The 53,818-nt window shown below is 67.1% G+C and carries 57 protein-coding genes (1 of these 57 cut by a window edge); 28 read left to right on the forward strand and 29 right to left on the reverse strand.

What is annotated here, in order from left to right; all coding sequences use genetic code 11:
* Positions 1-52: 52 nt before the first annotated feature.
* Positions 53-499, reverse strand: coding sequence for a hypothetical protein (locus tag AC5RWU_RS15560; RefSeq protein WP_494030376.1), 447 nt, complete (start codon positions 497-499; stop codon positions 53-55).
* 270 nt (positions 500-769) lie between these two features.
* On the opposite strand from AC5RWU_RS15560, the gene AC5RWU_RS15565 reads away from it, so the two are divergent.
* Positions 770-1,249 carry an HXXEE domain-containing protein gene (locus tag AC5RWU_RS15565; RefSeq protein ID WP_494030375.1) on the forward strand — a complete coding sequence of 160 codons (480 nt, stop codon included), beginning with the start codon at positions 770-772 and terminating at the stop codon, positions 1,247-1,249.
* Between the two features lie 240 nt (positions 1,250-1,489).
* Entirely contained in the window at positions 1,490-1,699 is a 210-nt protein-coding gene (locus AC5RWU_RS15570) for a hypothetical protein (RefSeq protein ID WP_494002653.1), read from the forward strand.
* Between the two features lie 12 nt (positions 1,700-1,711).
* On the opposite strand, the gene AC5RWU_RS15575 is transcribed toward AC5RWU_RS15570, so the two are convergent.
* Genes AC5RWU_RS15575 through AC5RWU_RS15585 form a run of 3 tightly spaced genes read right to left on the reverse strand, consistent with a single transcriptional unit; the run spans position 1,712 to position 3,779 of the window.
* Positions 1,712-2,011 carry a hypothetical protein gene (locus AC5RWU_RS15575; protein WP_494002652.1) on the reverse strand — a complete coding sequence of 100 codons (300 nt, stop codon included), beginning with the start codon at positions 2,009-2,011 and terminating at the stop codon, positions 1,712-1,714.
* Positions 2,012-2,048: 37 nt separating this feature from the next.
* Positions 2,049-2,894: an NAD-dependent epimerase/dehydratase family protein gene (locus AC5RWU_RS15580; RefSeq protein ID WP_494030374.1), complete on the reverse strand. Its 846-nt coding sequence runs from the start codon at positions 2,892-2,894 to the stop codon at positions 2,049-2,051.
* A 15-nt stretch (positions 2,895-2,909) separates the two neighbouring features.
* Positions 2,910-3,779: an aldo/keto reductase gene (locus AC5RWU_RS15585; RefSeq protein ID WP_494030373.1), complete on the reverse strand. Its 870-nt coding sequence runs from the start codon at positions 3,777-3,779 to the stop codon at positions 2,910-2,912.
* 152 nt (positions 3,780-3,931) lie between these two features.
* Between AC5RWU_RS15585 and AC5RWU_RS15590 the strand changes: the two genes are divergently transcribed.
* The 4 genes from AC5RWU_RS15590 to ppsA all read left to right on the forward strand — a co-directional run bounded on the left by AC5RWU_RS15590 (position 3,932) and on the right by ppsA (position 8,402).
* A complete protein-coding gene (locus tag AC5RWU_RS15590; protein WP_494030372.1) occupies positions 3,932-4,177 on the forward strand; it encodes a hypothetical protein in 246 nt (81 codons plus the stop codon).
* Between the two features lie 33 nt (positions 4,178-4,210).
* The gene (locus AC5RWU_RS15595; protein WP_494030371.1) at positions 4,211-4,363 is read left to right on the forward strand and encodes a hypothetical protein; all 153 of its coding nucleotides are present in this window, start codon (positions 4,211-4,213) and stop codon (positions 4,361-4,363) included.
* Between the two features lie 76 nt (positions 4,364-4,439).
* Positions 4,440-6,095 (forward strand): acyl-CoA dehydrogenase family protein, encoded by a 1,656-nt coding sequence (locus tag AC5RWU_RS15600; RefSeq protein WP_494030370.1) that lies wholly within the window; start codon positions 4,440-4,442, stop codon positions 6,093-6,095.
* 15 nt (positions 6,096-6,110) lie between these two features.
* Positions 6,111-8,402 (forward strand): phosphoenolpyruvate synthase, encoded by a 2,292-nt coding sequence (gene ppsA / locus AC5RWU_RS15605; RefSeq protein WP_494030369.1) that lies wholly within the window; start codon positions 6,111-6,113, stop codon positions 8,400-8,402.
* 37 nt (positions 8,403-8,439) lie between these two features.
* Here ppsA and AC5RWU_RS15610 read toward each other — a convergent pair whose 3' ends face one another.
* Entirely contained in the window at positions 8,440-9,849 is a 1,410-nt protein-coding gene (locus tag AC5RWU_RS15610) for a trimethylamine monooxygenase (RefSeq protein WP_494030368.1), read from the reverse strand.
* A gap of 307 nt (positions 9,850-10,156) precedes the next feature.
* Entirely contained in the window at positions 10,157-10,948 is a 792-nt protein-coding gene (locus AC5RWU_RS15615; protein WP_494030367.1) for an IclR family transcriptional regulator, read from the reverse strand.
* Between the two features lie 183 nt (positions 10,949-11,131).
* Between AC5RWU_RS15615 and AC5RWU_RS15620 the strand changes: the two genes are divergently transcribed.
* The 3 genes from AC5RWU_RS15620 to AC5RWU_RS15630 are packed head-to-tail and all read left to right on the forward strand — an operon-like array spanning position 11,132 to position 13,732.
* Entirely contained in the window at positions 11,132-11,848 is a 717-nt protein-coding gene (locus AC5RWU_RS15620; RefSeq protein ID WP_494030366.1) for a CoA transferase subunit A, read from the forward strand.
* A gap of 28 nt (positions 11,849-11,876) precedes the next feature.
* Positions 11,877-12,548 (forward strand): CoA transferase subunit B, encoded by a 672-nt coding sequence (locus tag AC5RWU_RS15625; RefSeq protein ID WP_494030365.1) that lies wholly within the window; start codon positions 11,877-11,879, stop codon positions 12,546-12,548.
* Positions 12,545-13,732, forward strand: a complete 1,188-nt coding sequence (locus AC5RWU_RS15630) for an acetyl-CoA acetyltransferase (protein ID WP_494030364.1) — start codon at positions 12,545-12,547, stop codon at positions 13,730-13,732. Before AC5RWU_RS15625 ends, AC5RWU_RS15630 begins: the two co-directional genes overlap by 4 nt.
* A gap of 39 nt (positions 13,733-13,771) precedes the next feature.
* Here the strand turns inward: AC5RWU_RS15630 and AC5RWU_RS15635 are convergent, their stop codons facing one another.
* Positions 13,772-14,311: an HD domain-containing protein gene (locus AC5RWU_RS15635; RefSeq protein WP_494030363.1), complete on the reverse strand. Its 540-nt coding sequence runs from the start codon at positions 14,309-14,311 to the stop codon at positions 13,772-13,774.
* Positions 14,312-14,345: 34 nt separating this feature from the next.
* Between AC5RWU_RS15635 and AC5RWU_RS15640 the strand changes: the two genes are divergently transcribed.
* Complete coding sequence (locus AC5RWU_RS15640; RefSeq protein WP_494037059.1) at positions 14,346-14,537, forward strand: hypothetical protein; 192 nt, start codon at positions 14,346-14,348, stop codon at positions 14,535-14,537.
* 52 nt (positions 14,538-14,589) lie between these two features.
* Here AC5RWU_RS15640 and aqpZ read toward each other — a convergent pair whose 3' ends face one another.
* On the reverse strand, positions 14,590-15,381 hold the full coding sequence (gene aqpZ / locus AC5RWU_RS15645) for an aquaporin Z (protein ID WP_494030362.1): 792 nt from the start codon (positions 15,379-15,381) through the stop codon (positions 14,590-14,592).
* A gap of 447 nt (positions 15,382-15,828) precedes the next feature.
* Between aqpZ and AC5RWU_RS15650 the strand changes: the two genes are divergently transcribed.
* Entirely contained in the window at positions 15,829-16,815 is a 987-nt protein-coding gene (locus AC5RWU_RS15650) for a phosphodiesterase (RefSeq protein ID WP_494030361.1), read from the forward strand.
* 54 nt (positions 16,816-16,869) lie between these two features.
* On the opposite strand, the gene AC5RWU_RS15655 is transcribed toward AC5RWU_RS15650, so the two are convergent.
* Positions 16,870-17,736 carry a hypothetical protein gene (locus AC5RWU_RS15655; RefSeq protein WP_494030360.1) on the reverse strand — a complete coding sequence of 289 codons (867 nt, stop codon included), beginning with the start codon at positions 17,734-17,736 and terminating at the stop codon, positions 16,870-16,872.
* 210 nt (positions 17,737-17,946) lie between these two features.
* On the opposite strand from AC5RWU_RS15655, the gene AC5RWU_RS15660 reads away from it, so the two are divergent.
* Entirely contained in the window at positions 17,947-18,510 is a 564-nt protein-coding gene (locus AC5RWU_RS15660) for a hypothetical protein (protein WP_494030359.1), read from the forward strand.
* A 21-nt stretch (positions 18,511-18,531) separates the two neighbouring features.
* Here AC5RWU_RS15660 and AC5RWU_RS15665 read toward each other — a convergent pair whose 3' ends face one another.
* From AC5RWU_RS15665 to AC5RWU_RS15680, 4 genes are all read right to left on the reverse strand, one after another.
* Positions 18,532-18,840 (reverse strand): hypothetical protein, encoded by a 309-nt coding sequence (locus AC5RWU_RS15665; protein ID WP_494037060.1) that lies wholly within the window; start codon positions 18,838-18,840, stop codon positions 18,532-18,534.
* Between the two features lie 115 nt (positions 18,841-18,955).
* On the reverse strand, positions 18,956-19,303 hold the full coding sequence (locus AC5RWU_RS15670; protein ID WP_494030357.1) for a hypothetical protein: 348 nt from the start codon (positions 19,301-19,303) through the stop codon (positions 18,956-18,958).
* 907 nt (positions 19,304-20,210) lie between these two features.
* Positions 20,211-20,510 carry a DUF4193 domain-containing protein gene (locus AC5RWU_RS15675; protein ID WP_494030355.1) on the reverse strand — a complete coding sequence of 100 codons (300 nt, stop codon included), beginning with the start codon at positions 20,508-20,510 and terminating at the stop codon, positions 20,211-20,213.
* Between the two features lie 89 nt (positions 20,511-20,599).
* Complete coding sequence (locus AC5RWU_RS15680; protein WP_494030354.1) at positions 20,600-20,926, reverse strand: hypothetical protein; 327 nt, start codon at positions 20,924-20,926, stop codon at positions 20,600-20,602.
* Between the two features lie 384 nt (positions 20,927-21,310).
* On the opposite strand from AC5RWU_RS15680, the gene AC5RWU_RS15685 reads away from it, so the two are divergent.
* Together AC5RWU_RS15685 and AC5RWU_RS15690 are read left to right on the forward strand one after the other, a co-directional pair.
* Positions 21,311-22,570: an Nramp family divalent metal transporter gene (locus AC5RWU_RS15685; protein ID WP_494030426.1), complete on the forward strand. Its 1,260-nt coding sequence runs from the start codon at positions 21,311-21,313 to the stop codon at positions 22,568-22,570.
* A gap of 291 nt (positions 22,571-22,861) precedes the next feature.
* The gene (locus tag AC5RWU_RS15690) at positions 22,862-23,986 is read left to right on the forward strand and encodes a DUF4190 domain-containing protein (RefSeq protein WP_494030353.1); all 1,125 of its coding nucleotides are present in this window, start codon (positions 22,862-22,864) and stop codon (positions 23,984-23,986) included.
* A gap of 81 nt (positions 23,987-24,067) precedes the next feature.
* Here the strand turns inward: AC5RWU_RS15690 and AC5RWU_RS15695 are convergent, their stop codons facing one another.
* On the reverse strand, positions 24,068-24,469 hold the full coding sequence (locus tag AC5RWU_RS15695; protein WP_494030352.1) for a VOC family protein: 402 nt from the start codon (positions 24,467-24,469) through the stop codon (positions 24,068-24,070).
* A 110-nt stretch (positions 24,470-24,579) separates the two neighbouring features.
* On the opposite strand from AC5RWU_RS15695, the gene AC5RWU_RS15700 reads away from it, so the two are divergent.
* Positions 24,580-25,029, forward strand: coding sequence for an HhH-GDP family DNA glycosylase (locus tag AC5RWU_RS15700; RefSeq protein WP_494030351.1), 450 nt, complete (start codon positions 24,580-24,582; stop codon positions 25,027-25,029).
* Here the strand turns inward: AC5RWU_RS15700 and AC5RWU_RS15705 are convergent.
* From AC5RWU_RS15705 to AC5RWU_RS15715, 3 genes are read right to left on the reverse strand one after another with little or no spacing between them, the layout of a single operon-like run.
* Entirely contained in the window at positions 25,018-25,851 is an 834-nt protein-coding gene (locus tag AC5RWU_RS15705) for a cytochrome c oxidase assembly protein (RefSeq protein WP_494030350.1), read from the reverse strand. The genes AC5RWU_RS15700 and AC5RWU_RS15705 overlap by 12 nt on opposite strands.
* Positions 25,826-26,272 carry a DUF2243 domain-containing protein gene (locus tag AC5RWU_RS15710; protein WP_494030349.1) on the reverse strand — a complete coding sequence of 149 codons (447 nt, stop codon included), beginning with the start codon at positions 26,270-26,272 and terminating at the stop codon, positions 25,826-25,828. The genes AC5RWU_RS15705 and AC5RWU_RS15710 overlap by 26 nt, the downstream gene beginning before the upstream one ends.
* A gap of 3 nt (positions 26,273-26,275) precedes the next feature.
* A complete protein-coding gene (locus AC5RWU_RS15715; RefSeq protein ID WP_494030348.1) occupies positions 26,276-26,845 on the reverse strand; it encodes a hypothetical protein in 570 nt (189 codons plus the stop codon).
* Between the two features lie 175 nt (positions 26,846-27,020).
* Here AC5RWU_RS15715 and AC5RWU_RS15720 point away from each other — a divergent pair, with 175 nt between their 5' ends.
* From AC5RWU_RS15720 to AC5RWU_RS15745, 6 genes are all read left to right on the forward strand, one after another.
* Positions 27,021-28,019 carry an adenosine deaminase gene (locus AC5RWU_RS15720; RefSeq protein WP_494030347.1) on the forward strand — a complete coding sequence of 333 codons (999 nt, stop codon included), beginning with the start codon at positions 27,021-27,023 and terminating at the stop codon, positions 28,017-28,019.
* Positions 28,020-28,182: 163 nt separating this feature from the next.
* On the forward strand, positions 28,183-29,400 hold the full coding sequence (locus tag AC5RWU_RS15725; RefSeq protein ID WP_494037061.1) for a glycerophosphodiester phosphodiesterase family protein: 1,218 nt from the start codon (positions 28,183-28,185) through the stop codon (positions 29,398-29,400).
* A gap of 99 nt (positions 29,401-29,499) precedes the next feature.
* Positions 29,500-31,056: an alkaline phosphatase D family protein gene (locus AC5RWU_RS15730; RefSeq protein ID WP_494030345.1), complete on the forward strand. Its 1,557-nt coding sequence runs from the start codon at positions 29,500-29,502 to the stop codon at positions 31,054-31,056.
* 3 nt (positions 31,057-31,059) lie between these two features.
* Positions 31,060-31,914, forward strand: coding sequence for a polysaccharide lyase family protein (locus tag AC5RWU_RS15735; RefSeq protein WP_494030344.1), 855 nt, complete (start codon positions 31,060-31,062; stop codon positions 31,912-31,914).
* A gap of 161 nt (positions 31,915-32,075) precedes the next feature.
* Complete coding sequence (locus AC5RWU_RS15740; protein WP_494030343.1) at positions 32,076-32,621, forward strand: MFS transporter; 546 nt, start codon at positions 32,076-32,078, stop codon at positions 32,619-32,621.
* A gap of 145 nt (positions 32,622-32,766) precedes the next feature.
* Positions 32,767-33,861, forward strand: coding sequence for a pyridoxal-phosphate-dependent aminotransferase family protein (locus AC5RWU_RS15745; RefSeq protein ID WP_494030342.1), 1,095 nt, complete (start codon positions 32,767-32,769; stop codon positions 33,859-33,861).
* 15 nt (positions 33,862-33,876) lie between these two features.
* On the opposite strand, the gene AC5RWU_RS15750 is transcribed toward AC5RWU_RS15745, so the two are convergent.
* Positions 33,877-34,818, reverse strand: coding sequence for an NAD-dependent epimerase/dehydratase family protein (locus AC5RWU_RS15750; RefSeq protein WP_494030341.1), 942 nt, complete (start codon positions 34,816-34,818; stop codon positions 33,877-33,879).
* Positions 34,819-34,954: 136 nt separating this feature from the next.
* On the opposite strand from AC5RWU_RS15750, the gene AC5RWU_RS15755 reads away from it, so the two are divergent.
* Positions 34,955-35,665, forward strand: a complete 711-nt coding sequence (locus AC5RWU_RS15755; protein ID WP_494030340.1) for a TetR/AcrR family transcriptional regulator — start codon at positions 34,955-34,957, stop codon at positions 35,663-35,665.
* Between the two features lie 70 nt (positions 35,666-35,735).
* On the opposite strand, the gene AC5RWU_RS15760 is transcribed toward AC5RWU_RS15755, so the two are convergent.
* Entirely contained in the window at positions 35,736-36,512 is a 777-nt protein-coding gene (locus tag AC5RWU_RS15760) for a VOC family protein (RefSeq protein WP_494030339.1), read from the reverse strand.
* A gap of 218 nt (positions 36,513-36,730) precedes the next feature.
* Here AC5RWU_RS15760 and AC5RWU_RS15765 point away from each other — a divergent pair, with 218 nt between their 5' ends.
* Both AC5RWU_RS15765 and AC5RWU_RS15770 read left to right on the forward strand, forming a co-directional pair.
* Positions 36,731-38,383 (forward strand): catalase, encoded by a 1,653-nt coding sequence (locus AC5RWU_RS15765; protein ID WP_494030338.1) that lies wholly within the window; start codon positions 36,731-36,733, stop codon positions 38,381-38,383.
* A 112-nt stretch (positions 38,384-38,495) separates the two neighbouring features.
* Positions 38,496-38,771, forward strand: coding sequence for a hypothetical protein (locus tag AC5RWU_RS15770; protein WP_494002641.1), 276 nt, complete (start codon positions 38,496-38,498; stop codon positions 38,769-38,771).
* Positions 38,772-38,843: 72 nt separating this feature from the next.
* Here AC5RWU_RS15770 and AC5RWU_RS15775 read toward each other — a convergent pair whose 3' ends face one another.
* The 3 genes from AC5RWU_RS15775 to AC5RWU_RS15785 all read right to left on the reverse strand — a co-directional run bounded on the left by AC5RWU_RS15775 (position 38,844) and on the right by AC5RWU_RS15785 (position 40,971).
* On the reverse strand, positions 38,844-39,095 hold the full coding sequence (locus AC5RWU_RS15775) for a pyridoxamine 5'-phosphate oxidase family protein (protein WP_494030337.1): 252 nt from the start codon (positions 39,093-39,095) through the stop codon (positions 38,844-38,846).
* A gap of 84 nt (positions 39,096-39,179) precedes the next feature.
* Positions 39,180-39,767: a hypothetical protein gene (locus tag AC5RWU_RS15780; RefSeq protein WP_494030336.1), complete on the reverse strand. Its 588-nt coding sequence runs from the start codon at positions 39,765-39,767 to the stop codon at positions 39,180-39,182.
* 166 nt (positions 39,768-39,933) lie between these two features.
* Positions 39,934-40,971 carry a helix-turn-helix domain-containing protein gene (locus AC5RWU_RS15785; RefSeq protein WP_494037062.1) on the reverse strand — a complete coding sequence of 346 codons (1,038 nt, stop codon included), beginning with the start codon at positions 40,969-40,971 and terminating at the stop codon, positions 39,934-39,936.
* A 58-nt stretch (positions 40,972-41,029) separates the two neighbouring features.
* On the opposite strand from AC5RWU_RS15785, the gene AC5RWU_RS15790 reads away from it, so the two are divergent.
* Positions 41,030-41,398 carry a YchJ family protein gene (locus AC5RWU_RS15790; protein ID WP_494037064.1) on the forward strand — a complete coding sequence of 123 codons (369 nt, stop codon included), beginning with the start codon at positions 41,030-41,032 and terminating at the stop codon, positions 41,396-41,398.
* Between the two features lie 310 nt (positions 41,399-41,708).
* Here AC5RWU_RS15790 and AC5RWU_RS15795 read toward each other — a convergent pair whose 3' ends face one another.
* The 4 genes from AC5RWU_RS15795 to AC5RWU_RS15810 form a co-directional block, all read right to left on the reverse strand.
* Positions 41,709-42,647 carry a pentapeptide repeat-containing protein gene (locus tag AC5RWU_RS15795; protein WP_494030333.1) on the reverse strand — a complete coding sequence of 313 codons (939 nt, stop codon included), beginning with the start codon at positions 42,645-42,647 and terminating at the stop codon, positions 41,709-41,711.
* A gap of 67 nt (positions 42,648-42,714) precedes the next feature.
* The gene (locus tag AC5RWU_RS15800; protein ID WP_494030332.1) at positions 42,715-43,431 is read right to left on the reverse strand and encodes a PspA/IM30 family protein; all 717 of its coding nucleotides are present in this window, start codon (positions 43,429-43,431) and stop codon (positions 42,715-42,717) included.
* A 13-nt stretch (positions 43,432-43,444) separates the two neighbouring features.
* A complete protein-coding gene (locus AC5RWU_RS15805) occupies positions 43,445-44,113 on the reverse strand; it encodes a hypothetical protein (protein WP_494037063.1) in 669 nt (222 codons plus the stop codon).
* Positions 44,114-44,171: 58 nt separating this feature from the next.
* Complete coding sequence (locus tag AC5RWU_RS15810; protein WP_494030330.1) at positions 44,172-47,609, reverse strand: DEAD/DEAH box helicase; 3,438 nt, start codon at positions 47,607-47,609, stop codon at positions 44,172-44,174.
* A gap of 219 nt (positions 47,610-47,828) precedes the next feature.
* Between AC5RWU_RS15810 and AC5RWU_RS15815 the strand changes: the two genes are divergently transcribed.
* The gene (locus AC5RWU_RS15815) at positions 47,829-48,371 is read left to right on the forward strand and encodes a hypothetical protein (RefSeq protein WP_494030329.1); all 543 of its coding nucleotides are present in this window, start codon (positions 47,829-47,831) and stop codon (positions 48,369-48,371) included.
* A gap of 47 nt (positions 48,372-48,418) precedes the next feature.
* Here the strand turns inward: AC5RWU_RS15815 and AC5RWU_RS15820 are convergent, their stop codons facing one another.
* Both AC5RWU_RS15820 and AC5RWU_RS15825 read right to left on the reverse strand, forming a co-directional pair.
* Complete coding sequence (locus AC5RWU_RS15820) at positions 48,419-50,056, reverse strand: stealth conserved region 3 domain-containing protein (protein ID WP_494030328.1); 1,638 nt, start codon at positions 50,054-50,056, stop codon at positions 48,419-48,421.
* Positions 50,057-50,074: 18 nt separating this feature from the next.
* On the reverse strand, positions 50,075-50,521 hold the full coding sequence (locus tag AC5RWU_RS15825) for a pyridoxamine 5'-phosphate oxidase family protein (protein WP_494030327.1): 447 nt from the start codon (positions 50,519-50,521) through the stop codon (positions 50,075-50,077).
* 123 nt (positions 50,522-50,644) lie between these two features.
* Here AC5RWU_RS15825 and AC5RWU_RS15830 point away from each other — a divergent pair, with 123 nt between their 5' ends.
* The gene (locus AC5RWU_RS15830) at positions 50,645-52,372 is read left to right on the forward strand and encodes a long-chain-fatty-acid--CoA ligase (protein ID WP_494030326.1); all 1,728 of its coding nucleotides are present in this window, start codon (positions 50,645-50,647) and stop codon (positions 52,370-52,372) included.
* 5 nt (positions 52,373-52,377) lie between these two features.
* Here AC5RWU_RS15830 and AC5RWU_RS15835 read toward each other — a convergent pair whose 3' ends face one another.
* Positions 52,378-53,196: an MSMEG_6728 family protein gene (locus tag AC5RWU_RS15835; protein ID WP_494030325.1), complete on the reverse strand. Its 819-nt coding sequence runs from the start codon at positions 53,194-53,196 to the stop codon at positions 52,378-52,380.
* A gap of 135 nt (positions 53,197-53,331) precedes the next feature.
* Here AC5RWU_RS15835 and AC5RWU_RS15840 point away from each other — a divergent pair, with 135 nt between their 5' ends.
* Positions 53,332-53,818, forward strand: the 5' portion of a protein-coding gene (locus tag AC5RWU_RS15840; RefSeq protein WP_494030324.1) for an FMN reductase. It continues 137 nt past the right edge of the window; the window shows 487 of its 624 coding nt (coding positions 1-487); its start codon is at positions 53,332-53,334; its stop codon lies beyond the right edge, outside the window.

The raw sequence follows: 53,818 nt of genomic DNA on the forward strand, positions 1-53,818 counted from the left end.
GCGGCGGACTCGGTCCGCCGCGGGGCGCAGGCGTTTCAGGTGTGCCGGAGCGTCAGTCCTCCGAAGGTCGAGCCTCGTGGTGGGGGAGGCCGTGGGTGCGGCGTTCCTCTTTCATCTCCGCCTCGTACAGGTGCCGCCGGCCCCAGGAGAGCTCGTCGCGGGCGCGCTTCTCCATGGCCTTGAAGGCGGCGTAGTAGTTGTCGTCGTAGTCCTCGACAATCTGGAAGGTCCACCGGCCCTGGATGACGTTGCGGCCCACGATGTCCTCCGCCACGCTGGCGGCCAGTGTGGTGTGCCCGGCCTTGCGCAGCAGTTCCACGGCCTCGCCCAGGGCCAGGTCCGCGGTGCCGGTCAGGCGGTGGAAACCGTACAGGTAGCCGCGGGCTTGTTCCACGACTTCAAGTGCCTCGGACAGCTTGCCGAGGGCTTCAACTGTGGCATCACTGACGCCTTTGGGGCGGAGGTGGGCGAAATCGGGGCCGTCCTTGGGTGTGGTCATGGTGGAAATTATTGCCGCTTTCCTGCTTCCCGGGCTACCGCAAGCTCGATCAACACATCAAAGCCGGCCAAGGACTTTTTATCCGTTACGCGCGAAAGGCGGTTTCGGCCGTAACGAAAATTCGGAGTGCCAGTCGGCCACCTGCCGCGTTCCGGTCAGTGCCAGGCATCCCTGGGAGAGGTCCCGGACGATCATGTCGTGGTCCTACCATCGAAGGCGCCCAGCGTGCCGTCCCAACCCAAGGTGCCCAGCTACCCATAGCTTTGGACTGTGGCCAACCGAAGAATCGTTGCACTCGTCTGTCCAGGGATTGCGCTTGCACTCCATAACCTCGAAGAACTCGGGAAACTGCCGGCCTGGATTGATGTCCATGCGCCGGATTGGCTTGACCGCGAGTTGTACCGCAGCGACCGCCTGGCCGCCGCCATGAACGCCCTCACCGCCGCCGCCGTCCTGGGACTGACGCCTGCTGCAGCGAAGGACAGCCATGTCACAAACGCCGTGGCCGCAGCGGTGAGCGGGGCTATCGCCGCCAACGCACTGGCCCACCTGGTGCAGCTGGCGGTCTTCCGCACCTACAACCCGGGACTCTGCAGCGCGGTCACGCTGCTTCTTCCAGCGGGCGTTCTGTCGCTCCGGGAGCTTCACCGCCGAGGCCGCGATCCCCTGCCCGCGGCGGCCATCGGGGCCGTGCTCTCCGGGCCGGCCACGTTCCTTTCGCTGGTAGCCGCAAAACGGCTCATGCTGTAGGCGCCGGACGGATGGTGATCTCCGCCTGTGTCCACCTATTCGCCTGGAATCGCCAGGGATGGATCCGCCCGGGCCGGCGGAGCACCTTTTCGGATGCAGGCATCGGACCCTCGATCTGTTACGCGCGAAAAGCGGTTTTGGCCGTAACAGAAAATTCGGTGTGGCTGTGGTTTGCGGGCCTTCGCGCCTGTTGCTGTCCACGGTCCGGAAAGTGTCGGAGCAGGGCAGTAGAGTCCGGGCATGGAATCTCAAGAGGGAATCAAGGGTAAGACGCGCAAGTGTCCCAAGTGCGGGCACACTGCGTTCAAAATCGTCTACGGGATGGTCCTCGGGGACGCCCGGGAGAACGCCACCAATGTGGAGTTCGCCGGCTGCGTCATGGAGATGCGGGAGGACGGCACCGTGGCGCGGTGGGCCTGCCAGAATCCGGAGTGCCGGCACCGGTGGTGAGGGCAGCCCTGTTTAGCGGCGGCGGCCGAACACCAGCGATGCAACGGCAACGGCGGCGGTGACCGTGTACACGGAGGGCCAGGCGCCGATCTTCTTGGCCAGCGGGTGGGAGAGCCCGAACGCGGCGAGGTAACCGCTTGTCAGTGCGGCCGCCCGGCCGGCTCCGGCATCGCGCTTCCACAGGGCGAAGGCAGCGGCTCCCGCGGCGGCCAGCACGGCGCCGCCCAGTGGACGGTTCTTGGTGGCCCGGGCGGTCTGGAAGCCGCCGATCAGGCCGGCACTAGTCACGATCGGGGTCAGGTTGGCACTCATGGTTTCTCCTTCGTCTTGGATGGATCCAGACTAGCTGTCAGGGGTGCCGCACGCCTTCCCCGGCCAGCACGCCCCGGTACCCCTCGCGGAACGACGGGTAGCGGAACGTGAAGCCGGTGGCGGTGAGCCGGTGGTTGCTGCAGCGCTTGTCCCCGCCCCGCGAGGCCGCCAGCGGACCCACCGGCGGCTCCGGTACGCCGAGTTCGGCCGCGAGGAACCGCAGCACCTCGCCCAGTTCCGCCGGCTGGGAATCGATCCCCAGATACAGCGGCTCCGGCGCCGCGGCCGCCGTCGTCAGGTGCACGATCGCCGCGGCCGCGTCATCCCGGTGGATGCGGTTGGTCAGCCGCGGCGGATCCGGAACCACCGCGGTCCCGTCGCGCACCTGGTCGATCAGCCGGGTGCGCCCCGGACCATAAATCCCGCCCAGCCGCAGCACGACAGCGGACGGCAGCCGCGCGTTCAGCAGCTCCTCCGCTTCGCGCAGGACCGCTCCGGTGGCCGACGTCGGCCGGGCCGGCGTGCGCTCGTCCACCTCGCCGCCGTCGTTCTCCCCGTACACCGCGGTGGAGGAGACGAACAGGAACCGCCGCGGCCGCACGTCGTCGCGCTCCAGCGCGTCCAGCAGGTTGGCGAGCGCGTCCACATACGCGGTGCGGTAGGCGGTTTCCGTCCGGGCGGCGGCCGCCGTCGCCAGAACCACGATGTCCGTGTCCGCCGGGACCGCGGGCAGTGGGCCGGCGAGGTCGACGGCGGCGCCCTCCAGCTGCGCGGGCAGTTTCTCCGGCGAGCGGCGCCAGCCCACCACGCGGCGGCCGTCCGCGGCGAACCGCAGGCCGGCCTCCGTGCCGAGATCACCGCAGCCGGCGATCAGCACCGTCATGACAGCACCGCCACGTCAGCGGGCCGCGTCGAGTTCGGCGAAGGTGGCATCGTCGAGGACCAGGTCCGCGGCGCCCATGTTCTCCTCCAGATGGGCAACGGACCCGGTGCCCGGGATCGGCATCATGACAGGAGAGCGGCGCAGCAGCCAGGCCAGCGCCACCTGGGACGTCGTGGCGCCCAACTGCTTGGCGGCCGCGTCCAGCGGTCCGCCCGGCTGCGCCAGCTCGCCCGCGGAAATCGGGGCCCAGGGAATGAAACCGATCCCGTTCGCAGTGGCGTAGTCCAGGACGTCCTCGGAGGTCCGGTCCGTCAGGTTGAAGCGGTTTTGCACGGTGGAGACGGTGAAGAATTCCCCGGCGGCCTTGAGCTGGTCCACGGTGACCTCGGACAGGCCCAGGGCCTTCACCTTGCCCTCCTGCTGCAGGTCGCGCAGCACGCCGAGCTGCTCCTCGGCGTTGACCTTCGGGTCGATCCGGTGCAGCTGGAGCAGGTCCAGTGCGTCCACCTTCAGCTTGCGCAGGCTCAGCTCCGCCTGCTGGCGCAGGTACTCCGGACGGCCGAGCGGGATCCACCGGTCCGGACCGGTGCGCGCGAAGCCGGCCTTGGTGGCGATCCGGACGCCGTCCGGGTACGGGTGCAGGGCCTCGGCGATGATTTCCTCGCTGATATCGGGCCCGTAGGAATCGGCGGTATCGATGAAATCCACGCCCAGCTCCACGGCACGGCGTACGACGGCGACGGCCTGGCTCCGGTCCGCCGGCTCGCCCCAGACTCCGTCCCCGACGATGCGCATGGCGCCGAAGCCCAGGCGGTGCACGGTTCCAAGGTCCTTCAGGTCGATGGTTGCTGACAACTGTGCGGGTCCTGCGTTGTGGCTGGTCATACCTGCGGCAACTTCGGGGGCGGGGTGGTTATTCCTGTGCTGCCGGTCTTTCACCCTACGACGTTTACTCTGTTCACGTCGGGGCCCTCTGGCGCTAGGCTGGGAAGCATCATTCAACTCCGTGCAGCACCGACACTGCGGAAGGACGCCCGATGGAGTTCAGCGACGTAAAGTGGAATGAAGAGGCCCGCGGGAAGATTCTGCAGGATGCGGACCGGGCCTTGCAGGACGCGGTGCGCGAGGCGGCATCGTCCATGCAGGACAGCGACCGGGACGGCATTTACCGGTTCCTGTTCGAAAAGCTCAAGGACCAGTTCGTCGACTTCCAGCCCGGACCCGATCTCAGCCACTATGCCGACGCCATTGCCAACGGCGAGTTGAAACCGGCAGATGGATAATCCGCCGGAAGGGAAGCTCAGAAGGGAAAACCAGTGAGCGAACAGAGACCGGAGCCGGACCAGCCGGAGGCAACGGACACTACACAGGAGCCGCCGAAGGCCGACGAACACACCGAAACACCGCACCCGCCCGGCGAGGTAGACGGCACGGGAGACAACCCACCGCTGCCCCGCGTCTGGCACTGACCTTCGACGGAGCCGCACTCTCGACCGATCCGCCGTGGACATCGTTGCTCAGAGGCCGCAGGAGTACCATGAAAGCGTGAGCCATCCCCCAGATGCCACACACGCGGTCTTCAACCAGCCGCCCCCGCGGACCAACATTAATGAGTTCACCGAGAACGAGGTCCTGGCGGAAATGGTGCGGACCGTCGGCGGCGCTACGGACACCAGTCAGCTGCAGCAGGTCGGAGCGTTGGTCGGTAAGGCGGATTTCCAGCACGCTGCCCGGCTGGCCAACACGCATCCGCCGGTCCTGCACACCCACGATATCTATGGCCACCGCGTGGACGAGGTGGAGTACCACCCGGCCTACCACCGGATCCTGGGCGACGCGGTTGCGGCCGGCGCCCACACGGCCGCCTGGAAAGAGCCAGGTCCCGGGGCGAGCGCGCATCGCGCCGCCGTCCTGATGCTGTTTGCCCAGGCCGAGCCGGGCCATACCTGCCCGATCTCGATGACGAATGCCGCCGTCGAACCGCTGCGGGCGGCCAGCCCGGGAATCGGCTGCAAATGGGTGCCCCGGCTGTACTCGCGCAGCTATGACCCCCGGCTGTCCCAGATCAAGGACAGCGCCCTGGTGGGGATGGCGATGACCGAGAAACAGGGCGGCTCCGATATCCGGGCCAGCACCACCATGGCCAGGCCGTCGCGGTATGAGCACCACCTGCTGACCGGCCACAAGTGGTTCTGCTCCGCGCCCATGTCCGATGCCTTCCTGGTCCTGGCCCACGAGTGCGATTCCCATGACGCCGGCTTCCGCGACCTGTCCTGTTTCCTGGTGCCGCGGGTGCTGCCGGACGATACCCGCAACGTTTTCCGGATCCAGCGGCTCAAGGACAAGCTGGGCAACCGGGCCAATGCCTCCAGCGAGGTGGAGTTCCACAACACCATTGGCTATCTGGTGGGGGAGCCGGGCCGCGGCATCCGCACCATCATGGGCATGGTGGCCCGCACCCGGCTGGACTGCGTGCTGGGCACCGCCGCCGGCATGCGGCAGGGCGTGGCGGAGGCCCTCTGGCACGCCCGGCACCGCGCGGCCTTCGGCCTGATGCTGGTGGAGCAGCCCGCAATGGCGGCGGTCCTTGCGGACCTGGCGCTGGAATACGAGGCGGCGCTCGCCACCAGCCTGCGCCTGGCCAGGGCGTACGACGACGGCGGCACGGCCGAGCGCGATTTCCGCCGTCTTGCCACGGCAGTGGCGAAATACTGGATCTGCAAGCGCGGGCCCAACCACGCGTTCGAGGCGCTGGAATGTCTGGGCGGCAACGGCTACACCGAGTCCTTCCCGCTGGCGATGCGCTACCGCGAGCAGCCGGTGCTGGCGATCTGGGAGGGGACCGGCAACGTCATTGCCCTCGACGTGCTGCGGGCCATGGCCACCGAACCGGCGTCTGTGGAGGCGTTCATGAAGGAAGTGCTGTCCGCCTCCGGGACCAACCCGGCGTTCGACAATTTCACCCGCGGACTGATCAAGCTGATCCGCGAGGTGCAGCAGTCGCCGTCCGACCATCAGCGTTCCGCCCGGCGGCTGACCGAGCAGCTGGCGCTCGCGCTGCAGGGTTCACTGCTCATCCGGTACAGCCCCGCGGCCGTTTCCGACGCTTTCATTGCCGCCCGGCTGGGACCGGAACGGTCCCTCGAATACGGCAACCTCCCGCCGTCGTCGGACCTGAAGGGGATCCTGGTACGGCACTGAGCCGAGGAGTGCGAGATGCAGGCATGGGTGCGCCGGTTCGAGGAAGTGGGCTTGGCGGATGCCGGCTCGGTCGGCGGCAAGGCAGCGAACCTCGGCGAGCTCACTAGTGCCGGGCTGCCGGTCCCACCCGGCTTCGTGGTGACGGGCCGGGCGTACCTGGATGCCCTGGACAAGGCCGGGATCCGCCGGAAAGTGATGGAGAAGTTCCTCGCCGCCAAGGCCGCCGCCGACGACCAGGACAGGCTCGCCGCCGCGGCGGCCGAACTGCGGGAGATGGTCCGCCGCGCCGACATCCCCGCGGACATCCGCGCAGCGGTCCTGGACGCCTACCACGCGCTCGGCACCGCCGAGTCGGTGGCCGTCCGGTCCTCGGCGACCGCGGAGGACGCCGCTGGCACCTCCTTTGCCGGCATGCACGACACCTTCACCAACGTGATCGGCGACGAGGCGGTGCTCGCCCGGCTGAGCGACTGCTGGGCCTCGCTCTTCGGGGACCGCGTGATCGCCTACCGCGCCAGCCAGGGCATGGATGAGGAGCCCGCGATCGCGGTGGCGGTCCAGGCCCAGATCCCCTCCGAGCGCTCCGGTGTCATGTTCACCGCGGACCCATCCACCTCGGACCGCTCCCGCCTGGTGATCGAAGGCGCGCTCGGCCTCGGCGAGGTGGTGGTTTCCGGGGCCGTGGAACCGGACACCTACATCGTCGCCAAGGACAGCCTGCGCGTGGTGTCCAGCCGGATCGGCCACCAGACGCACCAGCTGCTCCCCGGCGAGGGCGGCACCATCCGCCGGGTAGAGCTGGCCGACGCGGAGGCCGACGCCCGCGTGCTCGGCGACGCAGAGGTCCGCGAGCTGGCCGAGCTGGGCCTGAAGGTGGAGGGCCATTACGGCACGCCGCAGGACACCGAATGGGCCTATGCCGGCGGCCGGCTCTACCTGCTGCAGTCCCGGCCGGTCACCACGCTGCGTGGCGGGCAGCCGGCCGGCACGGTGCTGCTGCGAGGCCTGCCCGCCGCGCCCGGCAGGGCCTCCGGCCTGGTCCGCATCCTGCGCGAGCCCGCCGAGGGGAGCAGGCTGAAGAACGGCGAGATCCTCGTCGCCGAGATGACCAATCCGGACTGGGTCCCCACCCTGCGGCGCGCCGCCGCGGTGGTTACTGACGGCGGCGGCATGACCTGCCACGCGGCGATCGTCGCCCGCGAACTCGGCGTCCCGGCCATCGTGGGGGTCCGTACCGCCACCACCGTGCTGCGCGACGGCGAACTGGTCACGATCGACGGCGCCAAGGGCGAAATCGTCGAGGGTGAGGCCGCCGGCCCCGCGCCCGGGGCGACGGCCGCGCCCGCGGCGGGTGCCGACGTCGTTCCTTCCGCCCCGGCTCCCGCCGCGCCGGAACCGCTGGCCACCAAGCTCTATGTCAACCTGGCCATCGCCGAGCGCGCCGAGGCCGTGGCCGCGCAGGAGGTGGACGGCGTGGGGCTGCTGCGGGCCGAGTTCATGATCGCGGAGGCGCTGGGCGGGCTACACCCGCGCGAACTGCTGGGCCGCGGAGAGCGGGAGCAGTTCATCGGGAAGATGAGTGCCTCCCTGCTGACCGTCACAGGCGCCTTCAGTCCGCGCCCGGTGGTGTACCGGACCATCGATTTCCGCAGCAACGAATTCCGCGGCCTGGAGGGCGGGGAAAAGTTTGAGCCGGTGGAGAACAATCCGATGATCGGCTACCGCGGCGCGTACCGGTACCTCAAGGAGCCGGACCTGTTCGAACTGGAGTTGGAGCTGCTGGCACGGGTGCGCGAGCAGACGCCCAACCTGCACCTGATGCTGCCGTTCGTGCGGACTAAGTGGGAGCTGGAGGCCTGCCTGGAGCTGATCGACCGCAGCCCGCTGGGGCGCCAGCGCGGGCTGCACCGCTGGGTCATGGCGGAGGTCCCGTCCGTGGTGTACCGGATCCCGGAGTACGCGGCCATGGGCATCGACGGCGTGTCCATCGGCTCCAATGACCTGACCCAGCTCATGCTCGGCGTGGACCGCGATTCAGAGATCTGCGCCGAACTCTTCGACGAGTCCGACGCCGCGGTGCTGGACGCCATCTCGCGGATCATCACGGCCGCGCACGACTCCGGGATCACCGTCTCGCTCTGCGGCCAGGCCCCGAGCAACCGGCCCGAGTTCGCCGAGCTGCTGGTGCGGTACGGCATCGACTCGATCTCCGTGAACCCGGACGCCGCGGACCGCACCCGGCGCGTGGTCGCCGCCGCCGAACGCCGGCTGCTCGTCGAGGCCGCGCGGCGCGGTGTGCGCCCCTGACATCGACGAGGAAGCGCTCGGCGGCGGCGAACTTGCCTTACTTGGCCGAGTTCTCCAGTTCCTGGCCGGACAGCACCGCCAGGGCGCCGGTATCGACGTCCTCCGACGGGCCGTTGAGGTAGCGTTCCAGGCTGTCATCCATGGCATTGAGCCAGCGCGTGTGGTGCTTGGCGGCCATGGTTCCGGTCATCACGGAGCGGTGGGCCATGTCCCGGTAGCCCAGGATGTTCTCTTCCTTGTCCTTCATCCACCGCTTGAACAGGACGGCCACCTGGTCCAGGTCGAACTCCGGGTAGTCGGTGAGCGAGATCAGTTCGCGCAGGTACTCGGTCTGGAAGTCCGCTTCCGCGTCATGCGAGTCGAGGGTGGCAAAGCGGTCCAGCCAGCTCCGGATGTCCGCCTCGCGTTCCTCGGCGGAGGGCAGCTCGATGCGACCGAGCATCACGTCGCGGGCGAACCAGGCCTGCGCATCGAACATGTTGAAGGTGTAGTACTGGTCCTGCGCGCCGAGGTAGAAGAGGTTCGTGTTGCCCTGCCAGACCACGCCCTTGTAGAGGTTGCCGGGGTAGAGCACGTTCTTCGACTTCAGCGAGAGCTCGTCGGGCAGGAACGGGTACTTGTGCTGGTACCCGGTGCACAGCACGACGGCGTCGAAGTCGCCGGTGGTGCCGTCGCTGAAGTGCGCGGTCCGGCCGTCGAAGCGGGTCACCAGCGGGCGCTCCTGGGCCGATTCCGGCCAGTCGAAGCCCATCGGCTGGCTGCGGTAGCTGAAGGTGACGGACTTGGCGCCCATCTTGTGGGCCTGCATGCCGATGTCTTCGGCGGAGTAGCTGGCACCGATCAGCAGCATGTCCTTGCCGGCGAACCGCTCGGCGCCGCGGAAATCGTGGGCGTGGAGGACTTCGCCGGGGAAGGTGTTGATGCCCTCGAATTCGGGGACGTTGGGGAAGCTGAAGTGGCCGGTCGAAACGACAAGCTTGTCGAAGACATGGTCGGTGGTCTCACCGGTGATGAGATTCTCCACGGTCAGCGTGAATTCCTGGGCCTTTTCGTCATAGGAGACCCAGCGGGCCGCGGTGCTGAACTGGATGTACTTGCGCACATCCGACTTTGCAACGCGTCCCTGGATGTAATCGAAGAGCACTGCGCGCGGCGGGAAGGAAGAGATCGGGCGGCCGAAATGCTCGTCGAAGGTGTAGTCGGCGAATTCCAGGCATTCCTTGGGGCCGTTGGACCACAGGTGCCGGTACATGCTGCTGTGCACCGGCTCGCCGGCGGCATCGAGGCCGGTCCGCCAGCTGTAGTTCCACTGGCCGCCCCAGTCCGGCTGCTTTTCAAAGCACATGATGTCCGGGATTCCGGCTCCAAGCTGGCGGGCCGATTCGAAGGCCCGCAGCTGGGCCATGCCGCTGGGGCCGGCACCAATGATTCCGACGCGGATTGACATGTTTGCTCCTCATCCATTGGATCTTTCGTGGCCGGGCTCGGCTCCGGAGACCGTTCAAAAAAGGCCGTTGCCCAAGGGCGACGGCGAAGGCGCAAATATTGCGCAGGCGACACACGCGGTGCAATGGCACCGGATTCTGCGGCTCGATCCCTGGGTGGGAGAGGTGCGGCATGTGCGGCGGGCAGGTAAATGGACCTGCCATGGCGATTCCGGGCGGCTCCCCGAAGATCCAATAACGACGGCGAGCCTGTTCTCTATGTGAACAGTTGAGGATGATTGTGTCAAAACGGCCGTTGCTCCGGAGCGTTTATCCGGCGGCCTCCGGGCGCCGCAGTTTCTGCGTGATCCGGTGCGCCTCCTCGAGCAGCAGCTGGCCCATGAATTTCTGCCGTTCGGGCGTGAACCGCGGTTCGATCCCGGTCAGGGACAGCGCCCACGCGGGCCGGTTGGCGCGGTCGAAGATGGCTGCTCCCATGCCCCAGCTGCCCTCCAGGATCAGGCCCGGGTTGACCGCATACCCCACCTTCCGGGCCCGCTCCAGGTTGGCGCGGATCGCGGCGGCGGAGTGCTGCTGGCCCCAGCGCTCGATGAACGCCTCGTCCTGGACGAGCAGCTGCTCCACTTCCTCCTCCGGCAGGTAGGCCATGATGGCCAGCCCAGCGGAGGCGACGCCGAGCGGGAACCGCACGCCCTCATGCAGCACGAAAGAGCGGATCGGGAAGCTGCCTTCCTCCCGCATCAGGCACACCGTCTCGGCGCCGCGGCGGATGGAGAGGAAGGCGCTTTCACCGGTCTCGTCCGCCAGCCGCTGGAGGCTGGGGCGGGCCAGGTCCTCGATCGGATACCGCTGCGCGGCGACGGTGCCCATGACGAAGATCTCCGGACCGAGCAGCCAGCGGTTTGTCATCGCGTCGTGGTCCAGCAGGCCCTCGGCCGCCAGCGAGGTCAGCAGCCGGTGCACCGTGGGCCGGGTGAGCCCGGAGTCCCGCACGATCTCCGCCAGCGCGCTGCCCTGCGGGTGGCGGGCGACCAGGCGCAGCAGCGAGGCGATGCGGCTGACCACCTGCGCCCCCTGCACGGGTCCCTTCTCCGCTGCCATACCGTCACACTCCTGTCATCTTGTCCACAATATGGATACCGCTGATTCTACTGTTCACGCTGTGGAAGCTTCAAGGAGGTTCAGGCGGCAGCTATTGACGCATATTTCCCGCGGTTACTACTGTCTCAGGAAACACAGAGCAGTCCACAACGTGGATATCGACGACTCAACGAGGAGGACCAGATGTCGAAGGTGCAGAGCAGTGCGGCCGCAGCCCTGGCCGACGTCCTGCGGGACGGCATGGTGCTGGCGGTGGGAGGCTTCGGCCTCAGCGGGATTCCTGCGGACCTGATCGAGGCGGTGCGGGATTCCGGCGTGAAGGACCTGACCGTGGTGTCCAACAACATGGGCGTGGACGGCAAAGGCCTGGGCATCCTGCTGGAAGCCGGACAGGTGCGCAAGGTGATCGCGTCCTATGTGGGGGAGAACAAGCTGTTCGCGGAGCAGCTCCTCGCCGGCCGGCTGGAGATTGAGTTCAACCCGCAGGGTACCCTCGCGGAGCGGCTGCGCGCCGGCGGCGCCGGCATCCCCGCCTTCTACACCAAGACCGGGGTGGGCACCTTGATCGCCGAGGGCAAGCCGCACGCCGAGTTCGACGGCATCACCTACGTCCAGGAGCGCGCGATCATCGCGGACGTCTCCCTGGTCCGGGCCCATCTGGCGGACACCACAGGCAACCTCGTCTACCGCTACACCGCCCGCAATTTCAACCCGGTGGTCGCCACCGCCGGCAAGGTCACCATTGCCGAGGCCGAGCGCATCGTCGAACCCGGGGACATCGATCCCAACCTGGTGGTCACCCCCGGCGTCTACGTGCAGCGGCTGGTCCAGGCCAGTGCCCGGCCGAAGGACATTGAACAGCGCACGGTGCGTCCCGCCCGGGACACGGTGCCGGCCTAGGGAATCTTGAGGATTAAGGAGCAGAACCATGGCATGGACACGAGATGAGATGGCCGCGATCGCGGCTGCGGAACTGAACGACGGCGACTACGTCAACCTGGGCATCGGCATCCCCACCCTGGTGGCCAACAACCTGCCCGAGGGCGTGCAGGTGACCCTGCAGAGCGAAAACGGGCTGCTGGGCATGGGCCCGTTCCCCTACGAAGGCGAAGAGGACGCGGACCTGATCAACGCCGGCAAGCAGACGGTCACCGTGCTGCCCGGCGGCTCGATCTTCGACTCGGCCACCTCCTTCGGCATGATCCGCGGCGGCCACGTGAAGGTCGCGATCCTCGGGGCGATGCAGGTCTCCGGTGCCGGCGACCTGGCGAACTGGACGATTCCCGGCAAGATGGTCAAGGGCATGGGCGGAGCCATGGACCTGGTGGCCGGCACGCCGCGCGTCGTGGTGCTGACCGAGCACATCGCCAAGGACGGCAGCCCGAAGATCGTCAACGAGTGCAGCCTGCCGCTGACCGGCCTCGGAGTCGTCAACCGCATCATTACGGACCTGGCGGTTTTCGACGTCGTCGACGGCGCCGGTCTGGTGCTCACCCAGCTGGCCCCGGGCGTGAGCGTTGAGGAACTGCGCAGCAAGACCGAATCGGCCTTCACTGTGGCGGCCGAACTGGAATCCGACCTGGAAGAGGTGCCCGTATGAGCCTGAAAGAACAATTCGGCAAGGACGTCCTGCTGACCGGGTGGGGACACTCCCGCTTCGGCAAGCTGGCCGAGGAGACCCTGGAATCGCTGATCGTCCAGGTGGCCTCCGAAGCCATCGCGAACTCCGGCGTCGAGCCGGGAGAGATCGACGAGATCTATCTGGGCCAGTTCAACTCCGGCATGCTGCCGCTGGCCTTCACCTCCTCGCTGGCGCTGCAGACGGACCCGGCGCTGGCGAATGTGCCGGCCACCCGGGTGGAGAACGCCTGCGCTTCCGGGTCGGCCGCCCTCCAGCAGGGTGTGAAGTCCCTGCTGGCCGGCACCGCCCGGACCGTGCTGGTCATCGGCGCGGAGAAGATGACGCATGCGCCCTCTGAGGTGGTCGGCTCCGCCCTGCTGGGCGCCGACTATGACATGGCAGGAAAGCACTCCACCACCGGTTTCACCGGCCTGTTCGCCGAGGTCGCCAAGCACTACGAAAAGTGCCACGGCGCCGTCGGCGACGTGCTCGGCTCCATCGCGGCCAAGAACCACCGCAACGGTGTTGCCAACCCCTACGCCCAGCTGCGCAAGGACCTGGGCGAGGAATTCTGCCGCACCGTCTCGGACAAGAACCCGATGGTGGCCGATCCGCTGCGCCGCACCGACTGCTCGCCGGTGTCCGACGGCGCCGCCGCCATCGTGCTGTCCACCGCACCTGGCGCCGGGGCCGCGACCGATCCGGTGCGGCTGGCCGGCTTCGGCCACGCCAACGATTTCCTGCCCGCCGACCGGCGCGATCCGATGGCCTTCGAAGCCACGCGCGCAGCCTGGCAGCGCGCCCTGGCGATGGCCGGCGTCGGACTCGACGAACTGGACTTCGCCGAGCTGCACGACTGCTTCACCATCGCCGAACTGATGCTCTATGAAGTCATCGGCCTGGCCCCGGCCGGCGAGGGCCGCCGGGCGATTGAGGAAGGCTGGGTCTACCGGGACGGCAAGCTGCCGGTCAATGTCTCCGGCGGACTGAAGGCCAAGGGCCATCCGGTCGGCGCCACCGGCGTCTCCCAGCACGTCATCTCCGCCATGCAGCTCACGGGCACCGCCGGTGAGATGCAGCTGCCCCGGGCGCGCCGGGCGGCTGTGCAGAACATGGGCGGCGTCGGCATCGCCAACTACACGAGTATCCTCGAAGCCGTCTGACCCTCCGGTTCGCTCCGCAGCACATGCCCGTCTGAGCGCTCATTCGGGCGTGTGCTGTTGAGTCACCGGCGGGAGTTCAGCCAGCAACTCCACGTTGACGCGCAGGAGGATGCGGCGGATGTCCTCCGGGGCGACCGCCGGGTAGAGGATGCGGCGGGCTTCCGCGTACGGCGGATTGTCCACGGTGCCCATCTCCAGGAGCTTCTGCACGCGCTCCTGGACGGAGTTGTGGGCATTGTCGGCGATTTTCACCAGGGCGGCGTCGCAGTCGGCGGCAATGTACCGGATGCCGTCCAGGTAGTCGGCGTGGTGGTGAAGGTTCTTGGACAACCTCTCGATGATGCGCACCGCACGATCGCTGAGACCGCGCTCGCGGAGTTCCTCGAGGGTGGTTTCGGTGTCTTCGACGACGTCGTGGAGATAGCCGGCGATCCGGATGTCGTCGTCAAAATCGGCCAGTGCATCGCCGACCGACTTGACGTGTTCGACGTAGTCGACACCTGCCTTGTCCGTCTGCCCGGCGTGCTTGGTCCGGGCCAGTTCAAGGGCGTCCTGCGGCGTGAACTTCTGCTCGGTCATATCTGGATAGTAGGCGGGTGTCGGAGCGGTGGGAATGGGCAGCCAAGATTACCTGCAGCGGAGCGGAAACCGGATCTCGGAATCGTTTCGAATCGGCGCCCTTTCCGTCACAGTTTTCAGCTACGGCGGCACCCGCCCGGCCGGCCCCGCCCGGATTGCTCATTTTCTGGCAAATGCGACGGCGGAAATTGGGCGTGTTGCCGCAACACGCCGGATTTCCGGCTGAGAAGGTGAGCAGATTCGGCCAGCGGGCATCTCAGCGGCGGCCTCGGCGACAGCTAGCTCCGCGCGGGCACCCGGCTGGCAAACAGCGCGTAGTGCACCAGCCCGGCGATTGCCGCCCCGACGATCGGCGCCAGGATGAACACCCACAGCTGGCCCCAGGCCCACCCTCCGGCGTAGATGGCGGTGGCGATGGAGCGGGCCGGGTTCACCGAGGTGTTGGTGATCGGGATACTGATCAGGTGGATCAGCGTCAGGGTCAGGCCGATGGTCAGGCCCGCGAAACCGGCGGAGGCGCGGCGGTCAGTGACGCCGAGGATGACGAAGAGGAAGACCGCGGTGAGGATGACCTCGGCCAGGATGGCGGAAACCAGGTTGAAGCCGCCGGGGGAGTGCTCCCCGAAGCCGTTGGCCGCGAAGCCGGCCTCCTGGGCGTTCTGCAGGAAGCCGTCCGGCCCGCCGGCGGCAATGGCGAACAGCAGGGTGGAGGCCAGCGCGCCGCCGACGATCTGGGCGACGATGTAGCCGATGGTGTCCTTCCACTCGAACTGCCGGCCGACGGCCAGGCCAATGGTCACGGCCGGGTTGAAGTGGCCGCCGGAAATGTGGCCGACAGCGTAGGCGCCGGCCAGGACCGTGAGGCCGAAGGCCAGGGCGACCCCGACAAAGCCGACGCCCAAGGGGTTGCCGTCCTGATAGGGGAAGTTGGCGGCGAAGATGGCCGTGCCGGCGCCGCCGAAGACAAGTATGAAAGTGCCGAGGACCTCCGCGCCGAGCCGTGCAGCCAGGGAGGGGCTGACTTCCTGGGCGGGGGCGGTGGGTGCTGCGGGGTTCTGACGTCTGGCCATGGGAATGCTTTCGCCTAGCGGGGAAGCCGGATTGCCTCCCCTGGGGGAACCAAATTCACGATGTGATGCAAATCACAAAAATTCCACGAGGATGCAAAAACTCGGTTGGCACAAATTCCACAACGCTGGCGGCAGGCGGACTGCCGCCTAGGGTCGATTCTACGCATCGGACCGGGGAATACCTTGCGCCGGAGTGGGTGCGACAAATGGCCCACGTCACAGCCCGAGTCGAGGTGGAAAATAACGTTTGCAAGGGAAAGGTTGTTACCAAGTCTTAATAATCGCATTTACCTGGGCCGCGAGGAGGGGATAAAATTCTTGGCGAACAGCTTGGGGAACACTGTGGTTCGGCAACACGCCGCCTCCTGTTTGCCTGCTGTTCGGAAAGAGTCTGCTTTCATAGGTCCTAATGGATCGGAAAGCAGAGAGCCTAGCCAGAAGGTCATAATGGACTTCAAAACGGCCGAACATCCGCGGCCGAATCATTTCATTCTGCACATGAGCGACACGCATTTTGTGGGTGGCTCGGAAAATCTCTATGGCGCCGTGGACAGCGAAGCGCGTCTGGCCCAGATCTTCGATGAGCTTGAAGCCTCCGCCGCCCGGCCCGAGGCAATCGTCTTCACCGGTGACCTGGCGGACCAGGGCGAGCCGGAGGCGTACACCAAGCTGCGCGCCGTCGTCGAGCCGGCCGCCGAGCGGCTAGGCGCCCAGGTGATCTGGGCAATGGGCAACCACGATAACCGTGAAAACCTCCGCTATGGCCTTCTGGACGAGCCGCCGGAGATGACTCCGCTGGACCGAACGTACGACGTCGGCGGGCTGCGGGTGATCACGCTGGATTCCACCGTGCCGGGTTACCACCACGGCGAGATCTCGCCCGAGCAGCTGGAGTGGCTAGCGGCCGAGCTGGCCGTGCCCGCCCCCGACGGCACCATCCTGGCGCTGCACCACCCGCCGGTGCCGATGATCCAGGATCTGGCCGTGCTGGTGGAGCTGCGCGAGCAGTCCGCGCTGGCGGAGGTCGTGCGGGATTCGGATGTCCGCCTGATCCTGGCCGGTCACCTGCACTATTCGACGACTGCGATGTTCGCCGGGGTTCCGGTGTCCGTGGCGTCCGCGACCTGCTACACGCAGGACCTCAATGTTCCGGTGGGTGCCTCCCGCGGCCGTGACGGCGCGCAGGCGTTCAACCTGGTGCACGTGTACGAGGACACCGTGGTTAACTCGGTGGTCCCGATCGGCACCTATGACACCGTTGGCCAGTACGTCTCCGCCGAGGAGACGGAGAAGCGGCTGACCGCGGCCGGCATGCGGATCGAGGATGCGCCCCGCCGCCGGGCCGTACAGCCGGCACCGGCTGCCGCCGCCCCAAAGCCGGCGGTTGCGAAGCCGGCCGTCGCCGAGCCGGCGCAGCAGCTGGCCACGGTCTAGCGGAAGGCGGGTACCGCCGTCGTTATTTCGACGGCGGTTCCGCCGGTGCCCGGTCTAGCGGAGTTTGTACCGGGCCACCAGTGTGATCATTGCGCCGGCAACGACGGCGAACACTGTCACGGTCAGGAACTCCGCCCGTGTGACCAGCATGGTCAGCGTGGCCGCGGCCAGGAGCACCGCGGAGAGAACCAGGAGCTCGAGAACCGTAGCCGCTGCCTCTCCGGCGCGGGCTGCCTTCCCGCCGCTGGTCACCGCCGGAAGAACGACGGCGGCCCCGGCCACCGCGGCGAACGTCACCAGGCCGGGAACAGTGGACAGGAACGTCACGGCGCCCCAGAGGATCCGCGCGGGCCATTCCAGCGCCCACACAGCCAGGCCGTCCTGGGCCCATTGCGGGCCGGCGTCGAACGGGCCGGCGGCAAGCTCCGGATGGGCGATGAAAACATACCGCCAGCCGACCACCAGGCCCACCAGCAGCAGCATCACCAGCAGCCGGTCCGGCAGGGGCTCCGGGAGCAGGACCCGCCGGCGGCGGACCGTCATCCAGACAAAGAGCAGACAGCCCGCGGCCAGGATAAAGCCAGCCGCCAGGTAGGCGGTGTACAGCGGAACCAGGGCCGCCCAGCCCAGCAGGTTATGGAGGTCTGCGCACTGCGGGACGGCATGGCCGAAGGCCAGCCACAGCCAGAAGAGAGCCGAAGCGGCCACCACTGCGATCCTGCTGATCCGGGACCGCAGGCCCGCGGCTTTCTGCAGCAGAATGCCGGTGCTGTAGGCGCCGGCTCCGGTGAACAGCAGCATGAACAGAAGGGCGATGCCGAAACCGGCACCGTCTGACTGCACCTGGTCGCAGGAACCGAAAAGGCAGGAGAAGACGCCGGCGAAATTCTCCGCAGCACGCCCAAGTGAATCCAGGATCACTAACTACCCCCGAAAATTATTGTGGGCCGGGCAAGTGCCCGGCCCACAACCTCGTCCCCCAACAAGTGTCCCCATCTGCTCCAGTGGACGCCTCTAGGCTAAGCGGCCCGGAGAACGGTTTAACGCAAGATTTTGGCAAGATTCGTACAAGAAACAGGCGGGGTGAATCCGGCCACCGCTGGTACGTTGGAATCCGACGGTGGAGGCAGCATGATCAAGGACGAGCCGGCCGGGGCCGGGTGGAGCCGGGAGGTCCTGGACTTTATCGACGCCTGCCGGTTTCCGCGGCTTGGAGGCATCCGGATCTCCGAGGCCTTCGCGGAGGACCACAGGGCCTTCATCGACGTGACCGCTGACTATATCTCGCGTCGCGGGCGGCGGATTCCGGTCCGCGTCTACTGGGTGGACACCGGTGGCTCCAGGTCCCAGCGGATTTCCCTCCGGGGCAGGGGCGCGCCGCTGAAGGCCGGTGCGGCCTGCTTCTCCCGGCTCGCGCTGCGGGCGGGCCTATTGCTGGAGCGGAAACGGGCAGCCAGCGCCCTGCGCGCCGCGGTAACCGTCTGCTTGACGGCAACGATTGCCCGGAACCGGCTGGTGGCGGACTATCTGGGTGTGGTGCTGGAGGACGTGAAGCTGTCCGCCGAGCTGATGCAGATCGGGATTGATGACGGGTTCAGCGTGGCCGAGAGCCGAGCGAAGATCGCCGCCAACCGGGCCATGGCCGTGGCCACGCTGAATGATCTGGCGCATGTCCACTCAAGCGGGAAATCCTGACGTCCCGTTTGAGTGGAAATGCTAGGCGGCCAGTTCGAAGGCCGGGTTCGGCTTAATGATGCGCAGCCGGTAGCTGCTCTGGTCAGGGTCGACGGCGGGCGGCAGGTGGCGCGTCCTGGAGCAGGAGTGCAGTGCTGCCAGCGCCTCCGGCTCCACGTGGGCATGGCTCAGGTCGAAGACCAAGGCCATGTTGGAAAGCAGTGAGTTGACCCGTTTAGCCACGACGTAGAGGGCCTGAATGCTCCTGTGGGTCACGTTGCCGCGGACTTCAATGTTCGCGGAGACACCGTCCAGATCGAGGCGGACAAGAACACGGAGTTTATGGTTCATTATCTTCATTCCGGGAGTTTGGGCGGCCACGCCGTTGTGACCGCAATAAACCTTACGGGAGAAATGTGACCTCCGCAACACGGGATTTCATCGATCCGTCCTGTGACGGCTCCGGTTACTCCGCAGGTGCATCCATCGGCTGGCCTGCCGGCTCGTCCGCCGGCAGCTCGAAGTCGTTGAGTCGCACGATGGCCCAAGGGCCCGCATCATCCACTGATGTCGGTTCTATATCCCGCAGTGAAACAGCCTTCAGGGCACTGACAATGTGCGCCGTTTCCGTGGAATCGACGTACGCGGTCTTCATGAGCTCCCAGCTGCCCTCCAAGAGTTCCGGGTTGTCCAGCGCTTCGGCCAGTTGTACTCCGTCGAGGTTCTGGCGACTCCGGAAGACGCGCAGAGGCAGGGGTTCGCCCTGCTTTTCGGAACGCTTCACCGCCGCAAAATAGCTGCCTGTTTCAGTCATGCGTCGAGTCTAGGCCGTCCTTGGTGTCGTAGCCAGCAGGGGGATCAGGCAGTGATTGCCGCGGCGAAGCGGCGCGCCGTGGCCCTGGATCCGGGGTCGGCGGTGCGCCGAGCCGCGAAGGCCGAGTCCGAGCGGTATGTGTCGTGTCGGCCGGCGCCGGACACCAGGGTCTGGGTGACCGGGCTGCTGCCGGTCACCCAGGGCGTGGCCGTGCACGCCGCCCTGACCCGGCACGCGGACACCCTGCGCGCCCGGGGGATGCCCGGGGGCGGGGGCAGATCATGGCCGACACCCTGGTCGAACGCGTCACCGGCCAGGCCGCCGCGGCGGACGTGGATGTGGCGGTGCAGCCGGTGATGACCGACCGGACCCTGTTCGCCGGGGACAGTGAACCGGCCTGGCTGGAAGGCTACGGCACGCTGCCGGCCGAATGGGCCGCACCCGGCTCAACCCCGAACAGCCCGGCGGGGGGGCCAGTGTGGCGACGGCGCGTCAGCCGCGTCCGGCGCGTCCGGCGGTTCCGGCACCCGGGAGCTGGTGGGGATGGATTCGCGGGCCCGGCTGTTCCCGGCCGGGCTGCGCCGGCTGCTGGTGATCCGGGACCGGTGCCGAAACGGTCCCCGGCGTCCGGCATACCGTCAAAACCACCACCCCCACCGGCCACACCTATTACTCGACCGCACCCCCGCTGCCCGGAACACCTGCAGCCCGAACACCGGCCCGAAGACCAATAGCCGCAGCGCCAATGTCTGGGACCACCGGGCCGAAACCTTAATGGCCCCAGCCGGCACCCATCTGTCGTGGGCTTGGCCCGATCGACGTTGTCTGGGCAGCCTGAGCAGCGCTTTTCAGGTGCGGGGAGGTGGGCATGCCCTGCGCGGACGCGGGCATGCCCGGGCAGGGGGACTTAGCCCTCGCAGTCGAGGCAGTAGGTCATGCCGTTCTTCTCACGGGCTTTCTGGCTGCGGTGCCGCACCAGGAAACAGGAGGCGCAGGTGAACTCGTCGGCCTGCATCGGAATGACCCGTACCTGGAGCTCTTCGCCGGACAGGTCTGCCCCCGGCAGATCAATGCCTTCGGCGGTGTCGTTTTCGTCCACGTCCAGGACGGCGGTCGGCGTACCCTTGCGGGCGGACTTCAGTTCCTCAATGGAGTCGGTTCCCTCGTCCTCGTTGCTGTTCCGGGGTGCGTCGTAGTCGGTTGCCATTACGGCTTGTCGTCTCCTTGTAGTCGAAATGCTGTCGAAGCATTAGACATCCCTGAGGCGAAAAGTGCAACAGCTTGTTGCTAATCTCACTAAGCGGCGAGTCCCATGGCCGCTGGCGAGGGGGCGATGTGCGCGGGCTCGAGGATGGTCAGCAGGTATTCGGCTCGTGACGGATCAATGGCGGCGGGCAACCGCCCGGCTGCCGAGCAGGCCTGCAGTTGTGCCAGGGCTTCCGGCTGGACCCGCGCCTCGCTGATGTCGAGCAGCAGTTCCAGGCCGGGGACAATCGAGTTCGCCCGCTTGGCGACAACATACAGGGCTTGGATGCTCCTGCTGCTGACGTGCCCGCGGACAGCAATCCGGGCAGATCCACCATCGAGGTCCAGGCTTACCAGTACGCGCAGTTTGTGATTCATGATTCTTCGTCCTTGAAGTTTCATCGGCGTCAGTGGTTCAAACGCATGCCACAGTACGGGCAGAAATGTGATGCACGCAACATTGGGAGTCATGTGCTGACTTATAGGCCGTAAACCATTGGCAGCTCTTGACGCATCCGGCGGGCCAAAGGTATTCGTGCTGTTCGGCGACAAAATTGGACCCTTCGGCGACTGCGGCCGCCGTCGGACAGAATTCCCGACCGTTCGGTCCGGGGCTGTGGCAAAATAAACGGGGTCCTGTGACCGGCTGCATAGCGGCGCCGGCGATTGGGTGCAGGGCTTCTCCCACCGAAAATCACGTTAGGAATCTGTTGGCGTATGGCCACAAACAATAATCCCCCCGCGGGAGAGCCGGTCCTGTCGATGATCGACACGGACGGGGGCGCTCCGGCCAAATGGAAGGTCATTGGTCCCGGTCTGGTCGTCGCCGCCACCGGCGTTGGTGCGGCGGATATGGTCGCCACCCTCGTTGCCGGTTCCCGCTACGGCTATGCGCTGTTCTGGGCGGTAATCGTCGGCGTCATCCTGAAGATCGTCCTGGTTGAAGGCGCTGGGCGCTACACACTGGCCACCGGCAAGACCATCTTCGAAGGCTGGCGCACGCTCGGGCGCTGGACCACCTGGTACTTCGGTCCCTACATCATGATCTGGGGCTTCGTCTACGGCGCGACGGCGATGTCCTCCGCCGCGCTGCCGCTGGCCGCGCTCTTCCCCGGCGTGCATCTGACCATCTGGGCAGTGCTGATGGGGGTGGCCGGCTTCATCATGGTGTGGTTCGGCAAGTACGCCTTCTTCGAGAAGATCACCGCGGTGCTGGTGGGCATGATGTTCGTGACCGTCGTCGGCCTGGCCGTCATCGCCGTGCCGAACATCCCGGCCATGCTGGGCGGCCTGGTGCCGACCATCCCCGAAGGCGGCGTCCTCTATACCCTGGCTCTGGCCGGCGGCGTCGGCGGCACCATCACCCTGGCCGCCTATGGCTACTGGCTGCGTGAAAAGGGCTGGTACACGCCCAAGTGGATGCGCGTCATGCGGATCGACAACACCATGGCCTATGTGATGACGGGCATCTTCGTGATCGCCATGCTGATCGTCGGAGCCGAGGTTGTCCAGGCGGCAGGTGTGTCGCTGAGCGCCGGTGACAAGGGCCTGCTGGACCTGACCGAGGTGCTCAAGGACCGCTACGGCGACTTCATCGGCACCTCCTTCCTGGTGGGCTTCTGGGCCGCGTCCTTCTCCTCGGTGATCGGCGTGTGGAACGGCGTGAGCCTGATGTTCGCCGACTTCTGGGGCAACATCCGCGGCAAGGAATCCGGCCACCCGGATACCCGCATCGGCGGCAAGTACTTCAAGTTCTATGTCTTCTGGCTGACCTTCCCGCCGATGATCCTGTTTGCCCTGGGCCAGCCGATCGGCCTGATCCTGGCCTACGGTGTGCTCGGCGCGCTGTTCATGCCGTTCCTGGCGCTGACGCTGCTGGGACTGCTCAACGGCAGGCGGGTGCCCAAGGAATGGGCCAACCGGCTGCACACCAATATTGCCCTGGGCATCTGCGCCATCTTGTTCGGCGTCCTGGGCGTGCAGCAGTTGGTGAAGGCTGTGGCGCCGCTGTTCGGCGGCTAGCAGTCGCACCGGCGCTCAGTGGAAGTTCGACGGCGGGAGGGACACCTTGGGTGCCCCTCCCGCCATCGTCTTGTTCACCGTCGTCTTGTTCATCACGTTTGGCTATCTTTTCCTTAGGCAACCAACCTGCCGGCCAGAAACTGTCACTGCTGCATGCGACGATTATCCCGTCAATCTCCTCCGATCCTGGGAGGAAAGAAGCAAGGCCGTTTCATCACTTTGCGCCCCGCAACGCGGGGCCTTGCCAGCATGCCGAACGAAGTCTCGCACTGACTATTAGAGGGGAATCCGATGGGAAAGATTTTCAATCCGCCGCCGTCCTGGCCGCAGCCGCCGGCAGGGTGGACGCCGCCGCCCGGCTGGGAGCCGGACCCGGCGTGGGGGCCGGTGCCGGAGGGTCACCAGTTGTGGATTGAGGAGGACCAGAACTTTCCGGTGGCCGGCTTTGCCGCTCCGGGCGGGATAATTCCGGGCGGGATAATTCCGGGCGGCCCGGCACCGATGGGCGGGGCGTCCGGCAATGCCTCCGGCTCCTACCGGGCTCCTGACTACCCGGCTCCCAGCTATCCGGGCACGGCTCACCCGGCGTCCGGCTACCCGTCGTCCTCTTACCCGGGCGCCGGCTACCCCGGCTTGCCCGGAGCTCCTGCGCCGGCACCCAAGTCGCCAGGCAAGGGCCTGGCCATCTCCGCCCTGGTCGTGGCCATCGTGGCCCTGGTGCTGTGCTGGATTCCGTTCATCAACTTCTTTGCCTTCTTCCTGGGCCTCGTGGCCCTGGGCCTGGCCATCGCCGCGCTGGTCATCACCGTCCGGCGGAAGTCCACCGGCCGCGGCTTGGCCATCGCCGGCGGCTCCATCGCCCTTGTCTCCCTGATCGGCGTCGTCATCACCCAGCTGATCGTCATGGCTGCGCTCAACGACGTCAGCGCCACCCTGGAAGACTCCGTTGACGGCGAACGCGCCCAGACCGCAACCGAGCAGGAGGAGGTCGCTTCCGCGGTGCTGACCCCCATCGGCCAGTCCGCGCCCGTCAGCAGCAACTACGAAGTCACCGTGTCCGAGGTCGTGCTGAACGCCAACGAGCGGCTCGCCGCCGCAAACATGTTCAACGAACCACCGGTCGGCCAGTACGTCGCGGTGCAGCTGGATGTCACCTACGTCGGCACCGAGGAGGGGGATCCCTGGCTGGACCTGTCCCCGACGTTCGTGGGCTCGGATGCCCGGCAGTACTCCGCCACCGCCTGCATGGCCACCACCGAGATGCCGTCCTTCGACGTGCCGACCCTGGAGAACTCCGGCAGCGGTACGTACCAGGAGTGCTTCGATGTACCGGCGGACGCGATTGACGGCGGCAAAATCTTCGTCGAGTCGGATTCCTTCGGGGACGAAGGCCGGGTCTACTGGGCCATCCGGTAACCTCACCTTTCCGGCGGGAATCAAAGCGTACGACGGCGGGTGCCCACCCGCCGTCGTACGCTTTCCTTTTCTGCGCGCAGGTCAGTCGCTGGCCGGGCGTTCCTGCAGCACCCACCCGTTGCCGTCCGGATCGCTGAAGAAGACGAACGAGTTCCAGGGGCCGCCGTGCCCGTCGATCCAGTCCCCGTTGTCGAAGTGCCGTACAGCGGTGGCGTCGACGCCGCGCTCGACCAGCTCGGTGCGGGCGGCATCGATATCATCGACCACCAACTGCACGCCCTGCAGCGTTCCGGGCGCACTGGTGGTTCCGGAGCCCAGCACGATCGAGCAGCCGGAGCCGGGCGGGGTCAGCTGCACGAAACGCAGCTTGTCATCGACTGTCGTGTCCAGATCGACCGTGAAACCCGCTTTCTCGGAGTAGAACGCCTTGGCCCGGTCCACATCGGCGACCGGTACCGGGATGACTTCGATTTTCCAGTCCATGAGTGCAACCTTGCCACTTGGGGCTTCCGGCGGGAATGCCCCTTGACCTGCGCTTCGGAGGAGGGACAGGCTGGAACCGGCACGGGCAGGCGCAGCAGGAAGGGGCAAGGATGACCCACAGGAACAAGACGCCGGAGGACCTGGGCATCGACCTGACGGAAGGCAAGCCGCAGCAGCTGTACCGTTGGTTCCTGGCCTGCCTGCTCTTCGCCCGTCCCATCCAGCAGGACATTGCGGCCAACGCCTACACGCTGCTGATCCAGCGCGGCTTCACCAGTCCGAAAAAATTCGGGCCCGTCGGACGAGAGCCGCTGCGCCGGATCCTGGACCATGCCAAGTATTCGCGCTACGACTACGTCACCACGGACGAACTGCACGAGGTGATGGCCCAGGTGATCGAGCGCTACGGCTCGGTCAACCGCATGGTCAAGGGCGCCGCATCCGCCGAGGACCTGCGGGAGCGGCTGCTGGAATTCAAGGGCTTCGGGGACAAAGCGGCGGAGATCTTCCTGCGCGAGGTGCCGGCGAAGTTCAACGGCAAAAAGCCGTCAGGCGATTGAGCGGGGCATCCATCGGGTGGTCCGCGCTGAGCGGGCCGATGCCCGGTACCACTGGAGGCAGAAGACAAAGATCAGCGCCGCATCGACCACCGACCCGCCGTAGTACATGAGCATGCTGCCGGCCTCCGCCTGCTCAGCGGGCACGCCGGCGGGCGGGGAGGCGTAAAGATATTTTGCCAGGACATTGTGTGCGGCCAGCGCGAGCAGCAGCACGGCGGCCCGCAGGCGGAAGCCGGAACGGTGCGGGTTCGGGTCGACCCCAATGATCGCGGCGGTAAAGAGGTAGCCCGCGGCGAGGACATGGATGTGGACCAGCAGGAACACCACCGGATGGGCATGCATCCCCGCATACAGCCCGCCGGTATACAGCAGCCAGAGCCCGCCGGTGTTGAGGACGGCGGCCGTGATCGGGTGGGTCAGGAAACGGACCGGCCGGCTTCGCAGCAGCCGCGCCAGGCGGCGGGCCGGCGCCGGGTGCAGTGCCCGCAGCGCCAGCGTGAACGGTGCGGCCAGCACCAGCAGCAGCGGCGCAAGCATGCCCAGCAGCAGGTGCCCGGTCATATGGGCGGTGAAGTCGCCGTGGCCGGCCCGGGCCAAGGGACCGACGACGGCGGCACCCGCCGCCGCGGCGCCGGTCACCCAGGAGGCGGTCCGGTACCAGGGCCAACGTCCGCGGCGCCGGGCACCGAGCACACCGCCGAGATAGGCGGCCAGAGCCAGCACCAGCGCCGCCGCAGCGAACAGTTCCAACGGAACCGTGCCGGCGTCGTACCCGTGCAGGTGGGCGGCGGCCACGTCAACCGGCGGCAGCAGCACGGGCATGCGGCCGGGAGCGCACCAGCAGCAGGGCGCCGATGGCGATCAGCAGCGCTGCGCTGATGTTCCAGGTGAGGTCGTAGGGGAGCAGGTCCACCTCGTACCGGATCTGGTGCAGACCCATCAGTTTGTGCTGGATGGTGCCGTCGTAGAGCTGGAAGACGCCGGCACCCAGCAGGATCCCGCCCCACCACGTTGCGGGCCGCAGCGCCTGCCGGCGCCTCAGGTCAGCGAACAGGAACAGCCCGCCGATGGTGGCGAACCAGCTCACGGCGTGGAACAGGCCGTCAGAGACAAGGCCGACGTCGGTGGTCGACAGATCGTAGAAGTGGTGCCAGTGCAGCAGTTGGTGGAACACCGTTTCGTCGATGAACGCCACGAGTCCGACACCGAACAGCAGGCCGGACACCAGGTTGCGCCGGTACATGGCCTACCGCCCCTGATCCTTCTGCTTGCCTTCCTCGGCAGCCTGTTCCAGGTCCGCGTCGGAGAGGATCCGTTCATCAGGATCGAAGGTGTTGCCGCCGGTCTCGAACCGCAGCTTCTCCATATACGGCGTCGGCTCCTTGCGCCGGTAGCCGGCGAACTCCTTAGCGTAGTAGGCGCGCGCTTCCTCCGCATTTTTCTCCCCGGCGACAATGTCCCGCATCAGGTTCAGCGCCAGGAAGTTCGCCTGCTCGTCGTGGCAGCGGGCCGAGACCTCGCCGGCCGTCCGCTCCACGACCACGCTGCCGTCGAAGCGGGCCAGCTCGGAGAATTTGTCCACCGGCACGCGGAAATCGATGAAGCTTTCCACGGAGTCGGTGTGCGGGGCGGGGAAGTCGTGCTGGAAGAACGCCTTGGACGCGATCACGCGTTTACAGTCGCTGACGTTGTGCCACAGCAGCATCGAGTCGGTCTTTTCGTCCGGCTCGCCATGGGTGTCGAGGACCAGTTGGGCCGCCTCACGCGACTCGTCCGGCCAGTCGTGGATGATGTCTCGTGCCTTGCGGTCCAGCATGCTGATCCAGCTCCTTCGCGAGGGAACGTCTGTGGGAATAGTCCGGCGGACGGTCACCTCCGAGTCTGGCACCGCTGGCGGGCGTCGGCAAGGACAGCGCGGTGACGGAGGCCGCCCAAAGCGGGGGACCGGCGTCGTAAGCTGAAGCCACCCGCCGCCAACCGAAAGGACCACCGTGACCCTGCTGCCCAAGGTCGAACTGCATCTGCACATCGAAGGAACGCTGGAGCCGGAGCTGATCTTCGCGCTGGCCGCGCGGAACGGGATCACGCTGCCGTACGCCGACCTCGAGGAGCTGCGGCGGCAGTACGAGTTCACGGACCTGCAGTCCTTCCTGGACCTGTATTACAGCAACATGGCGGTGCTGCGCACCGAGCAGGACTTCGCGGACATGACCCGTGCGTACCTGAAGCGGGCGGCGGCCGCGGGGGTGCGGCACGCGGAGATCATGATGGATCCGCAGGCGCATCTTGCCCGCGGGGTTGCCCTGGAAACCTGCGTCCACGGCGTGGCGTCCGCGCTCGCCGAGAGCGAGGAGGAATTCGGCATCAGCACTGAGCTGATTGCCGCGTTCCTGCGGGACGAACCGGCCGAGGATGCGCTCGCTGTGCTGGAGCAGCTGCTGGCCATGGGCGCGCCGATCATTGGGATCGGCCTGGATTCTGCGGAGGTCGGCAACCCGCCGCGCCATTTCGCTGCGGTGTTCGAACGGGCCCGCCAGGCCGGCCTGAAGTGCATTGCGCACGCGGGGGAGGAGGGGCCGGCCGAATACATCCGTGAGGCGCTGGACGTGCTGCAGGTGGCGCGGGTGGACCACGGCATCCGCTGCATGGAGGACGAGGAACTGGTGGAGCGGCTGGTGGCCGAGCAGGTTCCGCTGACCGTCTGCCCGCTCTCCAACGTCAGGCTGCGCGCGGTGGACACGCTCGCGGACCACCCGCTGCCGCGGATGCTTGAGCGCGGGCTGAATGTCTCCGTGAACTCGGATGACCCGGCCTACTTCGGCGGCTATGTGGAGGAGAACTTCCGGCAGCTGCGGGAAACCTTCGGCTTCTCCGCGGACCAGCTCGCAACGCTGGCGGAGAATTCGGTGCGGTCCGCCTTCGTGACGGATGTACGACGGCGGGAGCTGCTCGCCGAGGTGCGCCAGTGGCGGGCCGGCCTGCAGGGGTAAGCGGCGCCGGCAGGGTCGGCGGAGGCCGCCGGCCGCCTCATGTGACGGTTCACCTTGCCGTTACCGGGCGTTGGCGAGCTGGACGGACGGGCGCGGCAGGATGCCACAGGGGGACAGCAAGAACATCCACTGTGAAGGACATTCATTCCTTATGGCATCCCGCATGACCAAGCTCATCACCACATCCACGGCCGCCGTCGTCGGCCTCTCCCTGTTCGCGGCGCCGGCCGCCGTTGCGCAGGACGCAGCCCAGCAGGGGCAGAACGGCCAGACCGCACCGACGCTCATCGGCCACCGCGGTGCCGCCGGCGTGGCTCCGGAAAACACCATCGCGGCGTTCAAGGCCGGCCGCGCCTCAGGCGTCGACATGTTCGAGATCGACGTCCAGCTCAGTGCCGACGGCGTGCCGTTCCTGTTCCACGATGACGCCCCGGCCCGCACCACCAACGTGGAAGAGGTCTTCCCGGAGCGCGCCAACGATCCGATCACCTCCTTTACCTGGGCGGAACTGCAGCAACTCGACGCCGGATCCTACTTCGGCCCGAAGTTCGCCGGCGAGCGCATCCCGCACCTCGACGACGCCGCCCGGATCGGCACCAACACCACCGGCGTCTTCATCGAGATCAAGTCCCCGAAGAACTCCCCGGGCGTGGAGCAGGTTGTCGCCGATGAACTGGCGAGCAACCCGGACTGGCAGAAGCTGGTCGCCGCGGACAAGGTCAAGGTGCTGGGCTTCGATGAGGCCTCCAACCGCGTCTTCTCCGAACTGGCGCCAGAAATCCCGCTGCAGCAGCTCTCCGGTACCATCCCGGATCCGGCCACGCTTGAGTCCTGGGACGAATTCGCCGATTCCGTGGGCACCAACTACCGCAACCTGACTGCTGAGCAGGCCGCCAGCGTGAAGGCCGCCGGCATGCTGATCGGCGTCTACACGGTCAACTCCCCGGAGGCCGTGCAGCACTCGATCGACCTGGGGGTCGACGTCGTCACCACCGACTTCCCGGAGCAGGCCAAGCGCTTCATCCAGGGGCAGAAGGTGTACCCGGAGGCCAATGGCATTGAGATCGTCGACGCCGTCAACAACCCGGCCGGCAGCGACGTGCAGCCGGAGAACGGCGAGCACGTTGTCCTGCGCAACACCAGCAGCCGCAGCATCGACGCCAGCGGCTACACCCTCCGCGACGCCGCCAACAACATCCTGCGCGTCGGCGACGGCTACGTGATGGCGCCGGGCGCGGAACTGCGCGTCTACACCGCCACCGGCACCAACACGGCGGACCGCTACTACAACGGCGGCACGGCCTCTGTGCTGAACAACACCGGCGATTCCGTGGCCCTGTGGACCCCGCAGGACCAGCTGATCGACCAGTTCGCGAACTAACCCGCCGGGGGCATGTACCCCGAGTGGCAAATGCCTGCCCGGTGGCCGAGGATTCTCGGCCACCGGGCATCTTTTTCGAGAATCACTGATAGGAGCACGATGAAACCCGAATCATGGCCTCAGGTAAACCTGGGTCGGCGGAGCTTCCTGCAGCTCGGCGGGGTCAGCGCGGCGGCGGTTGCCATGGGCATCGCCGCCCCGGCCGATGCCGTTGCAGCTCCGGGACACGTTCCCGACGGTGTCTTCGGCCTGGGCGTCGCCTCCGGCGATCCCCGCGCTGATGGCATGGTGCTGTGGACCAGACTGGCACCCGAACCGCTGGCCGCTGACGGGCACGGCGGCATGCCGCTGCGGCAGGTTCCGGTGCAGTACGAAGTCGCCGCGGACGAACGGTTCACGCAGGTCGTTCAGCGCGGCACGGCCGTAGCTTCGCCCGAACTCGCCCACGCCGTTCACCCCCAGGTACGGGGACTGGAACCGAACCGCCCATATTTCTACCGCTTCCGCGTGGGGAACCAGATCAGCCCGGTGGGCCGGACCAAGACGTTGGCGGCGCCTGGGCAGACAGTGCAGGCGTTCAGCTTCGCCACGGCCTCCTGCCAGGCGTGGTACCACGGGCACTTCAGCGCCTACAAGCACATGGCCAACGAGGAGCTTGACGCGGTCTTTTTCCTGGGCGACTACATCTACGAGTACGGAATCACCGGGAGCAATATGTGGCGTCAGGGAGCCTCGGTGGGTCCGGAGCACAGTGTCGAGATCGAGACGTTGGAGCAGTACCGGCTGCGCTACTCGCTGTTCAAGTCCGATCCGTACCTGCAAGCGGTCCACGCCAAGGCACCCTGGCTTATGACCTGGGACGACCACGAGGTCCAGAACAACTACGGCTCCGCAGATTCCCGCTATGGCATCGCTCCCGAGCACTTCGTGCACCGGCGCGCCGCTGCCTACCGCGCCTACTACGAGAACTTGCCGCTGTCCCTCGACAGCCTGCCCACCGGACCGGACAGCCGCATTTACCGGCGGTACGACGTTGGCTCGCTGGCCCGGCTGAACGTCCTCGACACCCGCCAGTACCGTGACCCGCTGCCAGCCGGCACCGAGGAACAGTTCGCAGCGGACCGGACGCTGCTGGGCCACGAACAGGAGCAGTGGCTGTACGACGGCATGGTCGGCTCGCCCGCCACCTGGAACGTCCTCGCCAACGGCGTCACGGTCTCCGCGATCACCGAGGACCGCACGGACCAGTGGGACGGCTATCCGGCCAACCGGCGGCGTCTCACGGAGGCCATGCAGAAGTCGAGCAACCCCGTGGTCCTCACCGGAGACATCCACAAGCACGTGGCCGCGGAGCTGAAGGCCGACTTCGCCGCCCCGACGTCGAAGACCGTGGGCGTGGAGCTGATCTGCACCTCAATCGCTTCCGACGGTGACGGCGCGGCCACCGACCGTTACACCGCGGACTGGATGCAGCATCCCTACGTCAAGCTCTACGACGGCCGCCGGGGCTATGTGCACTGCCGTATGACGCCGCAGGAGCTGATTTCCGACTTCAAGATGGTGCCGTGGATCGAGGCCGATGCCGATGCTCCGCTGGAGACGATCGCCCGATTCCGGACAGGTGCGGGCAACCCCGGACTGGAAAGGTTGATCTAAGCGATGACTACAACGAATCTGTCCCGGCCCCGGGCCGTCACCGGCCTGCGCGGAACCGGAGAGCTCGCACGCATCATCATCGATTGGGAGCCGGCTCCCTGGGAAACTGTCGTTGACCATTATGCGGTCTACGCAGTCCGGGGCACCGGCAGTGCCCCGATCACGCCGTCGAACCTGCTGGCCAAGACCATCTATCCGCGCTTCGTGCATCAGGGGCTCGGCCCGCAGGCAAGCGAATGGACTTACCGGGTCGTCACCGTGAACGCCGCCGGTACCAGCAGCCAGCCGTCCAACCCGGTGCGGGTCGCCAGCCAGGCGTCGGTTACCGTGTCGGGCACCCCGGTGGCAGTTGTCGGGGACTTTGACGGCAAGGGCCTGGAGTTCGCGCTCTCGCCCAACGGATACTCGCAGTACAACGCCACCTTCCCCGACGGCGTCGACTTCCGTTACGGGACGGATAGTGCGGGCACCGGCTGGAGCTATTTGCAGCCCGGTCCCGCCGACGGTTGGGCCGGCCGGCGAAACCACCTGTTCCGCCTGCGGTTCGACCGTGCCGAGGCACCTGCCCAGGACCTGGACCTGGCGCTTTGGCTCATCGACAGCCACGCGAGTATCGCCGGCTCGGTGGTGCTGACCATCAACGGAACCACTGTTGACCGGGTCGCCTTCGAAGGCGGTGCCACCAAGGGCTCGCTCCAGGGCGACAGCACTGTTCCAGGGTCCCCGCTGAAGCCGTCCTTCATTGAACGTCCGCTCGCCCGGAGCCTGTTCAAGGCCGGAGAAAACGTCGTCGAGCTGTTCAAGGATGAAGGATCCTGGATCGCCTACGACGCGATAGGCCTCTTCGCCCGGGCTTAGCGGCATCCCAACCGCCCAGGACCAGTCGAAGTCAGGGTTTGCCGGCGAGGGCACGGGCAGCACATCCCGTTCTCGCGGCAAAACCCTGACTTCGGCCGGTCCCTGATTCCGCGAACACCAGCCCCTGCGCCTGGCGAACAAGCCCAACGGCGCGGACATGCATGGCATCGCTGAACACCTACGGCATGCTGGCCTGGATGCCGACGATGTTCACCGATTCCGGCATGGACCTGGCAGCGGCCGCGGGCGCGTTCTCCATCTTCAGCTTCATGACCCTGCCGATGGCCTTCATCACCCCGATTCTGGCCACCAAGCTGAAGAACCCGTTCCCGCTGGCCGCCCTGGTCTCTGTGGTTGCACCCGTCGGTTACATCGGCATGATGGCCGCGCCGGAGGCGGCACCGGTCTGGGCCTTCATCACCGGCATCGGTGGCGGAGCGTTCCCGCTGGCCAGCGCGATGTTCAACCTGCGTACCCGGACGGCCTCGGGCTCGGCCGCTATCTCGGGCTTCGCGATGGGCGTGGGCTACCTGTTCGGCACCCTGGGTCCGCTGCTGGGAGGGGCACTTTTCTCCGCCACCGGCGGCTGGACGGTTCCGCTGATCGCCTACGCGTCCACCGGCGTCCTGATGCTCATTGGTGCGGCCATGATGACCAAGCGCGGCAGGTTCCTCGAGGACAAGTTCGAGGTTTCGGCAGCCGCCTAGCCCGACTGCCCCGTTCACTCAGCCGCAGGTGCCCGATTCGGCCTCGAATCAGGCATCTGCGGCTGAGTCATGGGGGAAATGGGGCCAGCGGATGGCGAAGATGATTAGATGCTGGTAGCTGATCGTCCATCCTGAGGAGTTTTCTGTGTCCAAGGTCCTGCCTTTCCGTTACCTCTTTGGCCCCGGCCCCACCAATGCCTACCCGGAAGCGACGGCGGCACTGGGCTATCCGCTGCTGGGGCACCTGGATCCGGCGTTCATTGAGCGACTGGACCACACCTGCGAAGGACTGCGGCAGGTCTGGGGGACCGCCAACGCCCGCACCTTGCCGCTGAGCGCCACTGGGTCCGCGGGCATGGAGGCGGCGTTCGTGAATACTGTGGGTGCCGGCGATGTGGCCGTGATTGCGGTCAACGGCCTCTTCGGGGAGCGGATGTGCGATGTTGCGGCCCGCTGCGGCGCCGAGGTAGTCCGGGTGGATCATGAATGGGGCCAACCGGCGGATCCGGAGCGCGTGGCCGCGGCACACCCGAACCCGAAGGTAATCGCCGCCGTCCACGCGGAGACGTCCACCGGCGTGCTGTCCGACATCCAGGCCCTCGGCAAACTGAAGGGGGACGCGCTGCTGCTGGTCGACGCCGTCACCTCCATCGGCGGCATCGAACTGCGCGCGGACGACTGGGGGATCGACGTCGGCTACGCCGGCACCCAGAAGTGCCTCGGCGTCGCTCCCGGGCTTGCGCCGTTCACAATCTCCGACAGGGCCTTCGAACGCCGTATCGAGAAGCCGCAGTCCTGGTACCTGGACCTGGGGCTGCTGGGCGGCTACGCGGGTGGGGCCACCGGCGGGCGGACGTACCACCACACGGCGCCCGTGGCCATGATCGCCAGCCTGGAGGCGGCGCTGGACCGCATTCTCGCCGAGGGGCTGGAGAACGTCTGGAAGCGGCATTGGGACGCCGGCACCGCGCTGCAGAACGGGCTGGAGGAAATGGGCCTGAAGCTGTTCGCCGCGGAGGGTCACCGCCTGCCGGAGCTCACTACGGTCCAGGTCCCGGACGGTGTGGACTCCGCTGCGGTGCGCGCTTATCTGTTGGATAACTTCAAGATCGAGATCGGCGCCGGCGTCGGGCAATTCGCCTCCACGGTGTGGCGGATCGGACTGATGGGTCCGAATGCGGATCCGGCGTCCGTCGCCCTGATCCTGGGTGCGCTGAAGGAAGCGATCGCCAAAGCATAAGGAGGGCGGCACGAGCTAGGACAGGGCCAGGTCCTGGCTCCGCCACCAGCGCACGGTGGCCGCTGCCGCCTCGGCCAGCGGGGTCGGGCCCAGGCCGAGCAGTTTCTCGCTGCGGCCCGAGTCCATGATGAACGGCGCCTCGAACTGGTACAGCATCTCCGCCAGCTCGCGTGCGTCCGCATTGAGTAGTCCGGCCGTGCGGATCAGCCAGCCCGGCAAGGAACCGACCTTCGGCATCGGCATTCCGGCTGCGCGCGCCATGGCCTCAGCCATTCCGCGCTGGGTGACAGCCGGCCCGGTAGGCGCGTGCAGCACCGAATTCCACACCTTCGGATCGTGGGCGGCGGCAATCATGGCCGCCGCCAGGTCCGGTACATAGGTGAACGAATGCGGGACATCCGGGGCGCCCAGCACCCGGATGGTCCGGCCGGCCAGAACCGCGGGCACCATCCGCTCACCGGCATGGGCGTTGCGGACGTGCGGACCGAAGAAAGCGGAGGCGACGACGCTGACCGTGGGTACGGCGGAGTCCTCTCGGGCCTTCAGCAGGCGGGTGCGGATGCCCCGCTTGCCGGCAGAGGCGTTCCGGGAGCTGGCCTCCGTCATCGGCTGGTCAGGACGGTCATAGGCATAGAGGCTTTCCGGGAAAACCACCACGGCGCCTGCCCGTCCGGCTGCGGCCAGCACGGTCTGCTCTGCGGCGGGCAGTTCGCGCGCCCAGGCCTGGGCGCTGTAGGCGGAGCCGTGGATGCAGTGGAAGACCGCGGCGGCGCCGTCGAGCGCGCCCTCCAGCTGCTCCGGCCGGGAGACGTCGACCTTTCGCCGCTCCACCAGCGGGTGGTCCGGTCCGCTGCCGGAGCGCGTCAGCACGCGCACCCGGTGGCCCTCGCCGGCCAGCTGTTCTGCGATGGTCCGGCCGACGGGTCCGGCACCGGTGATTACGTGGAGGTCCGACATGGTGTGTGCCCGCTTCTGCGTCGAAGGAAATTGAGAGCAGTGCTCTCTGAGTCAAGAATGCGCTGCGCCCCCGCAGAAGTCAAGAGCACTGCTCTCATAAGTTGACATCGCTCTCAGCGGCGGTCAGGGTAGAGCCATGGACGGGACACCGCGGGAGCGCGCACGCGAACGTACACTGAACGACATCACCCGGATCGGCCGCGAGCACCTGGCCAGCCACGGAGCGGCGGCTCTGTCCCTGCGCGCCGTGGCCCGGGACCTGGGCGTCGTGTCCTCGGCCGTCTACCGCTACGTCAAAAGCAGGGATGAGCTGCTGACCCTGCTGGTGGTGGATGCCTACAACGACCTCGGCGACGAGGTGGACGCGGCCGTTGCGCGGGTCCCCGAGGACGATTACCTCGAGCGATTCCGCTCCCTGGGCCAGTCCGTACGGTCCTGGGCGCTGCGCGAGCCGGCGCGCTATGCGCTGCTGTTTGGCAGCCCCGTGCCCGGATACCACGCACCCGCCACCCGCACCATCGGCCCGGGTACGCGCGTGGTCCTCGCCCTCGTGCGCATTGTCGACGGCGCCTTCCGGGCCGGCGCGGCCGCCCCGCCCGCCGCCGCCCCGCCCGGCACCTCCCGGTTCGAGGGCGGGTTGGCCGCCGACCTGGCTGCCCTCCGGTCCGAACTGGACCTGGCTGTTCCTGACGCGGTCCTGGCCCGGGGGCTGCTGGTCTGGTCCTCCCTGTTCGGTGCGGTGGGTTTTGAAGTCTTTGGCACCTACGGAGCCGATACCATCGCCAGTCCGGCAGAACTGTTCGAGCACCACTTGGCGGTCCTGGCCGGCATCCTGGGACTCGCCTGACCGGGTACGACGGCGGCCGGTCACCTTTCGCGCGGAAAGGCGGCCGGCCGCCGTCGTACTTGTCCTGAATCTACTGCGCGCTGACGCTGATGAGCTTGAGGGGCGCCCCGGTGGAATCCGTGACGTCCGCCAGCCGGCCGTAGGGGGAGTCCTCGGCCGGGCGGACGATCTGGCCGCCCAGCGACGCCACCTGCTCCAGCGCCGCATCCACATCCTGGACCCCGAAGTAGACGGCCCAGTGGGACGGGACGCCCTCCGGGAGGAAGCCGGCGGCGTCCATGATGCCTGCCCGGGCGTTGTCGCCCTCGCCGAGGGTGGTGTAGCGGAAGTCATCCGAGTCGCTCATGATGTGCGTGTCCCACTTGAAGACGTCCTGGTAGAACTTCACGGCGGCCTGATAGTCCCGGGCGTACAGTTCGTGCCAGCAGGGGGCGCCGGCCTCACCCATCACGTCGAAGCCCTGCCGCCGGTCCGGCTGCCAGCCGCCCAGCATCGCGCCGGCAGGATCCGCCAGCAGCAGCATGGTGCCCTGGTCCGCAACCTGCATGGGCTTCATGAAGATCTGTGCGCCGGCCGCCTCGGCGGCCTCTGCGGTGGCCTGGGCATCGGGGGTGGACAGGTAGGTGGTCCAGGCATCGGGGGCACCGGTTTCGGGGCTGTTCTGCATCATGCCGCCGATGGCCTGGCCGTTCCTGGAAAAGATGAAGTAGTGGCCGAATTCTTCGCCCATGTCCGTGGCGGTCCAGCCCAGCAGCTGGCCGTAGAAATCGGCGGATTTGGCGGGGTTGGAGGAGTTGAGGTCGATCCAGCAGGGAGTTCCGGGCAGGGAAAAATCGGGCGTGGACATAGCGTCTCCTTGGGTTCTGCAAGAGCGGGAGGGCAGACATCCTCCACTGCGACCCTAGTACCGGCACAGCGGCCGGACAAGGGGTCCGTTACCAACCCTTGACCTGCTTGAGCGTCGGTGGTGGACTCGAGGATAGAGCTGCCTCGGCAACCCTGTGACTGCAATCGACTGCATTGACGCCTGAAAAATCGTCAGAGAAATCCAGGGAAGGAAGCGTCATGAATGAAAATCCGTCCTATGCGGAAGGTGACGACCGTGCCATCCTGACCAACCGTCAGGGGCATCCCGTCTACGACAACCAGAACCAGCGGACGGTGGGACCCCGTGGTCCGGCCACCCTGGAGAACTACCAGTTCCTGGAGAAGATCAGCCACTTCGACCGCGAACGCATCCCGGAGCGCGTGGTCCATGCCCGCGGCTTCGTGTCCTACGGCGAATTCGAGGCCACCGGCAAGTGGGGCGATGAGCCGGTCAGCAAGTACACCCGGGCCAGGCTGTTCCAGGAGGCCGGGAAGAAGACCGACGTCGCCGTCCGCTTCTCCACCGTGATCGGCGGACACGACTCCTCCGAGGCCGCCCGTGACCCCCGCGGCTTCGCCATCAAGTTCTACACCGAGGAGGGCAACTGGGACCTGGTGGGCAACAACCTGGCCGTCTTCTTCATTCGGGATGCGATCAAGTTCCCGGACGTGATCCACTCGCTTAAGCCGGACCCCGTCACCTTCCGCCAGGACCCCGCGCGGATCTTCGACTTCATGTCCCAGACCCCCGAATCCCTGCATATGCTGGTGAACCTGTTCAGCCCGCGTGGCATCCCGGCGGACTACCGGCACCAGCAGGGCTTCGGTGTAAACACCTATAAGTGGTGCAACCAGGCCGGGGAGACCGTGCTGGTGAAGTACCACTGGATTCCGAAGCAGGGGGTCAAGAGCCTGACCGAAGAGGACGCGGCCAATATCCAGGCCATGGACACCGGCCACGCGTCCAAGGACCTCTTCGAGGCGATCGAGCGCGGCGACTACCCGCAGTGGGACCTGTACGTGCAGATGATGAGCGACGACGAGCACCCCGAGCTGGATTGGGATCCGCTGGACGACACCAAGGTCTGGCCGGAGAACGACTTCCCGCCCAAACTGGTGGGCACCATGACGCTGAACCGCAATGTGATCGACCACCACAATGAGAATGAACAGATCGCTTTCGGCACCGGAGTGCTGGTGGACGGGCTGGACTTCTCCGATGACAAGATGCTGGTGGGCCGCACCTTCAGCTACAGCGATACCCAGCGCTACCGGGTGGGCCCGAACTACCTGCAGCTGCCGGTGAACTCGCCGAAGGCTCCGGTGGCTACCAACCAGCGCGGCGGGCAGATGTCCTACATGGTGGACCAGGGCGAAGGCCAGAACCCGCACGTCAACTACGAACCGTCCATCACCGGCGGACTGAGGGAGGCGCAGTACGCCACGGAGGACATCGAAGGTCCGGAGCTGACGGGCCGGCTGACCCGGGCCCGGATCCCGCGGACCAACGACTACCTGCAGGCCGGGCAGCGCTTCCAGCTGATGGAGGACTGGGAGAAGGACGACCTGGTGCTCAACTTCACCACGCTGATCGGCCAGGCCGACCGCCGGGTGCAGGAACGCATGGTCTGGCACTTCTTCATGGCCGATGACGAGCTGGGCAAGCGCGTCGGCGACGGACTGGGCATCTCCGCCGACGACGTCAAGGACCTGGGGCCGCTGGCCACGCAGACGCTCTCCGAGGCGGAACTGGAGCGAGTCAAGAACCTGGGCAACAACGGACCGCGGAATGTCGAAGGCCTGAAGATGACGCACTGCGTGCCGAACGAGCGGGTGGTGGTGCAGCGATAGGCCGCGTCTCCGGTCGGCGCGCCTTGCCGAACAAACCGGCCCTCGCTAGCCTTAACGACGCCATTAGGTTGCTCCTACTACCCCTCCTATGAGGGGAGATCGGCAGTCCACCATGGACTTTCCAGAAACCCACCCCGCCGGCAACAGCCCCGTCCCGGGCGGTGGTGCCGGCGCGGACGATATGGCCCGCGCAGCCGAAGCCAGGCCCGATTTCCACAACCTCTCGGTCGAGGAATCCGTGGCAAAACAGGGAGCATGCGCGCGGATCCACGTGCCGACCGGCCGGGTCTGCACCCTGCCGCACAAGCATTCCGGCTCCTGCCACTTCGTCCCACCGGAGGAAGTTCAGGGAAGCCTGCAGCGGGACCATGCCGGCGGCACCCCCTAGCCGGCCATAGCAACAGGAGGACGACGGCGAAACCTCAGGTGCCGCCGTCGTCCTCCTGTATGCCGGTGCCGGTCAGTAGCGGTCCGGATCGCGCCCGAAGATGAAGCGTCGGCCGGTCACCTTGGTGTTGATGGTCAGTTCCGCCAGCTTCGTGCCGGGGTTGGTGCGCATGGTCAGGAAGCCGTTCCGCGCCACGAAGTTGATCGGGTAGATGTCCGGCTCGTTGGCGATGCTGAGGGCGATCCGGCCATGCTGGCCGTTCTCGAGCGGCTTCCAGGATTCCTGGGCCGATAGCTCGACAATCGGGTTCTCACCAGTGGTCATACCGGAAGTCTTCCAACCCGGTCCCGGCCACGTCAGAGGGCTTCTTATCCAATGAGATATGTCCGCGGTCTGCGGGGTAGCGGGTCAGCGCTTGCCGGCCGCCTTGCGCTCGGCAACCTTCCGGGCCTTCTTCGACATCGGCTTGAGCGCCTTGCGGGCGGCCTCTTCCTCGGCGATCCGGTTCTTCCGCGCGGCGACCAGGGTGTTCCACAGGTCGGCGCCGAACCGGGAGCCGTCCTGGCCGTAGACGTCGAAGGCGTAGCTGGCGAACAGTCCGGATGTGCCGCCGTCGGCCAGCGAGCCGGTTTCCTGCTGCGCATAGGCGTCGCCCAGGGCCCAGATGTCCGTCAGGATCCGTGCCAGGTTGTCCCTGAGGAATTCATTGACATTCCCCGCCCGCGAAGCCTCATCGACGGCGGCGGCAGTGCGCCGGTCCAGGAGCTGCACGGCCGTGGCCTCGCCGGCCGTCAGCTGCTCCCGGTGCGCGGTGAAAGCGGTTTCCCAGTCGGTTGTTTCGCGGGCCTTCTGCCAGGTGGGGTACCAGACCACGTCGTCGGTGGCGTGGTTGTGGATGTGGTTCATGCCGGGAGCCGTGACGGCGTGGCTGTGCTCCTGGGCGTCGTGCTCGGCCTGCAGTCCGGCGAGGGTCAGGGTGTTCGTGGCGTCCGGCATGGTGGTCCTTCGTCGTCGTTCAAAAAAGTTGTCCCTTGAAGTAACCTGCGGATGGGCCCGGGTTATTCCGACAAGCCCCCTGAGCTGCCAATGAGCCGCGAAACCTCACTTTCTGCGGATTTGGGGCCCAGTTCCAACCAAAAGTGAGGTTTCGCGGGGAAGCCCGTTACAGGAGCTGGCCGGCGGCGGCGTCCTTGCGCAGCTGCAGCGGAGTGATGCCGAAGCGGCACTTGAAGGCGCGGGTGAAGTAGGTCTGCGAGGCAAAGCCGAACTCGGCCGCCAGCTGCCCGATCGGCGTGGTGGCCGCTGCCGGATCCGTGAGGGTGTCGCGGGCCAGGTTGAGGCGCTCGTCGAGGATGAAGCGGCTGGGCGCCAGGCCGGCTTCGGCGAAGATCCGGGCGAGGTGGCGTTCGCTGATTCCGACGGCGGCCGCCACCTCGGGCGCGGACAGGTCGGGATCGCGCAGGTGCAGGTCGATGTACGCCTTGGCGGCGGCAAGGTAGCCGCCGCCGGCTTCCGAGCCGCCGGTGATCAGCAGCCGCAGCAGCTCCAGTGCGGTCTGCTCCACCTGGTCCGGATCCGCCTCGGGGCTGCGCAGGGTGGCGCTGACGAGCTTCGCCAGGGCCAGGGCATGGTGGTTGATCGAAGCGCCGCGGTTGAAGTCGAACACCACCGGCTTGCGCAGCGGTTTGCCGCCGCTGAGCTGCAGGTAGTAGGAACGCGGGAGGGTCAGCACCAGTTCCTGCAGGCCGCTGCAGAAGCCACGCATGAACGGCAGATCGGCGTCGTACATGATCGCTTGTCCCGGGCCGAGGAACTCATGGCCGCCCGGATGATGGAAGAACGCGTCGCCTTCCAGAGCGAAGAAGACGGCGACGACGTCGGTTGGATGGTCCCGGATGTAGCTCTGGGAGCGCTCGACGATCTGGGCGCTGCCCTTGACGTGGGCGAACCGGAGCGCAGGATAGTTCAAATTGAGTTCGCAGGCCTCCAGCGGGGCCTCGTCCAGGGTCCGGATGTCCAGCGAAATCAGTGCCCTGGCATTGTGGTACTCCCACAACGGGACGCGGTTGGTCTTGGCGATTCCCGACGTCGAAAACCGCAAGGGCTTGAGGCCATGCGGCCCTCCGCCAGCCGGCGCCGACGGCTCCGCCCGGCGCTGCTGTTCGTTCATGGTGGTGTCGAGTGTACCGCTGATAGCCACGGCCGGCACCGATAATGGTGGGATGAATTCCTCTGCTGCGCCTGCCCCCGATCCTTTGATGCGCTGCCCGTGCCTGAGCGGCGAAAGCTACGGCAATTGCTGCGGCCGGTTCCATTCCGGGGAGGCGGCGGCGCCTTCGGCGGAGTACCTGATGCGGTCCCGCTACTCGGCGTTCGCGGTGGGCGATACGGCGTACCTGATGGCGACCTGGCACTCCCGGACGCGCCCGGCGGCCATCGAGCTCGACCCCGAGCAGCGGTGGATGCGGCTGGATATTCTCCGGGTGAGCCGCGGCGGGATGCTCGATGTGGAGGGAACCGTCGAGTTCCGGGCGTTCTTCCGCTACAAGGGTTCCGTCCACGAGCAGCACGAAGTCAGCAGGTTCACCCGCGAGGACGGGCGATGGGTCTACCTGGATGCGCGGTGACTGTGCTGATCTCGGACTGAATCGTTGACCATAAGCATGCTGACTAATATCATTACGGAATATAGCCCGTACGCCGTCGATAGTTGGGTCGGATGCGGCTTCTTTCGGTAACCGCCTCGAGTCCAGGGGCGCGAAACAGCTCCATCCAACCGTCAACTCCCGCTCAGACTAGGCGGGCGTCGAACGGCCTTCCGTCCCAGCGCCGGGCACCGAAACGGAAGGAAATCAGAAAATGCGCATTCGAATGATGGCTCCGCTTGCGGGGATAGCCCTCTCGGCAGCCGTATTGACCGGTGCTTCATTGCCGGCATCAGCATCCGTCGCACCTCCGACGCAAACCGTGGCCCCCAACCAACTGCTCGAGGACCTGGTCGCCGTGGCCGGTCCGATCAATGAGACGATCGAAGGCGTCGGAACCTTCGTCGGCAATTTCGCCCCTACGGAATTCGCGTTCAACGAGGAGACTGGCGAGCTTGAGGCAACAGGCCTGTTGACGGGAACCTTTACCACCATCGGCGGCACTGTTACGCAGGTCAGCGAGACAGTAACCACCCCGGTCGCGGGAGCCGCCGCGGAGGCTGCCTGCCAGATCCTCCACCTGAACCTGCAGCCGCTCCATCTGGATTTGCTGGGGCTCGTGGTCGATCTGCAAGAGGTCGATCTGCTCGTCACTGCTGTTCCTGGAGAAGGCAACCTGCTGGGCAACCTGCTGTGCTCCGTCGCCGGACTTCTCGATCCCGGAGGACCCGGAGTCGCAGCGCTGCTGAACTCCCTCTTGGGCATGCCGCCAGCGGAAGAGCCTGCACCGGGTGAGCCTGCACCGGGTGAGCCCGCACCGGGTGAGCCCGCACCGGGTGAGCCTGCACCGGGTGAGCCTGCACCGGGTGAGCCTGCACCGGGTGAGCCTGCACCGGGTGAGCCTGCACCGGGTGAGCCTGCACCTGGTGAGCCTGCACCGGGTGAGCCTGCACCTGGCGAGCCTGCACCGGGCGAGCCCGCACCGGGTGAGCCGCCGGCACCTGCGCCTGCTCCGGGTCTCCTGCCAGGTCTCCTGCCGGGACTCCTGCCCGCACCTCCGGCACCAGGCGAGCCTGCTCCTCCGGGTCTCCTGCCCGGGCTGCTGCCGGGGCTCCTGCCGGCACCTGCACCTGCTCCGGCACCTGTACCTGGTGAGCCTGCTCCGGAAGAGCCCGCTCCTGGTCTGCTGCCAGGGCTCCTGCCACTGCCTCCGCTCCTCTAGGAAACCCAAGGAAAGCTCGACGACGGCACTCAGGTGCCGTCGTCGTTCTTTGTCCGCGTCCAGATCGTCCCGAATATCAGGCTTCCCAGGATCCTGTCCCGGGCTTCTCCGGCGGCGCCAGCCGCAGGCGGGCCTTGATGGCGTCCAGCCTGCGCTCGGCCTGCGCTGCGGCCTCGAGCTGGTCGAAGGCCTCCTCGATCTCGTCCCGCCCGGGGCCAAGCGAACCATCGGCAAGTTCCCGCAGTCCGGCGGCCTTGGCCTCCAGCTGCCGGATCTCCGTTGCGGCCTGCCGCAGCGCGGCTTCGGCTTCGCCCCGACCGATTCCGCGCCTGGCTTCCTGCATCCCGAGTTCCGCCTGGGCGGCGCTGTGGTTCGCCTTCAGCTCCTGCACCCGCAGCCGATAGTCAAAAATCCGCGAGTGGAGCTCGAAGACCGCATCGTCCAGAGCGAGTTCGCGCTCCGTCAGGGCCTGATGCTGGCCGGACAGGGCGGCACGACGGCGGCGCGCGGCGGCCTGGCGCAGGAGCAGGGCGCGGGCCACATCGTCCCGTCCTGCTTCAACCTCCCGTTCGGCCTGCGCTTCGAGTTCCGCTTCCTCGGCGGAGGTCCTGCGGAGGTGTATTTCCAGGCGCCTGCGGTGGGCGGCGATGTCGGCCGCACCCCGGCGCGCCTGGTCCAGGAGCTGAAGCTGGTGCGCGTAGGCCTCCTCCACAGCCTGCAGCGGATCCGCCGGCTGCGAACGCGCGTTCCGGCGGACCTGGAAGATACGGGTGACGCGGCGGCGGATGGACAAGCGGCGGTCCGAACTAGAAGCGTCCGCGTGCGCCGCGGGACGGCGTCCCGTGGTGAGGCGTCCCGGGGGAGAGCGCACTGTAGGAACCGGTCCAGGCCTGCAGCGCGTCGATCTCCATGGACAGGCTGTCGCTGATCTGCTGCATCCCGGCATCCCCTACCGCCCGGCCGGAGTGCAGCAGGGCCTGCCTGAGTTCGGCGGAGGCACGGGCGATCCGCTTGACCTGGCCTTGCAGCATGGCAGCCATGCTGCCTTTCAGCTGCCGGTCCGGCTCCCGTTCGGCGAGGCTGAGCTGGTCATCGATCAGCTGCCCGGAAGTCTCCAGCTGGGCGGCGACCAGCGGCAGGTCACCGACCGGACGGCCCTGGGCCCGGGCCGCGGCCAGCGAGCGTTCGGTCGCTTCGGCGTGTCGGCGCAGGTCCAGGCGCATGGCTGCGATCCGGCGGCCGGCGCTGTCCGAGACATAGGAGCGGGCGGTGATTCCCACCCGCTGCGCCTTGCGCCGGATCCTGCGGGAACGCCGGACCCGGCGGACGAGGAACCAAGTAGCCAGGACGCCGGTCAGCATCATGGCCAGACCGATACCCGCCCCGATGAGCAGCAGTTGGGACACGGTGGCGGTAACGAAGTCAGCCGCGGCAACGGCGTCGGATTCCAGATTGGCCATGGCTACAGTTTGCATCGGATCCTCTCCTTCTTTCCAACTAACGGATGGGCAGCGGCTGAAGGTTCCCTGCCGCTCATCCGTCCTCCAGCAGTCCGCGGATATCCTTTGCCGTCAAGGCGGAACTGAACATCGCGTCGTCGTCCATTACCGAGTTGAACAGCCTGGCCTTGCGGTCCTTCAGCGCCATGACCTTCTCCTCGATGGTGCCCTGCGAGACCATGCGGTAGACCATCACGTTCCGGGTCTGGCCGATCCGGTGCGCGCGGTCCACGGCCTGGGCCTCGGTGGCCGGATTCCACCAGGGATCCAGCAGGAAGCAGTAGTCCGCCTCCGTCAGGTTGAGGCCGAACCCGCCGGCCTTCAGGCTGATCAGGAAGACCGGCGCCGCGCCGTTCTTGAATTCGTCGATCACCTTGCCGCGGTGGCGGGTGGAGCCGTCCAGGTAGCAGTAGGCGGTGCCCTGGGCCTCGAGGCGCTCGGCGGCCTTCTTGAGGAAGCCGGTGAACTGGCTGAAGATCAGTGCGCGGTGCCCTTCGGCGACCACATCCGCCAGCTGTTCGAACAGCGCGTCGAGCTTGGGGGACGGCACGGACGCGTACTTCTCATCGACCAGCGAGGCATCCAGGCTGAGCAGGCGCAGCAGTGTGAGCGAGCGGAAGACGATGAAGCGGTTCCGGTCCAGGTCCTCAATCAGGCCCAGGATCTTCTGCCGCTCGCGCTGCAGGTGCGTCTCATAGATTTTCCGGTGCCTGGGGCCCAGCTCCACTTCAAGCACCTGCTCCTGCTTGGCCGGCAGGTCCGCGGCGACGGCCTCCTTGGTGCGCCGCAGCATCAGGGGCCGGATCCGGCGCCGCAATTGCGCCAGCAGCGCCGTGTCCCCGCCGCGCTCGATCGGCCGCTGGTACTGCTCGGCGAATCTGGCGGAGGAGGCGAAGAGTCCCGGTGCGACGATGGAGAGGATGGACCACAGCTCCATCAGGTTGTTCTCCATCGGCGTGCCGGTGATGGCCAGCTTGAACGGGGCCTTCAGGTTCCGGGCGCACTGGTTCACCCGGGTGGCCCGGTTCTTCACGAACTGTGCCTCGTCCAGGACCAGGCCGGCCCACTCCTGCTGCTGGTAGGCCTCGAAATCCAGCCGGAACAGGGTGTAGGAGGTGACGACGACGTCGGCCCCCGCCGCGGCTTCGGCCAGCCCTGCGCCCGGCTGGCAGTTCTTCGCAGCGCGCGCCTGGGTATCGGCGATGCCCGCGATCGCCAGGCCCGGGGCGAACTTCCGGCATTCGGAGATCCAGTTCGGCACCACCGAGGTGGGCGCCACGACCAGGAAGGGCTTGTGCGTCCGGGGATCCTCCGGCGCGGTTTCCTTGCGGTGGCACAGCAGGGCGAGGGTCTGCAGGGTCTTGCCGAGGCCCATGTCGTCGGCCAGCACGCCGCCCAGCTGGTGGCGCCACAGGAACGCCAGCCAGTTGAAGCCGTCCACCTGGTAGGGTCGCAGCGCCGCGTTCAGGCCGGCCGGCAGGGGCACCGGTTCCACCGCGGAAAGCTGCAGCAGGCCGGTGACGGAGTCGCGCCAGGCCTTGGCCTGCTCGGTTTCGCCGGCCAGTTCCTCCAGCTCGGCCCACAGACCGGCCTGGTAGCGGCTGATGCGCAGCCCGGTCTCCCATTCCTGGAGGGCATGGGCCTCGTCGATCAGCCGGCGCAGCTGCTCGAACTCCGGCCGGTCCAGGGACAGGTAGGTCCGGTCCACCAGCAGGAGTTTCGTCTGGCCCTTCGACAGGGCGCGGAAGATGTGGTCGAAGGGGATCTTGCGGCCCTCGACGGTGACATTGACACCCAGATCGAACCAGTCGGCGTCGTCCGTGTCCACCGTGCTGACAGTGAGCTGCGGTGCCTCGGTGAGTTCCCGGTAGTCGGGCCGCTCGCCGATGATGTCAACGCGCACCCCGTCCAGTTTCTCCAGCTGCGGCAGCGCCTGCTGGCTGAAGTCCACCGCGTCCATGCCGGACACCGAACGCCTGGGGGAGAGCTCTGCCAGGTCCTGCGCCCGGCAGGCCGCAGCCAGCAGCGCTCGCTCCGCCTCGGTGTCCCGAAAGGCGGCGTCATCCGGTTCCAGTGACTGGCGCGTGACCGTGTCCGCGCGGCGGTACTCCCACTCCCAGTCCAGCTGCAGCGTGTGCTTGGGTTTGGTGGTCAGGGTCAGCACCAGGATGGGGGCCGCCGGCTCGGGGAAGGCGACGGAGCCGTCCGAACTGGTCAGTTCCACTGTCCGGCGCAGCAGCGGGCAGAAACGGTCCATGAACCGGTCCACGTCCGGCGGCGGGACGTCCAGCGGCGCGGACCGGGCCAGCAGCAGGCGCTCCTGCTCCGTGAGCCGCCGCACGGTGGGCGCCAGCCGGATGAACAGGTGCGGCGCGTGCTCCCACGCATAGATGCCGTGGTCGCCGATGACTCCCACCGACCCGGGCGGGCAGGGCAGGCCGTCAAACCGCACCTCCGGCACCAACCGCAGTCCGTTCCCGCCGGAGCCGGAATCCGCAGCGGTGGCGTCGAGACTCACCGCCGCCTGGGTGCCGATGACGACGGCGGCATCCTTCTTGGTGCCAACGAACGCGATTCCCAGCCGGGCGGCCTCGGTGATCAGGTTCCACAGCAGCGGGCTGGAGAAGTCGTCCAGGTAGAGCCACGAATTGTCCTGGCCGAAATACATCTGGCCGGTGGCCCGGTGCAGCGGCGCGAACTGGCAGAACCAGCGGTGCTGTTCCCGGTCCACCTTCAGCCCGGCCGTCTGGTAGGTGATGGTGTTCCAGGCCAGATTGCCCTTGACCCAGTTGCCCTTGCTGTTGAGGTGGACCGGGCGGACGCCGAGGCGGTAGTCGGGCCGCTCGACGGTCCCCGGCCCGCCGCCGGCAGGGCCACCGCCCGCTGGACCCCGGCCAGCCGGGCGGGCGGTCCGGTAACCCGGCGGACCCCAGTGGTGGCGCGGGACCGGCTCCCGTTCCCGAAGCTCGAACTGCAGGCCCAGCGGAACGGTACGGACCGGCGGAGCCGCCCGGCGGCGTCCAACGGCGGCACCGGAACCGGCGGTGCCGTCGGAGCCGGCCAGGCCCGCCGAACCTTCCGGATCCAGCAGGTCCGCCAGGGTCTGCTCCCAGGCCGGCTGCGCGGTGGCTGCGGACGGCAGCCGGAACGAAGCATTGGCCAGCAGCCGCAGGCTGTTGCTGTGCAGCAGGGACGCGGCGACGTGCTTGCAGTCATAGCTCACCGGGCAGGTGCAGATGCTTTCCAGCGTGCGGTAGCCGCCGTCCTTCTTCGGCGTGAGCCGGATCCGGCAGTGGTACGGCAGCGGATCGTTGCCCTGGACGCGGCCTGTCAGCAGCAGCTCGCCCGCATCCCAGTCGACTTCCTTCACCGCCCCGGCCTTGGCATACGCCTGGCCCCGCTGGAACGCAGCGGTACCCACGCGGCCGATGATGTCATCGATATCCACGTGCGGGAGGCTGGTTCCGGGCATGAAATCATGCTCTCACGTGCGTCTGACAGTTCTCAGCTTCGGGCAGCCGGGGGATCTGATGTGCGGATCCGGTCCAGGGAGATGACGCGCCGTGGCGACGACACGGCCCGGTTATCAAATACTTGCCTGTGGCATGTAACCTTTTCGGAATGGAGGCGCAGTTCTCCTTCGGGGGCTCAGGTCCCCGCACGCAGGATGCAAGACGTTGGGGATGGATACATGACATACGGACAGCAGGCGGTTCTTCTTCCGGACGGCAGCGCGGTGCTGCACGAAATCGGTCTCACACCGGAGCAAATCGCCGGGCTTGAACATGACCACGCACTTCTGGCCAAGGCCGAATCGGCCCGCCGCCGCATGCGACGCATTGCGGTGCTGGTCCGGGCCGCCAGCATCGTGGCACTGCTGGCCACGGCTGCGCTGCTGCTCACCGGCCTGCTGCCCGAACTCCCGGCGCTCGCCATCACCCTGGTCTTCCTGTTCTCCACGGACATCATGAACCACGTGGCCAGGAAGCTCGACGCCCGGCATGCCACCAGCATCGCGCAGCTGAAGGCACTGGATCTCTTCGACTCGGTTTCGAAGAACTACCTGGCCGGCGAGCCGCTGGCCCAGCGCCTGGCGAGCTACTTCATCCTGCTCTCCAGCAAGGAGCTGCCACTGACCAAAAAGCGCGACTACCGGATCCAGCTGCACGCAATCGGTGGCGCCACCGTGATCCGCATGGTGCGCAAGTACGACGCCGCCGCTGCCGCCGCCTGAGCGCGCAGCACCACCGGCCCGCCGTCGTACTCTCCAGGACCCGGAAACTACTTCTCCCAGGGTGCCTTGATCGGGAAGTACTTCTCCAAGAAGTCCGTCACGCGCTCCTGGCGCTCCTCGGCGGAGACCTCGGGGAAGCTGCCGTCATTGAGGCAGAAGAAATCCATGTTGCGCTTGGCCAGCAGCGGCTTGAGCAGCTTGAGCCCGGAGCGCAGCGTGGTGTCCACGTACTGCACCTTGGCGTGCTCCTGGCTCACCGCCCGGCCGGTCAACATGGCGTAGTAGTGGTACAGCGAGTTGGTCACGGAAATGTTGTCCTTGGCCCGGAAGCGGCTGGCGGCGGTGGCGGCGAACTCCTCCGCGAACTCCCTTTCCATTTCCAGCAGGATGCTCTTGCGCAGCGGTGCAGCGGCGTGCTCCAGATGGCGCGTGGTGATCCGGCCGAACCGGTCCTTGAGCAGCTTCCGGTTCACGCGGGCGGCATTCTCGAAACCGCTGCGCTGCAGGTCGTTCTCGCCCAGGCCGATCCGGGTCGTGGCCTCGATGAATTTGGTGACGCCGCCGGGGGAGAAGAACATCCGCGGGTTGACCGGGCGGCCAAAGAACATGTCGTCGTTCGAGTAGAGGAAGTACTCGGACAGGCCCGGGATGTGCTGCAGTTGGCTCTCGACCGCCTGCGAATTGTGGGTGGGCAGCACCGACGGGTCCTTGAAGAACTGTTCGCTGCGCATGATCGTGACGGCGGGGTGGTCCGCCAGCCAGGCCGGCTGCGGGGAATCGGTGGCAATGAAGATCCGCCGCACCCAGGGCGCGTACATATAGACGGAGCGCAGCGCGTACTTGAGCTCGTCGATCTGACGGTACCGCGCGTCGGATTCGTCCCCTTCGCCGAGGATGACGCCCTGCTGCCGGGAGGCGCGGATGCGCTTGTACTCCGGGTCGTTGCCATCGACCCAGGAGAAGATCATGTCGATCTCGAAATCGATGTCCGCTGCGTGGTCCGCGAACATGTTCTCGATCGTGGGCCACTGCAGGCCGTACCGCTCCACCGTGCCGCGCACGGCTTCCGCCGCGGGCAGGGTCCGGCGGGTCAGCGAATTTTCGATCGGCAGCGTGATCGGATCCTTGTCCAGGTTCCACAGCTCGATCTGCACGCCGATGTTGGCACCGTAGGTCAGCCCCCCGGCCGGCTCGACGCGGGGCCGGAACAGCCTGAGGATCCGGGCCTTCTTGGACAGGGACAGTACGCCGTCCGCCACCAGCAGTGCCTTGTCCTTCTTGACATCCACCGGCTTGGAATAGAACGGCTCATCCCGGCAGGCCGTCACCAGTGCGGAGCGCAGCAGGTGCCGGTCCTTCCAATCGACCGCGATCACCGGCCGCTCATCATTGCCGCGGACCAGCAGGTAATCCACCCCGGCGGTGTCCAGCGCACCGCGGATGAACAGCAGATCCTCGATCATGGCCTGGTGCGGGGTGCGGTCCGTGTTGACCAGCGCGTAGCGCTTCTTGACGCGTACGACGTCGGTCCGGTCACCCAGGCGCGCACCGGCGGCCGCGGAGGCAACCTGGACCAGGTTGGCGTCCTGGTCATGGTCCTCCGGGGCGACAAAGTAAACATCTTGCTGGACGGTATCGGTAATGGTGGACTCCCTAGGGAAATAGTTGAATGGTTGCTGCCTCAATGATAAAGGGGCCGCCGGCTACAGATCGTCGGGCTCCGGCCCCAGGGCGATGCGCCGGCCCGTAACCTCCGTTGGCGTGATCTCCACGAAGACCGTCTTCACGGCTGCGGTCCACGTCCGCAGCGGCAGGCGCCTGGCTGCGGCGACCTCATCCTCGGTCTCCAGGATCCTGGCCTTCCCCTTGACCATGACGCTCCAGACCGAGTGCGCGGAGCGCCGGTCCGTTTCCAGCGCCACCTTGTTGTTCACGGTCAGTTCGGCCAGCTTGGTCCCTTCCACGGTCCGCAGCAGGATGCGCCGGTCGTGCGCCAGGAAATTCACCGGATAGACCTCGGGCTGGTCGTGGACGCTCAGGCCCAGCCGGCCGAGGGTGGTGCCCATCAGCAGGTCCCAGCACTCGTCCTCGCTGAGGACGACGGTCGGATGGCCGGTGTCCGGGATGGCCGGAAGATTTTGGTTTTCCATGCCAATACTGTGCCACCGCCTGTGCTGTCTGGCTACCGGGACCGTGCTGTACAGTGCATTCGCGCTAGCGTGGGAGGTGTTTCCCTGGCACCAGGGGCCGATCAACTGGAGGAAGAAGGACCTATGACCACTGCTGCCAGCCGGCCCTGGACCGTCAACTATGCCCCCGGGGTGCCGGCCGAATTCGACCCGCCCGCAGAATCATTGACCGACATGATGGAGGGCTCCGTCCGCAGGTTCGGGTCCCAGGCGGCGCTCGAGTTCTTCGGTGCCGTCACCACCTACCGCGAGCTCGGCGAGCTCATCGGGCGGGCGGCTGAAGGACTGCGCCGCGCCGGCGTACAGGCCGGCGACCGGGTGGCCCTGTTGCTGCCGAACTGCCCGCAGCACATCGTGGCGTTCTACGCCGTCCTGCGGCTCGGTGCCATCGCCGTCGAACATAACCCGCTGTATACGGACCGGGAGTTGCGCCACCAGTTTGAAGACCACGGCGCCAAGGTAGCCATCGTCTGGGACAAGCTTGCCGAGCGGGTCCGGCAGTTCCCTGCGGACATCGCCCAGGCGGCCATCGTTTCCGTAGACATCACGCGCGCCATGCCTCGGACCAAGCGGCTGGCCCTGCGGCTGCCGCTGCCCACTGCCCGCAAGGCGCGCTCCGCCCTGACCGTGACGGCCGCGGAGTCGAAGAGCTCCGCCAAGGCCGGGAACACCCTCGACTGGAAGGAACTTCTCTCCCACGGTTCGCTGAAGCGCAAGCATCCGCGGCCCGCCGCCGGGGACCTGGCCGTGCTCCAGTACACCAGTGGCACCACCGGCAGCCCCAAGGGCGCCATGCTCACCCATGCCAATCTGCGTACCAACGCGGCGCAGGGGAGGGCCTGGATTCCCGGGATCCGGGAGGGCGAGGAAGTCGTTTACGGAGTTCTGCCGATGTTCCACGCCTACGGCCTCACGCTGTGCCTGACCTTTGCCATGAGCATCGGCGCGCGCCTGGTCCTGCTGCCCAAGTTCGACGTGCAACTGGTGCTGGCCGCGGCCCGGAAGAACCCGCCGACCTTCCTGCCGGCCGTTCCGCCCATTTATGAACGGCTGGCGCAGGCTGCACGGAAAAAGCACGTCGACCTCTCCAGCATCCGCTACGCCATTTCCGGTGCCATGAACCTGCCGGCGTCGACCGTCGAATTATGGGAGGAAACCACCGGCGGGCTGCTTGTGGAGGGCTACGGACTGACGGAGACCTCGCCGGTAGCGCTCGGCAATCCGATCGGCCCCACGCGGAGGGCGGGCACCGTCGGCATCCCCTTCCCGGGCACGGACATCCGCGTGGTCGACCCCGATGATCCGGAGCGGGAGGTCGCCCGGGGCGAGCCCGGCGAGTTGCTGGTCCGCGGACCGCAGGTGTTCCAGGGCTACTGGAAGCGCCCGGAGGAGACCCGGGCGGCGCTGCTGCCCGGCGGCTGGTTCCGTACCGGCGACATCGTCCAGGTCGATCAGGATCACTTCGTGTCGATCGTGGACAGGCTCAAGGAACTCATCATTACCGGAGGCTTCAACGTGGCTCCGTCGGAAGTGGAAGACGCGCTGAAGGATTTCGGCCCGATCGCCGATGCCGCCGTCGTCGGGCTTCCCGGGGCAGGCGGGGGCGAGGACGTGGTGGCAGCGGTCGTCATGAAACCGCACCGGCGGTTCAGCGAACGGGAGATCCGCAGCTACTGCCGCAAGCACTTGGCGGCATACAAGGTACCCCGGCGCGTGGTCCGGATCGAGGAGCTGCCCAAGTCGCTGATCGGCAAGGTGCTGCGCCGGCATGTGCGCGAGGCGCTGCTGCGCGACGGGCTGTCCGGGTCCTGACTGATTCATCCGGATAAGGCAGGCGGCAGCGGAACACGGAACAGCGTGCGCGGATCCTGCAGCAGGGCCGGGCGGTCGAACTCGCGGCGGACGAGCATTCCCGTGACTTCCACGTGCCGCTGCCAGCCGCCGTCGACCTGCCGGACCGGTCCGGCAACCCGTGCCAGGACGAAGCGGCTGCCCGCGTCGGCCGGGAAGGCGACCAAGTCGCCGTCGTGCATCTCCTCCTGGAAGGCGCGCACCTGCCGCCCCCACTTGCCGCCGGAACGCCCCGCCGGCGAGGCAGCGGCCAGGAAGACGCACGACGCCGGTCCGGCCGGCTGCGGTTCGGAAGGGAGCCGTCCGGTGCGGGCGATCCAGAGCCGCTCACCCGCCGGCTCCGCGGGCAGCAGTTCGCGTTCGGGTTCCGGCCAGAGGTAGGGCAGGTCGTCCGGAACACCCGGAAACAGCGGACCGTAGAACTCCGGATCCTTCCGCAGCAGGCTCGACCGGTGCGCCAGGTGGAAGGCCGGATCCCCGAGCCACGGCGGCAGTGGCAGCCGGCCGGCCTCATCCGCGCCGGGCGCGAATTCGAGGATCTGCGTCCGGGTGGTGTCCGTTCCGCCGCGGCGGACCCACTCGTCCGCCATTGCCAGTCCATAGCGGACCAAAGCCGGAATGTGCCCCATCCACATCCGCGTAGCGGGATGCCGCTGCCAGCCATAGTCCGGAATCACCAGCGCGCGCAGCAGCTGCAGGGTCTCCACCCGCTGCTTGCCCAGCCGGACCCGGTCCAGCACGTCGGCACTTCGGACAAAATCCGAGTACGGCAGGAAAGTCTGCATGCCTACAAGGGTTGCATGCCTTCCGGCTGTGCCGTTGCCCACATCCGGGAAGCGCCGGACCGGGCGCCGGAATAACTTGCGGCACCGTGCCGTTGGGAAGGTAGATGCAAACGCATATTAATGAGGAGGAGCATCATGGCCGAACGGAAGATCGTCGTCGTGTCGGGCGGACTGGGCAATCCGTCCTCCAGCCGTATGCTGGCCGACCAGCTGGCGGCGGCCACTGCCGCAAAGCTCGGCGCGCAGGGCCTGGCCGCCGACGTCAGGGTGATTGAACTGCGCGACCTCGCCGTGGATATCGCCAACAACTTCGTCACCGGCTACGCCGCGCCCAAGCTGGCCGAGGCCATCGACGCGGTCGTGCAGGCGGACGGCCTGATCGCGGTCAGCCCCGTCTTTACGTCCTCCTTCAGCGGGCTGTGGAAGTCCTTCTTCGATGTCGTCGACAACAAGGCGCTCGATGGCCTGCCCGTGCTCATGGGCGCCACCGGCGGCAGCGCCCGGCACTCGCTGGTCCTTGAATACTCAATGCGGCCGATGTTCAACTACCTGCGTGCCCGCGTCACGCCCACGGCCGTCTTCGCCGCGCCGGAGGACTGGGGCGGCGCCGAGGGCATCGGCG

This window comes from Arthrobacter sp. B0427-1-12, assembly GCF_059092905.1.

What these genes read in the sequence shown, in the direction of transcription:
- AC5RWU_RS15560 (WP_494030376.1), bottom strand. Translation starts at nt 499, where the DNA reads ATGACCACACCCAAGGACGGCCCCGATTTCGCCCACCTCCGCCCCAAA.
- AC5RWU_RS15570 (WP_494002653.1), top strand. Translation starts at nt 1,490, where the DNA reads ATGGAATCTCAAGAGGGAATCAAGGGTAAGACGCGCAAGTGTCCCAAG.
- AC5RWU_RS15575 (WP_494002652.1), bottom strand. Translation starts at nt 2,011, where the DNA reads ATGAGTGCCAACCTGACCCCGATCGTGACTAGTGCCGGCCTGATCGGC.
- AC5RWU_RS15580 (WP_494030374.1), bottom strand. Translation starts at nt 2,894, where the DNA reads ATGACGGTGCTGATCGCCGGCTGCGGTGATCTCGGCACGGAGGCCGGC.
- AC5RWU_RS15585 (WP_494030373.1), bottom strand. Translation starts at nt 3,779, where the DNA reads ATGACCAGCCACAACGCAGGACCCGCACAGTTGTCAGCAACCATCGAC.
- AC5RWU_RS15590 (WP_494030372.1), top strand. Translation starts at nt 3,932, where the DNA reads ATGGAGTTCAGCGACGTAAAGTGGAATGAAGAGGCCCGCGGGAAGATT.
- ppsA (WP_494030369.1), top strand. Translation starts at nt 6,111, where the DNA reads ATGCAGGCATGGGTGCGCCGGTTCGAGGAAGTGGGCTTGGCGGATGCC.
- AC5RWU_RS15610 (WP_494030368.1), bottom strand. Translation starts at nt 9,849, where the DNA reads ATGTCAATCCGCGTCGGAATCATTGGTGCCGGCCCCAGCGGCATGGCC.
- AC5RWU_RS15615 (WP_494030367.1), bottom strand. Translation starts at nt 10,948, where the DNA reads ATGGCAGCGGAGAAGGGACCCGTGCAGGGGGCGCAGGTGGTCAGCCGC.
- AC5RWU_RS15620 (WP_494030366.1), top strand. Translation starts at nt 11,132, where the DNA reads ATGTCGAAGGTGCAGAGCAGTGCGGCCGCAGCCCTGGCCGACGTCCTG.
- AC5RWU_RS15625 (WP_494030365.1), top strand. Translation starts at nt 11,877, where the DNA reads ATGGCATGGACACGAGATGAGATGGCCGCGATCGCGGCTGCGGAACTG.
- AC5RWU_RS15630 (WP_494030364.1), top strand. Translation starts at nt 12,545, where the DNA reads ATGAGCCTGAAAGAACAATTCGGCAAGGACGTCCTGCTGACCGGGTGG.
- AC5RWU_RS15635 (WP_494030363.1), bottom strand. Translation starts at nt 14,311, where the DNA reads ATGACCGAGCAGAAGTTCACGCCGCAGGACGCCCTTGAACTGGCCCGG.
- AC5RWU_RS15640 (WP_494037059.1), top strand. Translation starts at nt 14,346, where the DNA reads ATGGGCAGCCAAGATTACCTGCAGCGGAGCGGAAACCGGATCTCGGAA.
- aqpZ (WP_494030362.1), bottom strand. Translation starts at nt 15,381, where the DNA reads ATGGCCAGACGTCAGAACCCCGCAGCACCCACCGCCCCCGCCCAGGAA.
- AC5RWU_RS15650 (WP_494030361.1), top strand. Translation starts at nt 15,829, where the DNA reads ATGGACTTCAAAACGGCCGAACATCCGCGGCCGAATCATTTCATTCTG.
- AC5RWU_RS15660 (WP_494030359.1), top strand. Translation starts at nt 17,947, where the DNA reads ATGATCAAGGACGAGCCGGCCGGGGCCGGGTGGAGCCGGGAGGTCCTG.
- AC5RWU_RS15665 (WP_494037060.1), bottom strand. Translation starts at nt 18,840, where the DNA reads ATGAACCATAAACTCCGTGTTCTTGTCCGCCTCGATCTGGACGGTGTC.
- AC5RWU_RS15670 (WP_494030357.1), bottom strand. Translation starts at nt 19,303, where the DNA reads ATGACTGAAACAGGCAGCTATTTTGCGGCGGTGAAGCGTTCCGAAAAG.
- AC5RWU_RS15675 (WP_494030355.1), bottom strand. Translation starts at nt 20,510, where the DNA reads ATGGCAACCGACTACGACGCACCCCGGAACAGCAACGAGGACGAGGGA.
- AC5RWU_RS15680 (WP_494030354.1), bottom strand. Translation starts at nt 20,926, where the DNA reads ATGAATCACAAACTGCGCGTACTGGTAAGCCTGGACCTCGATGGTGGA.
- AC5RWU_RS15685 (WP_494030426.1), top strand. Translation starts at nt 21,311, where the DNA reads ATGATCGACACGGACGGGGGCGCTCCGGCCAAATGGAAGGTCATTGGT.
- AC5RWU_RS15690 (WP_494030353.1), top strand. Translation starts at nt 22,862, where the DNA reads ATGGGAAAGATTTTCAATCCGCCGCCGTCCTGGCCGCAGCCGCCGGCA.
- AC5RWU_RS15695 (WP_494030352.1), bottom strand. Translation starts at nt 24,469, where the DNA reads ATGGACTGGAAAATCGAAGTCATCCCGGTACCGGTCGCCGATGTGGAC.
- AC5RWU_RS15700 (WP_494030351.1), top strand. Translation starts at nt 24,580, where the DNA reads ATGACCCACAGGAACAAGACGCCGGAGGACCTGGGCATCGACCTGACG.
- AC5RWU_RS15705 (WP_494030350.1), bottom strand. Translation starts at nt 25,851, where the DNA reads ATGCCCGTGCTGCTGCCGCCGGTTGACGTGGCCGCCGCCCACCTGCAC.
- AC5RWU_RS15710 (WP_494030349.1), bottom strand. Translation starts at nt 26,272, where the DNA reads ATGTACCGGCGCAACCTGGTGTCCGGCCTGCTGTTCGGTGTCGGACTC.
- AC5RWU_RS15715 (WP_494030348.1), bottom strand. Translation starts at nt 26,845, where the DNA reads ATGCTGGACCGCAAGGCACGAGACATCATCCACGACTGGCCGGACGAG.
- AC5RWU_RS15725 (WP_494037061.1), top strand. Translation starts at nt 28,183, where the DNA reads ATGACCAAGCTCATCACCACATCCACGGCCGCCGTCGTCGGCCTCTCC.
- AC5RWU_RS15730 (WP_494030345.1), top strand. Translation starts at nt 29,500, where the DNA reads ATGAAACCCGAATCATGGCCTCAGGTAAACCTGGGTCGGCGGAGCTTC.
- AC5RWU_RS15735 (WP_494030344.1), top strand. Translation starts at nt 31,060, where the DNA reads ATGACTACAACGAATCTGTCCCGGCCCCGGGCCGTCACCGGCCTGCGC.
- AC5RWU_RS15740 (WP_494030343.1), top strand. Translation starts at nt 32,076, where the DNA reads ATGGCATCGCTGAACACCTACGGCATGCTGGCCTGGATGCCGACGATG.
- AC5RWU_RS15750 (WP_494030341.1), bottom strand. Translation starts at nt 34,818, where the DNA reads ATGTCGGACCTCCACGTAATCACCGGTGCCGGACCCGTCGGCCGGACC.
- AC5RWU_RS15755 (WP_494030340.1), top strand. Translation starts at nt 34,955, where the DNA reads ATGGACGGGACACCGCGGGAGCGCGCACGCGAACGTACACTGAACGAC.
- AC5RWU_RS15760 (WP_494030339.1), bottom strand. Translation starts at nt 36,512, where the DNA reads ATGTCCACGCCCGATTTTTCCCTGCCCGGAACTCCCTGCTGGATCGAC.
- AC5RWU_RS15765 (WP_494030338.1), top strand. Translation starts at nt 36,731, where the DNA reads ATGAATGAAAATCCGTCCTATGCGGAAGGTGACGACCGTGCCATCCTG.
- AC5RWU_RS15770 (WP_494002641.1), top strand. Translation starts at nt 38,496, where the DNA reads ATGGACTTTCCAGAAACCCACCCCGCCGGCAACAGCCCCGTCCCGGGC.
- AC5RWU_RS15775 (WP_494030337.1), bottom strand. Translation starts at nt 39,095, where the DNA reads ATGACCACTGGTGAGAACCCGATTGTCGAGCTATCGGCCCAGGAATCC.
- AC5RWU_RS15780 (WP_494030336.1), bottom strand. Translation starts at nt 39,767, where the DNA reads ATGCCGGACGCCACGAACACCCTGACCCTCGCCGGACTGCAGGCCGAG.
- AC5RWU_RS15790 (WP_494037064.1), top strand. Translation starts at nt 41,030, where the DNA reads ATGCGCTGCCCGTGCCTGAGCGGCGAAAGCTACGGCAATTGCTGCGGC.
- AC5RWU_RS15805 (WP_494037063.1), bottom strand. Translation starts at nt 44,113, where the DNA reads ATGCAAACTGTAGCCATGGCCAATCTGGAATCCGACGCCGTTGCCGCG.
- AC5RWU_RS15810 (WP_494030330.1), bottom strand. Translation starts at nt 47,609, where the DNA reads ATGCCCGGAACCAGCCTCCCGCACGTGGATATCGATGACATCATCGGC.
- AC5RWU_RS15815 (WP_494030329.1), top strand. Translation starts at nt 47,829, where the DNA reads ATGACATACGGACAGCAGGCGGTTCTTCTTCCGGACGGCAGCGCGGTG.
- AC5RWU_RS15825 (WP_494030327.1), bottom strand. Translation starts at nt 50,521, where the DNA reads ATGGAAAACCAAAATCTTCCGGCCATCCCGGACACCGGCCATCCGACC.
- AC5RWU_RS15830 (WP_494030326.1), top strand. Translation starts at nt 50,645, where the DNA reads ATGACCACTGCTGCCAGCCGGCCCTGGACCGTCAACTATGCCCCCGGG.
- AC5RWU_RS15835 (WP_494030325.1), bottom strand. Translation starts at nt 53,196, where the DNA reads ATGCAGACTTTCCTGCCGTACTCGGATTTTGTCCGAAGTGCCGACGTG.